Origin of the sequence: Aeromonas sp. 1HA1, from assembly GCF_029237385.1 — a bacterium.
Taxonomy (GTDB): Bacteria; Pseudomonadota; Gammaproteobacteria; order Enterobacterales; family Aeromonadaceae; genus Aeromonas; species Aeromonas popoffii.
In genome coordinates, this window is the sequence record NZ_JAACGC010000035.1 from 1 (window position 1) to 42,736 (window position 42,736).

Annotated in this window: 46 protein-coding genes; 23 read left to right on the forward strand and 23 right to left on the reverse strand. The window is 58.6% G+C overall.

The window, feature by feature from the left end:
* Nucleotides 1-223 precede the first annotated feature (223 nt).
* Nucleotides 224-742 carry a type VI secretion system effector Hcp1 gene (hcp1, locus tag GWQ22_RS12240; RefSeq protein ID WP_042019066.1) on the reverse strand — a complete coding sequence of 173 codons (519 nt, stop codon included), beginning with the start codon at nt 740-742 and terminating at the stop codon, nt 224-226.
* A 229-nt stretch (nt 743-971) separates the two neighbouring features.
* Nucleotides 972-1,772: a LuxR family transcriptional regulator gene (locus tag GWQ22_RS12245; RefSeq protein WP_275930465.1), complete on the reverse strand. Its 801-nt coding sequence runs from the start codon at nt 1,770-1,772 to the stop codon at nt 972-974.
* A 210-nt stretch (nt 1,773-1,982) separates the two neighbouring features.
* Here GWQ22_RS12245 and GWQ22_RS12250 point away from each other — a divergent pair, with 210 nt between their 5' ends.
* The 6 genes from GWQ22_RS12250 to GWQ22_RS12275 all read left to right on the forward strand — a co-directional run bounded on the left by GWQ22_RS12250 (nt 1,983) and on the right by GWQ22_RS12275 (nt 5,242).
* Nucleotides 1,983-2,126 (forward strand): hypothetical protein, encoded by a 144-nt coding sequence (locus GWQ22_RS12250; protein WP_212512831.1) that lies wholly within the window; start codon nt 1,983-1,985, stop codon nt 2,124-2,126.
* A gap of 143 nt (nt 2,127-2,269) precedes the next feature.
* On the forward strand, nt 2,270-3,298 hold the full coding sequence (locus tag GWQ22_RS12255) for a DUF3549 family protein (protein ID WP_275930466.1): 1,029 nt from the start codon (nt 2,270-2,272) through the stop codon (nt 3,296-3,298).
* 74 nt (nt 3,299-3,372) lie between these two features.
* Nucleotides 3,373-3,672, forward strand: coding sequence for a DUF3301 domain-containing protein (locus tag GWQ22_RS12260; RefSeq protein WP_108535357.1), 300 nt, complete (start codon nt 3,373-3,375; stop codon nt 3,670-3,672).
* 135 nt (nt 3,673-3,807) lie between these two features.
* Complete coding sequence (locus GWQ22_RS12265; RefSeq protein ID WP_042038116.1) at nt 3,808-4,044, forward strand: DUF2789 domain-containing protein; 237 nt, start codon at nt 3,808-3,810, stop codon at nt 4,042-4,044.
* 100 nt (nt 4,045-4,144) lie between these two features.
* Nucleotides 4,145-4,450: a hypothetical protein gene (locus GWQ22_RS12270; protein ID WP_275930467.1), complete on the forward strand. Its 306-nt coding sequence runs from the start codon at nt 4,145-4,147 to the stop codon at nt 4,448-4,450.
* 6 nt (nt 4,451-4,456) lie between these two features.
* Nucleotides 4,457-5,242 carry a Zn-ribbon-containing protein gene (locus GWQ22_RS12275; RefSeq protein WP_042038113.1) on the forward strand — a complete coding sequence of 262 codons (786 nt, stop codon included), beginning with the start codon at nt 4,457-4,459 and terminating at the stop codon, nt 5,240-5,242.
* Between the two features lie 88 nt (nt 5,243-5,330).
* Here GWQ22_RS12275 and syd read toward each other — a convergent pair whose 3' ends face one another.
* The gene (gene syd / locus GWQ22_RS12280) at nt 5,331-5,879 is read right to left on the reverse strand and encodes a SecY-interacting protein (RefSeq protein ID WP_108535354.1); all 549 of its coding nucleotides are present in this window, start codon (nt 5,877-5,879) and stop codon (nt 5,331-5,333) included.
* Between the two features lie 167 nt (nt 5,880-6,046).
* On the opposite strand from syd, the gene queF reads away from it, so the two are divergent.
* The 7 genes from queF (at nt 6,047) to GWQ22_RS12315 (ending at nt 15,177) form a co-directional block, all read left to right on the forward strand.
* Nucleotides 6,047-6,895, forward strand: coding sequence for an NADPH-dependent 7-cyano-7-deazaguanine reductase QueF (gene queF, locus GWQ22_RS12285; protein ID WP_275930468.1), 849 nt, complete (start codon nt 6,047-6,049; stop codon nt 6,893-6,895).
* A gap of 127 nt (nt 6,896-7,022) precedes the next feature.
* Nucleotides 7,023-9,293: a hypothetical protein gene (locus tag GWQ22_RS12290; protein ID WP_275930469.1), complete on the forward strand. Its 2,271-nt coding sequence runs from the start codon at nt 7,023-7,025 to the stop codon at nt 9,291-9,293.
* 91 nt (nt 9,294-9,384) lie between these two features.
* Complete coding sequence (locus tag GWQ22_RS12295; RefSeq protein ID WP_275930470.1) at nt 9,385-10,998, forward strand: GGDEF domain-containing protein; 1,614 nt, start codon at nt 9,385-9,387, stop codon at nt 10,996-10,998.
* Nucleotides 10,999-11,148: 150 nt separating this feature from the next.
* The gene (gene ppnN / locus GWQ22_RS12300) at nt 11,149-12,504 is read left to right on the forward strand and encodes a nucleotide 5'-monophosphate nucleosidase PpnN (protein WP_042038105.1); all 1,356 of its coding nucleotides are present in this window, start codon (nt 11,149-11,151) and stop codon (nt 12,502-12,504) included.
* Nucleotides 12,505-12,642: 138 nt separating this feature from the next.
* Complete coding sequence (gene xni / locus GWQ22_RS12305) at nt 12,643-13,452, forward strand: flap endonuclease Xni (RefSeq protein ID WP_275930471.1); 810 nt, start codon at nt 12,643-12,645, stop codon at nt 13,450-13,452.
* A 152-nt stretch (nt 13,453-13,604) separates the two neighbouring features.
* Nucleotides 13,605-14,612, forward strand: a complete 1,008-nt coding sequence (locus GWQ22_RS12310) for an isocitrate dehydrogenase (protein WP_275930472.1) — start codon at nt 13,605-13,607, stop codon at nt 14,610-14,612.
* Between the two features lie 121 nt (nt 14,613-14,733).
* The gene (locus tag GWQ22_RS12315) at nt 14,734-15,177 is read left to right on the forward strand and encodes a hypothetical protein (protein ID WP_275930473.1); all 444 of its coding nucleotides are present in this window, start codon (nt 14,734-14,736) and stop codon (nt 15,175-15,177) included.
* An 84-nt stretch (nt 15,178-15,261) separates the two neighbouring features.
* Here the strand turns inward: GWQ22_RS12315 and rlmM are convergent, their stop codons facing one another.
* The 6 genes from rlmM to dinB all read right to left on the reverse strand — a co-directional run bounded on the left by rlmM (nt 15,262) and on the right by dinB (nt 21,930).
* The gene (gene rlmM, locus GWQ22_RS12320) at nt 15,262-16,356 is read right to left on the reverse strand and encodes a 23S rRNA (cytidine(2498)-2'-O)-methyltransferase RlmM (protein WP_042038100.1); all 1,095 of its coding nucleotides are present in this window, start codon (nt 16,354-16,356) and stop codon (nt 15,262-15,264) included.
* The gene (locus tag GWQ22_RS12325; protein WP_275930474.1) at nt 16,349-16,735 is read right to left on the reverse strand and encodes a DUF423 domain-containing protein; all 387 of its coding nucleotides are present in this window, start codon (nt 16,733-16,735) and stop codon (nt 16,349-16,351) included. Before GWQ22_RS12325 ends, rlmM begins: the two co-directional genes overlap by 8 nt.
* Nucleotides 16,736-16,767: 32 nt before the next feature.
* On the reverse strand, nt 16,768-17,406 hold the full coding sequence (locus GWQ22_RS12330) for an alpha/beta fold hydrolase (RefSeq protein ID WP_275930475.1): 639 nt from the start codon (nt 17,404-17,406) through the stop codon (nt 16,768-16,770).
* Between the two features lie 50 nt (nt 17,407-17,456).
* Nucleotides 17,457-18,386 carry a transcriptional regulator GcvA gene (locus GWQ22_RS12335; protein ID WP_042038096.1) on the reverse strand — a complete coding sequence of 310 codons (930 nt, stop codon included), beginning with the start codon at nt 18,384-18,386 and terminating at the stop codon, nt 17,457-17,459.
* A 283-nt stretch (nt 18,387-18,669) separates the two neighbouring features.
* On the reverse strand, nt 18,670-20,811 hold the full coding sequence (locus GWQ22_RS12340; protein WP_275930476.1) for a methyl-accepting chemotaxis protein: 2,142 nt from the start codon (nt 20,809-20,811) through the stop codon (nt 18,670-18,672).
* Nucleotides 20,812-20,877: 66 nt separating this feature from the next.
* Nucleotides 20,878-21,930, reverse strand: coding sequence for a DNA polymerase IV (dinB, locus tag GWQ22_RS12345; protein WP_275930477.1), 1,053 nt, complete (start codon nt 21,928-21,930; stop codon nt 20,878-20,880).
* 132 nt (nt 21,931-22,062) lie between these two features.
* Here dinB and GWQ22_RS12350 point away from each other — a divergent pair, with 132 nt between their 5' ends.
* A complete protein-coding gene (locus GWQ22_RS12350; RefSeq protein WP_275930478.1) occupies nt 22,063-22,281 on the forward strand; it encodes a hypothetical protein in 219 nt (72 codons plus the stop codon).
* Between the two features lie 90 nt (nt 22,282-22,371).
* On the opposite strand, the gene nqrM is transcribed toward GWQ22_RS12350, so the two are convergent.
* From nqrM to GWQ22_RS12395, 9 genes are all read right to left on the reverse strand, one after another.
* Nucleotides 22,372-22,596, reverse strand: coding sequence for a (Na+)-NQR maturation NqrM (gene nqrM, locus GWQ22_RS12355; RefSeq protein WP_275930479.1), 225 nt, complete (start codon nt 22,594-22,596; stop codon nt 22,372-22,374).
* Between the two features lie 11 nt (nt 22,597-22,607).
* Nucleotides 22,608-23,645: an FAD:protein FMN transferase gene (locus tag GWQ22_RS12360; RefSeq protein WP_042038087.1), complete on the reverse strand. Its 1,038-nt coding sequence runs from the start codon at nt 23,643-23,645 to the stop codon at nt 22,608-22,610.
* Between the two features lie 3 nt (nt 23,646-23,648).
* On the reverse strand, nt 23,649-24,872 hold the full coding sequence (gene nqrF / locus GWQ22_RS12365; RefSeq protein ID WP_042038085.1) for an NADH:ubiquinone reductase (Na(+)-transporting) subunit F: 1,224 nt from the start codon (nt 24,870-24,872) through the stop codon (nt 23,649-23,651).
* A gap of 32 nt (nt 24,873-24,904) precedes the next feature.
* Entirely contained in the window at nt 24,905-25,501 is a 597-nt protein-coding gene (nqrE, locus tag GWQ22_RS12370; protein ID WP_042038084.1) for an NADH:ubiquinone reductase (Na(+)-transporting) subunit E, read from the reverse strand.
* 3 nt (nt 25,502-25,504) lie between these two features.
* Nucleotides 25,505-26,137, reverse strand: a complete 633-nt coding sequence (locus GWQ22_RS12375) for an NADH:ubiquinone reductase (Na(+)-transporting) subunit D (RefSeq protein WP_042038082.1) — start codon at nt 26,135-26,137, stop codon at nt 25,505-25,507.
* The gene (locus GWQ22_RS12380) at nt 26,130-26,918 is read right to left on the reverse strand and encodes a Na(+)-translocating NADH-quinone reductase subunit C (RefSeq protein WP_275930480.1); all 789 of its coding nucleotides are present in this window, start codon (nt 26,916-26,918) and stop codon (nt 26,130-26,132) included. The genes GWQ22_RS12375 and GWQ22_RS12380 overlap by 8 nt, the downstream gene beginning before the upstream one ends.
* Nucleotides 26,908-28,137: an NADH:ubiquinone reductase (Na(+)-transporting) subunit B gene (locus GWQ22_RS12385; protein ID WP_275930481.1), complete on the reverse strand. Its 1,230-nt coding sequence runs from the start codon at nt 28,135-28,137 to the stop codon at nt 26,908-26,910. The genes GWQ22_RS12380 and GWQ22_RS12385 overlap by 11 nt, the downstream gene beginning before the upstream one ends.
* A gap of 3 nt (nt 28,138-28,140) precedes the next feature.
* Entirely contained in the window at nt 28,141-29,484 is a 1,344-nt protein-coding gene (locus GWQ22_RS12390) for a Na(+)-translocating NADH-quinone reductase subunit A (RefSeq protein WP_275930482.1), read from the reverse strand.
* A 439-nt stretch (nt 29,485-29,923) separates the two neighbouring features.
* A complete protein-coding gene (locus GWQ22_RS12395) occupies nt 29,924-30,232 on the reverse strand; it encodes a BolA/IbaG family iron-sulfur metabolism protein (protein WP_108537891.1) in 309 nt (102 codons plus the stop codon).
* A gap of 206 nt (nt 30,233-30,438) precedes the next feature.
* Between GWQ22_RS12395 and GWQ22_RS12400 the strand changes: the two genes are divergently transcribed.
* The 6 genes from GWQ22_RS12400 (at nt 30,439) to GWQ22_RS12425 (ending at nt 35,654) form a co-directional block, all read left to right on the forward strand.
* Entirely contained in the window at nt 30,439-31,575 is a 1,137-nt protein-coding gene (locus GWQ22_RS12400; protein ID WP_108537884.1) for a methyltransferase, read from the forward strand.
* 30 nt (nt 31,576-31,605) lie between these two features.
* On the forward strand, nt 31,606-32,178 hold the full coding sequence (locus GWQ22_RS12405; RefSeq protein WP_212512818.1) for a YajG family lipoprotein: 573 nt from the start codon (nt 31,606-31,608) through the stop codon (nt 32,176-32,178).
* Between the two features lie 14 nt (nt 32,179-32,192).
* Nucleotides 32,193-32,744, forward strand: a complete 552-nt coding sequence (locus GWQ22_RS12410; RefSeq protein WP_275930483.1) for a peptidylprolyl isomerase — start codon at nt 32,193-32,195, stop codon at nt 32,742-32,744.
* A gap of 116 nt (nt 32,745-32,860) precedes the next feature.
* The gene (locus GWQ22_RS12415) at nt 32,861-33,190 is read left to right on the forward strand and encodes a hypothetical protein (protein WP_275930484.1); all 330 of its coding nucleotides are present in this window, start codon (nt 32,861-32,863) and stop codon (nt 33,188-33,190) included.
* 85 nt (nt 33,191-33,275) lie between these two features.
* Nucleotides 33,276-34,655: an MFS transporter gene (locus tag GWQ22_RS12420; RefSeq protein WP_275930485.1), complete on the forward strand. Its 1,380-nt coding sequence runs from the start codon at nt 33,276-33,278 to the stop codon at nt 34,653-34,655.
* A 156-nt stretch (nt 34,656-34,811) separates the two neighbouring features.
* Nucleotides 34,812-35,654: an outer membrane protein OmpK gene (locus GWQ22_RS12425; protein WP_275930486.1), complete on the forward strand. Its 843-nt coding sequence runs from the start codon at nt 34,812-34,814 to the stop codon at nt 35,652-35,654.
* Between the two features lie 133 nt (nt 35,655-35,787).
* On the opposite strand, the gene GWQ22_RS12430 is transcribed toward GWQ22_RS12425, so the two are convergent.
* A complete protein-coding gene (locus GWQ22_RS12430; protein ID WP_005311958.1) occupies nt 35,788-36,270 on the reverse strand; it encodes a YajQ family cyclic di-GMP-binding protein in 483 nt (160 codons plus the stop codon).
* 200 nt (nt 36,271-36,470) lie between these two features.
* Between GWQ22_RS12430 and GWQ22_RS12435 the strand changes: the two genes are divergently transcribed.
* Both GWQ22_RS12435 and GWQ22_RS12440 read left to right on the forward strand, forming a co-directional pair.
* Nucleotides 36,471-37,403 carry a 2-dehydropantoate 2-reductase gene (locus GWQ22_RS12435; protein ID WP_275930487.1) on the forward strand — a complete coding sequence of 311 codons (933 nt, stop codon included), beginning with the start codon at nt 36,471-36,473 and terminating at the stop codon, nt 37,401-37,403.
* A gap of 35 nt (nt 37,404-37,438) precedes the next feature.
* On the forward strand, nt 37,439-38,014 hold the full coding sequence (locus GWQ22_RS12440) for a DJ-1 family glyoxalase III (protein WP_275930488.1): 576 nt from the start codon (nt 37,439-37,441) through the stop codon (nt 38,012-38,014).
* A gap of 103 nt (nt 38,015-38,117) precedes the next feature.
* On the opposite strand, the gene alsS is transcribed toward GWQ22_RS12440, so the two are convergent.
* On the reverse strand, nt 38,118-39,788 hold the full coding sequence (gene alsS / locus GWQ22_RS12445; protein ID WP_275930489.1) for an acetolactate synthase AlsS: 1,671 nt from the start codon (nt 39,786-39,788) through the stop codon (nt 38,118-38,120).
* A 28-nt stretch (nt 39,789-39,816) separates the two neighbouring features.
* Nucleotides 39,817-40,596, reverse strand: coding sequence for an acetolactate decarboxylase (gene budA, locus GWQ22_RS12450; RefSeq protein WP_042038062.1), 780 nt, complete (start codon nt 40,594-40,596; stop codon nt 39,817-39,819).
* A 109-nt stretch (nt 40,597-40,705) separates the two neighbouring features.
* On the opposite strand from budA, the gene GWQ22_RS12455 reads away from it, so the two are divergent.
* On the forward strand, nt 40,706-41,590 hold the full coding sequence (locus tag GWQ22_RS12455; RefSeq protein WP_042038061.1) for a LysR family transcriptional regulator: 885 nt from the start codon (nt 40,706-40,708) through the stop codon (nt 41,588-41,590).
* Between the two features lie 194 nt (nt 41,591-41,784).
* Here the strand turns inward: GWQ22_RS12455 and GWQ22_RS12460 are convergent, their stop codons facing one another.
* Nucleotides 41,785-42,267, reverse strand: coding sequence for a hypothetical protein (locus tag GWQ22_RS12460; RefSeq protein WP_275930490.1), 483 nt, complete (start codon nt 42,265-42,267; stop codon nt 41,785-41,787).
* A 49-nt stretch (nt 42,268-42,316) separates the two neighbouring features.
* The gene (locus GWQ22_RS12465; protein ID WP_275930491.1) at nt 42,317-42,601 is read right to left on the reverse strand and encodes a hypothetical protein; all 285 of its coding nucleotides are present in this window, start codon (nt 42,599-42,601) and stop codon (nt 42,317-42,319) included.
* Between the last annotated feature and the right edge of the window lie 135 nt (nt 42,602-42,736).

Consider the following 42,736-nt stretch of genomic DNA (forward strand, 5'->3'; position numbering starts at 1 on the left):
ACCAAGCAGTGCAATGGAGGGACACATAATTCAAACCTCTTGTGTGCTTTGCCATCACTCCGCTCTCACTACCACGACATCAATCTCTGGGCAGGGGGATGGCAAAACATAAAAGGCTCCGGCAGCCAAAGACTGGCCGGAGAAACACGGGATAAAGGCCGGTGCACACCGGCCACAAGATACGAAACCTAATACAGGAAATAACGAAATCAGAACGTCAGGCTTATGCCTCGATAGGAGCGCGCCAGTCGTCAGCACCAGAGGTACCGGCAACGGTGTGCTCCCAGTCAATCTTGCGGTAAGCAAGAGAGACCTGGATAAGCTGGGTGAAGTCGGATTTCGCCGGGTCTTGGCAGTGCGGCATCTGGCAGTCGATGTCAACGATGGTGGCATCGGTCAGCACGGTAGAGAAGAAGTGCTCCTGCTTGCCTTCCACAGAGGTGCGGTACCACTTCAGGGTCACTTTCGGCAGCATTTCGCCGGAAGCCAGGGAGTTGTACATCAGCGGCACGGCTTTGTTCAGCGCAACGGTGAACTTGAACGGCTTGTGGACACGCTGACCAGCAGGCTGACCGGATTGCGGGTCGGTCGGTACAGTTACCTGGTGATTGAACTCTTGTACCAGCATCTCGTCTTCGTGACCTTGTACGAAGATGTTGCCGACGGAGTCGGAGGTGAAGGCACCAGCGGTGATGTTGCCCTGGGTTTTACCTTCGATGCTGATATAACATGGAGTTGGCATGTGTATGCTCCTAAATAGGTGGGTTAAATGAGCTAGCACTCGACCAAACCCCTAGCAGTGACCGTGCCAACTTTTCGTTTCATTATTTATCAATGACTTACCGCCAACCCATAGCCTCAACCGCACAACTCTGAGCAAGCTTTCGCTCAAACAGTGCACATATCTCAGAAAATATTGCTCAAACAGTGATTTAGCCTAATATGTGGGCAACAAATTGCGCCAGTCAGAATTATTGACCGTCCTCATCAACATTCCCCACTAACGCAGCATCGATATTGAGCCGCACCAGCCCCTGCTTGAGCGCCCAAGATATCGCCTGGCTTTTATTGCTTGCTCCCAGCTTCTCGGCAATACGCTCCAGGTGAAAGGTCACCGTTCTAGGGGTGATGCCCAGGATTTTGCCGATATCACTGACTTGCTTCCCCTCTGCCGCCCACTGGCAGACCTCCAGTTCCCGCAAGCTTAAAGGGTCACGCGGTGGCATTGCTGACGAACACACCCGTGCAACGGCTTCGAAGACATGGCTTGATAGCCAGCTAAGAAAAGGAACCGCGCTAAGCCATTGATGTTCAGTGCGTGGTGTCCGCATGATAAGAGAGAGCAGCCCTACATGGCCATTAGGCCCATGCCAGGGGATCGTGATGCCATCACGCAGACCAGCATCCTGTGCCTGCAGCATCACCTCAAGCCCATCGATATCTTGTTGGTCGCAACACTCGGTGATGAGATTAGCCCACAGGATGGGTGTGCTCTGCGTCATCCCCTTGCGCACCACAGGGTCTACAGCAAAGAAGTTCTGCGCATCATAGATCTGCACCCACTGGGCAGGACAGCCATTGAAAATGCGCACCTCGGGACGCTGGATAGAGCTTGGCGAGATGAACGCCAGCCGAAAGTGGTCAAAGCCCATCTGCTGGCTGAGGGCACGCAACAGCGCGACTATAGTGTGCTCGTCAGTGGCCGTATCGAACTGGGTGATGAGCGTCAGTGCGTCGGCAGTATTGAGAAAATGCAACGGGGTAGTGGTCAAACATTCAGCTTACATGCGATAAAACGTACTAAATAGTACCAACAATCAATCAGATAGCACACTCCCCCCAACAGAAAAGAAGAAAATGGCCACACAATCAATCGGCATGAGCCCACAAGCCTAGATTAGGAACTCCTCCATCTGACGGTCTGGCTTGAGCTGCTCAGCCTAGCATTTGGGCGTGCGGCCCTGACCGGTTCAGGTGCGCGCTTGCCCATTCTCGACATAACGGTACGTCGTGCAGATGCCAGTTTCGCTTCGCTGCTGGTAACGGCGGCAGGAGCAGCGCCAACCGGCATTGTTGCCCAAATTGATGCGGTTGGAACGGCATTAACTGAGAAGGCGGTGATCTGATCACCATAATTCCTTTCAAGTCTGCATCCATGGGCAAGGCGCTTCACCCCATCACGGGCGGTGAGGCCGAAGTCTGCCCCTCACTGGCTATCTGATATAACCGCTTTATAATCGGCCCGCATCACCCTTAGCCGGATCACATCATGTCTACCATCAACACGCTGACCGAGTTTCTGACCCAGGCCGATACCCAGTTTCAACTGTTCGACATGGGTCGTCAGGTGCGGCCGCTACCGAGCGATACCTTCGTGCGCATCGAGCAGCAGCAGGAACCCTATCCCTGGCCCCTGCAACAGCACGCCTGGCTCGGCGTCCACTTCTTCCAGCCGGCGGAGTCCAGGCACTACCTCTGGTTCCTCAAGTTTGCGCTCGATGAGCGCGGCCTGCTCATCGGCAGCGGCCCCAAACTCTTCATGGATCAGGTGGTCGAGACCCTGGGCTACAAGCTGACCGGTGATCTGGATGAAGAGAAGGCCCAGCGACTGGCCGACAACCCCTACACCTTCCGCCCGGCCGAGGCCAAGATGGCCAGCCTGCATGCCAAGCTGGCCCGCCAGCTGGAACAAGCCCCTTCCGCCTACTACGACGCCCTGTGTCACTATCTGGCAGCCCCCGGTGACGAAGGCTGGCAGGCGCTGGGCCTGCAAGGCTTCGCCGACCTGGCCGAGCGGCTGCAGGACGAGCGCAATCTGGCACTGGTGTGCAAGGCGCTGCCAAAGCTGCCTCAGGCGCCGCTCTACGCCCTGTGCCAGAGCCTGGAAAATGTCCCGCTGCCGCCGGCCGTGCAGGGTGCCCTGTTCGAGCGCATCGGCAAGGAGCAGGAGGGCGCCGAGCCCGACCCCGAAACACTGGCCTACCTGTGCCGGGCGCTGGCCTCGTGCAACGGCAATGCCATGCGTACCAACAAGCTGCTGACCCTGCTGCAAACCCAGCCGAGCCCGGCCCTGCTGCTCGCCATCGCCGGTCGCCTCTGGCTCGACCTGAAGGTACCGAACCTGCTCGGTCTGTTCCTGGAGCAGTTGGCGCTGCAACCGACCCAGTTCTTCAATCAGGTGTTTGCCGAGCTGGTGACCCTGCCGGCCCTGCGCGATGATATGCTGGCCAGATTGCGGGATCCGGCGCGAAGCGATGCGCTCGGTCAGGCCATAGGTCGCCTGTTTGCCGCAGCGTAACGGTTGATGGAATAGCGGCCGGGTGGCTCGCCACCCGGTCCACACAAGGCCACATCACACAGAAGGAGCCCTCGATGGGTGAAATGCTCGGTATCTTGCTGCTTATCTTCATCGGCGCAGCCTTCTGGCATCAGCGCCGCCAGGCCGAGCTCGCCTGGCAATACATGCGCCGTTACTGCCAGCATCACGATTTGCAGCTGCTGTCGCTGGCACGCAGCCACCGTGCGCTGGCGCACCAACCGCTGCGGCTCTTGACCTACTACGAGTTTGAATTTTCCAGCGATGGTGAGAGCAACTATCAAGGACAATTGCGCATGCAGGGACTGCACATCGTCGGCGTCGACCTGCCCCCCCATCGCATGCCATCCCAGTAAGCCAGCCAGTGCGGCTCCCGCTGGCCAGAGACCAAGTCGGGCCAGCCACTTTGCCTCTAACGTATGCCATCGCAATAGCAAGCCGGCACGGATCCGGACCTATAATTTTCAGGAATGCCCCTCGGGAGAGATGAGATGGAATTCCTGACCCACGACCTGTCCGCCCTGTTTGCCCAGCTGGGCCTGGCCAACGACGAGTTGAGCCAACACCGCTTCATCCACGAACACAGGCTGGACAATCAGACCCTGCTGCCCGAGGCCGCTTTCTGGACCCAATCCCAGGCCAACTTCCTGCGCGATGCGCTCTGGGATGATGCGGACTGGTCGGAAGCCATCGATCAGCTGGATGTGCGGCTGCGCCAGAGCGATTGAGCCTCCTCCTCTCGCCAGCCCGCTTTCCAGACGAAGGCGGTTTGGTTAAGCTCTGTGCCCCGTCCAGCCCGTATTACCGCCATCCTGCGCAGGAGCCCCCATGTCCGCCCAAGAGATCATCCGCATTGCCAACGAACTGGCCGCGAAGGGGATCACCCCCTCCACCGCCATGATCAAGGCTCGCCTCAGCCAGCCCGTGCCCATGGCCGAGCTGCTCAAGGTGCTGAGCCAGTGGAAACAGCAACCCCAGCCCACAGAATCATCAGCGGCCACCACGCCTGCGGTTGCCAAGCCCGAGATGGCGCCCGATGCCGTCAACCTGCAGCAGCTGAGCGATCAGCTCAACCGGCTCGAGCAGAAGGTCGATCGCCTGACCACCCTGCTGCTTCAACGCCAGCCGGACTGAGCACCCATGTACATTCTCGAACTCAGCTTTGAATGCTATCGCGATACCTCCCTCGGTGAGGCCGAACGGGCCATCGTCAACTACCTGGACATGCTGCGCTATCAGGGCCAGATCCTTGGCCGGGAGTTTCCCACCAGCATGCAGCAGGGTCAGTTCATCAGCCGGGTAGTCTGCCCCGAGCAGGACAGCCTGCACCCGGACAACCAGAGCGAGCAGGTCAAACTGGCCGAACAGCAGCTCAATCAGGCGGGACTGCTCGCGCCAAAACTCCAGCTGCAAGGCGTGGATCTGCTCTCCGATAGCACGGATCCTTGCGGCCACACCGACGAGCGGCCGAGCTGGATGCTGCTCTACACCAGCTTCCTGCACACCTGCTCGCCACTGCGCTGTGGCGACCACTTCGCCCCCATACCGCTCTATCGGCTGCCCGCCATTGCCAACGGTGACCACAAGCAGATCATCAAGTGGCAGGAGGATTGGGAGGCGTGTGATCAGCTGCAGATGAACGGCTCCATCGCCGAACACGCGGCATTGCACGAAATAGGCGAGGTAGGCAGCCGGCTGCAACGCCGTGGCAGCGATCTCGGCAAGCGGCTGGAGGCCCTGAGCGGCATTCCTACCTATTACTATCTCTACCGGGTCGGCGGGCTGAGCGCCGCCGAAGAGAAGGCCCGCCCCTGCCCTGGCTGCGGTGGCGAGTGGGCGCTAGCCGAACCCCTGCACGAAATCTTCGATTTCAAGTGCGATCCCTGCCGGCTGATCTCCAACCTCTCCTGGGACTTCAAGGATTAGGCGCCACGCCAACCTGTGATAAAGGGGCAATGAAAAAGAGCCTTGCCAAGCGGCAAGGCTCTTTTCGTTCGAATTGGTGCAAGGCCCCTTATTGCGGCAAGGTCTCCAGCCGCGCGAGAAAAGCGGACAAGGAGGGCGCCAGCACCAAACGGCGGCCGGAGTCGAGCCACTCCAGCCACACCTGACCACTCTCATTATCAAGGGAGATCAGCGTCATCTCGTGGCGGGTGGTGGCGATGAAGATCGATGGCGCACGCTTCAACTTGCGCAGCATCAGCAGGTGGCCGATGAGGTTTTCCCTGAGCAGGTCCAGATCCGCCTCGTTCCACGGCAGGATCAACTCAAGGCGCAACCCCTTGTAGGAACAGGGAATGGGGCGGCTGAACCAGTGGCCAAACAGGGCAAGGGCTGCGGGATGCAGGACCAGCTCCAACGCATCGGCCATGGCTGCGAAGTCAGCGGGTTCGCTGCGCTGATACGGACGCCAGGCGACCCGCCCTTCTCTGGGCTCATCCAGCTCGCAAGGGGAGCGCCAGTCTGCCTCCCATTCACACAGGGGCAGTCCTCGCCTTGCCTCGCCATCACGCTGCCAGCGTAAAAAAAAGTGTTCCAGGGCAGACAAGACTTGATCCGACATCGAAATTCCCCACAATTGCTGCCAAAGTCCACTATTGCACCATCAAAGCCGTGAGCAGACAAGGTGAAGCGCGAGACACCGCTACTTGGCGGCTATCATCCCGCGGCACCGACCTGGGGCAAGGCTGCCAGTGCAATGGCTCATTCAACGTCCGGATCATCAAACACATGAGCAAACAAGAGAGATACGCAGGTGCCCACGCCTTGCAGGGGCTGAGCCTGGGCCAGCAGTCTGCCTACATCAGCCAGTACTGCCCGGCCCTGCTGCAACCGGTACCGCGCAGCCTGAACCGCGACGACCTCGGCCTGACCGGCACGCTACCGTTCCAGGGTTGTGACGTCTGGACCCTGTACGAGCTCTCCTGGCTCAATGCCAAAGGCAAGCCCATGGTCGCCGTCGGCGAGATCTCAGTCCCGGCCACCAGCGTCAACCTCATCGAATCCAAGTCGTTCAAACTCTACCTCAACGCCTTCAACCAGACCCGGTGCGACTCGCTGGAAGCGGTACAGGCGCTGCTGGTCAAGGATCTCAGTACCTGCGCCGGCAGCGATGTGAGCGTCACCCTGTTCCCGCTGACTCAGGCACCTCATCACATTGCGACCCTGCCGGGAGAGTGCATCGATGAGCAAGACATAGACGTGGACTGTTACGAGTTCGATGCCGAGCTGCTGCAAGGGGCGGCGAGCAATGAGGAGGTGGAAGAGACACTGCACAGCCACCTGCTCAAGTCCAACTGCCTGGTGACCAGCCAGCCGGACTGGGGATCCGTGGTGATCCACTATCGTGGCCCGCGACTGGATCGGGAAAAACTGTTGCGCTACCTCATCTCGTTTCGTCAGCACAACGAGTTCCACGAGCAGTGCATCGAGCGGATCTTCACCGATCTCAAGCACCAATGTCGCCCTAGCCAGCTGACTGTCTATGCCCGCTATACCCGCCGTGGTGGACTGGACATCAACCCGTTTCGCAGCGATTGGGAAGTTCCTCCCGCCAACCTGCGCCTTATCCGCCAGTAAACGCCGGGCGCAGTTGACAAAGAGGGGCCTGGATCCCAGGCCCCTTCCTCCCCCCCGCCAGTAAACGCTGGACGTGCAGGGGGGGGCTTGGATAACATGCCCACACCCCTGTGCTGTCCTTAATCCAATGAATCAACTGTTTTTTCTGGCAATGATGATGTCCTCCCTGTCGGCTCCTAATCTGGATCTGGCCAAGGAGCAGTTGTCTATCGATCTGCAGCAGGCCCAGACCCTGGTGCTCACCGATCCTGCCAGATGCGTCCAGATCACCTCGGCCTTCCTGACGCGCACAGCCAATAACCCCAAGCAAATCATCAGCAATCGCCAGGAGTACGGCTATCGCGAACCATTGCTGAGCTATGGCACGGCCGCCCAAGCCACCAGCGCCCACCTGCTCAAGGGGGAGTGTCTGCTGCAACTGGGGCAGTTCCAGGCAGCCCAGAAGTCGCTCGATCAGGGCATCGCCATGGCTGCCAAAGAGCAGCAACTGGAGTTGCAGGCCCATGGCCTCTACCTCAAGGTCCGCAGCCAGAATCTGCAGGATCACTCCCATGGTGCCAGCGCAATCCTGCTCGGCCAGCTGGAGACCCTGCTCAGCAACCCCAGCCTCAAAGAGAGCCAGCTGCAGGTCTACAGCCGCTTGCTGCGCACCAACGCCAGCATAGAGGCACACCAGTTCGACGAGGCTAAACGCCAGCTGGCCGAGGCTCGGCGCTGGGCAGACAAGACCAGGGAGCCGCTGGCCAGTGCCTGGGTCAGCGCGGTGAGCGGCGATCTCTACCATGCCCTCAGGCAGCCCCAGCTCTCCCTCGGTGACTACATCGACGCCCAGCAACAGGCCAGGGGGCTGCAGGATCCCCTCTTCCTCGGGCTGCTGTCGAACCAGATAGTGAACCTCTATCAGGCGGAACATGAACCGCAGAAGGCGCTGCAGTATGCCAATGAGGCCGCCAACTACTTTCATGCCCTCGGCAACCCCTCCCTGCTCAGCGATTCGCTGATCGTGCTCGCCCGCCTCAACCGGGAGCAGGGCGAAATGAACATGGCGCTGGTCTACTTCTTCAATGCGCTGGATCTGCTGGACGAAGGCAACAATCGCACCCGCATCGCCCATCTCAAGTACGAGATAGGCAAGACCTATCTGCAAACCGGCAACCTGACCCTGGCCCGCAACTACCTCACTGCGGCACGCCAGTCCCACGAGCTGGGCGACGACAAGGAGCCGCTCATCGACACCCTGCTGCTGCTGGGTGAGCTGCACCTCAAGCAGAAGGAGGACGGCATCGCCATCCTGCAGCTGGAAAACGCGCTGGCGCTGGCCAACCAGATCGGCGATGCCCAGCGCCAGTTCGAGATCTTCCGCCTGCTCTCGGTGGCCTACGAGCAGAAGGGCCACCTCCAGCAGGCGCTGGACAGCTACAAGCATTTCCACCAGCGCAGCGAGCAGGTACGCCAGCAGCAGGTCGATCTGGAGCAGGAGGCGATCCGCGACAACTATGTCCAGGTGGAGCGGGAGCAGCAGATCAAGGAGCTGGAACAGCAGCTCAAAACCAGCCGGCACCAGCAGGATCGCTACCTCTGGTCGAGCGTCATCACAGGCCTGCTGCTGACCCTGTTCATCTATTTGTTCTTCACCCTCTGGCTCAAGCTCCGCGTCGCCCGCCTGCAAGGCAAGCAGCGGGGTGAGGCCATCTTGATCGAGCCGCGCACCGGCTTGGCCAACTGGCAGCGGCTGATGAACCGTTGGCCACGCGAGATGGCCAGGCGCCAGCAAACATCAGAACGCTGGTATCTGAGCGATCTGCCCACCAGCGAATTTGACGACAAGCTGCACTATCTGTTGTTTAGAGTGCCCTTCCTGGTCAACAGCATGGAACATCACGGCTATCAGGTGAGCCGCGAGATAGAGCAGGCCTTCGGCAGCTATGTCAACGGGCTGACACCGCAGGATGGGCGCATCTATGACCTGCGTGAAGGTCATTTGCTCTACGTGGTGCCCCAGCGCCATGTGGAAGATCTGCACCGGCTGGCCCAGGATCTGCTCGCAACCCTTGCCGCCTTCCCCTGCCAGCACCCGCTGGAACGCCACATCAGCCTCGGCATCGTCAGCCACCCCTTCCTGCCCAAGGCGGCGACCGCCCTCGATCACCACGGCCTGTTCGACCTCTGTTATCTGGCACTGGCAGGAGCGATTCAGCTCAGTGAAAAACACCAGCAAAGTGTCTGGCTGGAGCTGGCCGCTATCGATTGCCAACAGGCCGCGTTTTTTAATGGGGATGTGTGGCAATGCTGCTTGATGGCAATTGACAAGGGACTGGTAAAAGTAAATTCTTCTCATGAAAAGCAATGGGTTAATTGGCTTCGACTTGCACGGACGAAAGCGCCGGATGGCCAATGACAACATAGATAATCAATTGGGTCTGGAACCGGGTTCGACCGCCGTTGCTATCCAACACAAAAACGATAATGACAACAGGGCGACCTGAATAATGAATGATATCGCTGCCGTAGCAGGACAATTGGCCAGACTCAGGGAATCCCTTCAGCAAAAGCAGCTGGAGCTCGACGGCGTGCTCTCGTTTTCCGATGCAGAGCGTGCTCGCGGCATCGAGTTTATCAACAAGTTGATGCTCTTCTGTCGTGGCTTCGACCGTGAGCTGGACAATCGCTTCGCCAAGCTCAAGCAGAAACTGGATAACAATCCCGCATTCACCTCGCTGGACGCCGATCTGCTGGCCATTGAAAAACTGCTGCAGCAACACAGCAATGCGCTGGAAGAGTCCATTAACCTGACCAAGTCCGCCATCGACCTTGGCTCCAAGCAGCTCAAGTCCATCAAGGGCTTCCCGGAGGATACCCGCAAGTCCCTCAAGGCGTTTCTGGCAAGTCCAGATGGCTATGGCATTGGCGATCATCAGAAGAAGGTGATCCGGCTGCTGGAGTTCTACCAGCAGGCCATCAAAATCCAGCTGCTACCGACCCAGCCCCTGCAGGATCCCGTCGCCAGCACGCCTGTCATCGCTATAGCCGAACTCTCTTGCCCCGAGCCAACCATCCCGTTTGATGCCAAGACCCACGCCCACATAGCCGACGAGTTGCAGCGGCTCATCACAGAGCTGGACTTTGCCGGTGCCATCGGCGAGAGGCTGGCGGATATCCGTCGCCAGCTGCTCCATGGCATCACCCCGCCGCAGCTGGCCGAGATCTGCCTGCAGGTGATCGAGCTCATCATAGAGGGCACCCGCGAGGAGCGAAAATCCTCCCAGGCCTTCCTGAGCACCCTCAACGAAAGCCTCTCGGCGGTGCATTTCAGCTTCACCGAATCTCTCGACGAAGGGCGCGCCCTGCAAAGCGCCACCCAGGATACCCGTCAGGCCATCGACAAGGAGCTGCGCGCCATCGACCATACCCTGGCCAGCAACGACTCATTCGATGAGCTCAAGGGCGCTATCTCGGGCCACATGGGTGCCATCAATCTGCTGTTACAGGACAGGGAAGCCATGGCCGCCCGCGAGCGTCACCTGCTCACCCGCCTCTCCAACATGGAGGCCAAGCTGCGACTGATGAAGGAGGAGACCGCCGAGTACAAGAAACGGCTCACCATCCAGAAACACAAGCTGTTCCTCGACAGCCTGACCCAGGTGCATAACCGGGCGGCGCTGGACGAGCGGCTCGAACTCGAATACAAGCGCTGGCTGCGCTACGGCACACCACTCTGTCTGGCCATCATCGACATCGATCACTTCAAGAACATCAACGACAACTACGGCCACATGGCCGGTGACAAGGCGTTGAAGGTGGTTGCCAAGGCGCTGCTGGGAGCCCTGCGTGACACCGACTTCATCGCCCGCTTCGGCGGCGAGGAGTTTGTAGTGCTGCTGCCGAACATCAACCCCGACAAGTACCAGAAACCGCTGGAGACCCTGCGCCAGACCATCAAAACTATCCCGTTCCGCTTTCGCGATGCCAGGGTCGAGATCACCATCTCCATCGGCGCCACCCTGTTCCGGGAAGGGGATAACACCTCGGATGCGTTCGAACGGGCCGACAAGGCGCTCTACAGCTCCAAGCACTCGGGCCGGGATCAGGTCAACCTGGGCTAATGGCAGTCTAAAAAAGCAGCAAACGCACTTCTCCCCTATTCCCCTGCCCCACCGCTTACCTCTACTATCAAATTCAAGGGATTCCACATGGCATCCCGTTTTCTCCCCAGGGAAAAGCACAACGATAACAAGCGAGTGAAAGGGGAACCTATGATTACGCACATCAATCCTGTCGGCAGCATGGACTTGCTGTCACAACTCGAGGTGGATCGCCTCAAACAAACAGCCTCCAGCGATATCTATCAACTGTTTCGCAACTGCTCGCTGGCAGTGCTCAACTCAGGTAGCCATACCGACAGCTCCAAAGAGATACTGGAGCGTTTCAAATCCTTTGATATTCATGTGATCCGGCGCGAGCGTGGGGTCAAACTCGAACTGTTCAATGCCCCCGAACACGCCTTTGTGGATGGCGAAATCATTCGTGGCATTCAGGAGCACCTCTTCTCCGTGCTGCGCGACATCCTCTATGTCTCGACCCAGCTGGAGTCGAACCGGCTGGTCAACCTGACCAGCTCCACCCACATCTCCAACGTGGTGTTCGCCATATTGCGTAACGCCAAGGCTATCCTGCCGGGTGCGGATCCCAATCTGGTGGTCTGCTGGGGCGGCCACTCCATCAACGAAATCGAGTACCAGTACACCCGCGCGGTGGGCAACGAACTGGGGCTGCGCGAGCTCAATATCTGTACCGGCTGCGGCCCGGGGGCCATGGAAGGGCCCATGAAGGGCGCCGCCGTCGGCCACGCCAAACAGCGAGTGCGCAATGGCCGTTACATAGGGCTGACCGAGCCGTCCATCATAGCCGCCGAGCCGCCCAACCCCATCGTCAACGAGCTGGTGATACTGCCGGATATCGAGAAACGACTGGAGGCCTTTGTGCGTCTGGGCCACGGCATCATCATCTTCCCGGGCGGTGTCGGCACAGCCGAAGAGCTGCTCTACCTGCTCGGCATCATGATGCACCCCGCCAACGAGCGGCAGCCCATACCGATTATCTTGACCGGTCCCAAGGAGAGCGCCGATTACTTCCGCGCCATTGATGACTTCGTCAAGGCAACCCTGGGTGAACCCGCCACCAGCCTCTACCGCATCATCGTCGGCGATGCGCCGGAAGTAGCCCGGGTGATGAAGGAGGCAATGCCGAAAATTCGCGAATATCGCAAATCCGTCGGCGACGCTTACTCCTTCAACTGGTCCCTCAAGATCGAGCCCGAATTCCAGCTGCCATTCGAGCCGGATCACGCCAACATGGCCAGCCTGGACCTGCATCGCAATCAGCCGCCCCAGCTGCTGGCGGCGAACCTGCGCCGTGCCTTCTCCGGTATCGTCGCTGGCAACGTCAAGGAAGGGGGCATTCGCGCCATCGAGAAGAAGGGCCCCTTCAAGCTGCACGGCGACAAGGAGCTGATGCACCTGATGGACAAGCTGCTGGAGAGCTTCGTCAAGCAGCAACGGATGAAGCTGCCGGGCAGCCAGTATGTGCCCTGCTACGAGATAGTGCGCTAAGGCAGGCACGCAATACGAAGAGAGGGGCGCATTGGCGCCCCTCTTTACTGACAGGCCTCTGGCACACGGATGCCATCAATCCCCCATCAGGGCGGACTGTTTGTTACAATGGCGCGTCTCGACCGCCAAGAGTGTCCCATGTCAACTATCAGGCCACACCTGCTCATCATTGATGCCCTCAACCTCATCCGTCGTCTGCATGCGGTGCAAGTCCAGCAGGCGCTGACCCCGGCCCAGGCGCTGATCGCCACCCGCGCCAACCTCATCAACACCTGCCGCAAGCTGCTGGCGGGCAGCGAGCCAACCCATGCCATCGCCGTATTTGACGGCGAGGTGCACAGCTGGCGCAAAGAGGTCTATCCGGCCTACAAGGAGGGGCGAACCCCCATGCCGGTCGAGCTGCGTGAAGGCTTGAACACCTTGCAGGATGCGTTCTGGGAGTGCGGCGTGGATGCCCTTCTCTCCCAGACCGACGAGGCAGACGATCTCATCGCCACCCTGTCCAGCGGCATTGCACTGCACGGGGCAAGGGCCACCATCATCTCCACCGACAAAGGGTTTTGTCAGCTCATCTGTCCGCAGATCCAGATCCGTGACTACTTCAACAAGCGCTGGCTGGATGCCGCCTTCGTCGAGCAACAATATGGGGTGGCGCCGGTGCAACTGGTGGATTTCTGGGCCCTGACCGGCATCGGTGGCTCCAACATCAAGGGGGTACCCGGCATTGGCCCCAAGACCGCGACCCTGCTGCTGCAACAACATGGCGATCTCCCGGCGCTGCTCGCAGCCTGTCAGCAGGAGGGCGCCAGCAAGCCCTTGCTCAAGCTGCGCCAACATCAGGATGAGGCCCTGCTGGCCCAGCGGCTGGTGCAGCTGCAGCGGGACATTCCGCTGGGGTTCAACCTGCGGGAGATACGTTATCCTCCCGTGCCCGACAGCGAGGCCTGACAGGCCTCCCGCTATCCTGCCAATCATGACGGGACTCACCTTTGCTGTTGACAAAAGCAGATAGAATGTAAAGAAACATGGAGGGTTAGGTGTAGAAATGGTATAAAACGGCCGAATCCTCCCCCTCTGTTCCCTAGAAGTGGATACGTCTCATGTCAAAAAGAAAAATTACCGTGATCCCCGGCGACGGCATCGGCCCCAGCATCATTGAATCTGCCATCCAGATCCTGACCCACGCCGGTTGCGACTTCGAATATGAATATGCGGACGCCGGTCTGGTTGCCCTCGAGAAGCACGGCGAGCTGCTGCCCCAAGCCACCCTGGATCTGATCGAGAAGAACAAGGTCAGCCTGAAAGGTCCGCTCACCACCCCGGTCGGCGGCGGCTTCACCTCCATCAACGTCTCCCTGCGCAAGAAATTCAACCTCTACGCCAACGTCCGCCCCGTTATCTCCTTCAAGGGCACACGCAGCCGTTACGACAACATCGACATCATCACGGTACGTGAGAACACCGAAGGTATGTACTCGGGCGCCGGCCAGAAGCGCAGCGATGACAACAAGAGCGCCGAGGCGATGAGCATCATCACCCGCGACGGGGCTGAGCGCATCGTCAAGTTCGCCTTCGAGCTGGCCCGTCAGGAAGGGCGCAAGAAGGTCACCATCATCCACAAGGCCAACATCCTCAAGTCCACCTCGGGCCTGTTCCTGGAAGTGGCCCGTGAAGTGGCGGCTCACTATCCGGATATCCAGAGCGAGGAGATGATCGTCGATGCCGCCTGCATGAACCTGGTGATGTACCCGGAGCGATTCGATGTCATGGTTACCACCAACCTGTTCGGCGACATCCTTTCGGATCTGTGCGCGGGTCTGGTGGGTGGCCTTGGCATGGCGCCGGGCGCCAACATAGGTGATGGTGCCGCCATCTTCGAAGCCGTGCACGGTTCGGCACCGGATATCGCGGGCAAGAACATCGCCAACCCGACCTCGGTGATCCTCGCCTCCATCCAGATGCTGGAATATCTGGGCATGCAGGACAAGGCTGAACGCATCCGGGAAGCAGTGCGCGCCACCATAGAATCTGGCGATCGGGTAACCCGGGATCTGGGGGGCACAGCCTCCACCAGCGAGTTCACCCAGTCCATCATAGATCGGCTGTGAACTAGCCTAATAGACTGATTTTAAAAGGGAGCCTCGGCTCCCTTTGTTTTATCTCGCGGCGCGCTCTCCCCCTCATCAATTGGCTACTATGTTCAATAGATAAGGGATTAGGAGATCCATTATGCGCGCTATTTTCAGCCTGCTGCTCATCAACAGCAGCGTCATGGCAGTAGATAGGCCGGTCGACAATGCCTGGAGAGAGCCACCGGCTGCCGCCACCCAGCAAGCCAGCCAGGTCTGGCGCTCCACCCTGGATACCAACGAGCTGCTCAAGGCCCCCAAACCGCTCTCCTTCGGGGTAGAAATCATGACGGACAGCGATGGCAACAAGCAGGTTACCGCCTATCCGACCCTGAATCTGACGGCAGAAAAAAGCGTAAGCCTCTCCTTTGAACAGCACAAACCCAGGATCAAATTCAAGGCAGCGGGCATGGACACCGCCATCAAATTCAGAGGGGATGGGGTAAAACTGCAGTTCAACCCGGTCGACAAGAGTATCCCCTTGCAGATTGAGCTCAAAGTCACGGATGACGAGTCATCACTGCGTCTCGATTACCGCTTCTGACATTGGCTGCATGGCGCAGATAGCAAAAGACCGACGGCATCACTGCCGTCGGTCTTTTTTCTGCTCACGGCAAGGGGCCGGATATCACTCCTTGGCTTCCAGCTTGGAAACCCAGTACTTGTTGTAGACGTGCACTGTGATCTCTTCGCGATCGTGATAGAGCTGCTTGGCCTGAATGACGAAGGCGTTGTCTATCTCCTTGAGCAGGCCGCGCAACACCTCTATGTTGTGCACCGCTTCGGCGTAACGCTTCTTCATCGGCAGCTTGAGGTTGAACATGGCCTCCTGGCAGTCGTTCTCGCGGAACCAGTCGGCGATCATGTGGGTCACCCGTGCTGGCTTCTCGACCATGTCGCACACCAGCCAGTAGATGTTCTTCTTGCTGGGCCGCCAGACGAAACCGTCATCACGCAGGTGCTTGACCTGACCAGTGTCCATCAGGGACTGTGCCATGGTGCCATTATCCACTGCGGTCACCATCATGCCGCGACGCACCAGCTGATGCGTCCAGCCACCCGGGCAGGCGCCCAGATCCACCGCCTTCATGCCGGAGGTGAGACGCAGGTCCCACTCTTCCCGTGGCACGAACACATAGAAGGCCTCTTCCAGCTTGAGGCTGGAGCGGCTCGGTGCATCTGGCGAACAACGCAGGCGAGGAATGCCCATGTGAAATTCAGAGTTGTTGAACGAATAGGAGTAGCCCAGCAACAGGTGATCATTGGCCATGAAGAAAGCATGGAACACCGGGCGGTGCGGCGTCTCTTTCTTGGTCAGGATCTCGTTGCTGCGCAGCGCCTGACGAAGCGGCACGGTGAACTTGCGGCAAAAAGCTGACAGCTCTTTTGCTTCGTTGGTATCAGCGGTTTCAACCCGCAGATCGCCGCAGATAGTGTATTCGCGGGTCGCTTCTATGATGGGCGAGATCCGGTCTGCAACATCCAGATCCTTCAGCTCGTGGGTCACCACCAGCATCTGACGGATAAAGATAAGCTCCCTGAATGGCAGCTTGCGCGCCAGCAGATCGGCCTGCTCCTCGTCATACAACTCGAATATCACATAACCGCTGTCGTCCTTGACCCGGGCGAAACCGTAGCACTGCATGTTACTGGCACGCTCGGTGATCTCTGCCGCCGCCTCTTTCTCAAAACCGGGGCGGCAATAAAGCAGCAGATTATTCATTCTTTCCTCCAAGACGACAGCCAGCCCATATCAGAGCCGCCCATCCCAACATAAAACAGAGGCCACCGGCCGGGGTAATGAGCCCCAGCCCCTTGCTGCCGAGCAGCACCATGGCGTAAATACTGCCGGAAAATCCGAGGATCCCCAGCACAAATGCGAAGCCAGCAAAGGTGATCACCTTGCTGCGCACACCGCACCAACCCAGTACCAGCAGGGCCAATGCGTGAAAAAACTGATACTGCACGGCGGTGTTGAACGCCGCCAGCTGCGAAGGCATGACGCCGCTCGCCGCCAGACCGTGGGCGCCATAAGCCCCCAACAGGGTCGCCGTCAGGCCAAAAAAACCCGCCAGCACCAGCCAATGTCGATGGATCTGCATCCTTAGCTCCCTCGTTGTCTCGTTCACCACCGTCAGGCCTCAACCCGGGTGGTGGCGATAAAGCCCTTTATCCGATCGGCCGCCTGTTGCAGGTTTTCCTGCTCGCTCACACCACTGGCTTTTCGCGGTTTGAAGCCATGGTCACCATCGGTCAGCCAGTGGACCGATACGTGGGGTGAGAAAGGAAAATCTGCCAGTTCGGCACGCGTGCCGAAGGTATCGCGCTCCCCTTGCAACAGCAGGGTCGACGTCTTGATTTGCTTGAGCACCTCGCCCCGCCAGCTGTCGGGCTTGGCCGGGGGGTGGAAAGGATACCCGAGAATGAGCAATCCTGCAGCATTCATCTCGCCCCCTCCTTCGCGATACAGCTCTGCCGCCATGCGTCCCCCCATGGACTTGCCCGCCAGAAACAACCGGGGATGGGCGAATTGCCGCGCCATCTGGCGCCAATGGTCAAGCAACACCGGCTGCCTGTCCGGCGGCCTGCGCTTGCCATCCAGGGCCCGCTTGGTCATGTAGGGGAAGTTGAAACGCACCACCTCGATATCAGGCCCCGCCAACAGGCGTGACAACTCGGAAAGAAAAGCGTGTTCCATGCCGGCACCGGCACCATGGGCCAGTAAAATACGAACGGGGGCATCGCTTGCCCCCTCCCTCATCACGTCACTCATCACGCCACCTGGCAGGTCTCACCCGACAACATGCACCCGTCTGTGGTGACCTAGGCATCGGCTGCATCGGCAAGCCGTGCCCGGCGACGGGCCTCCTCCTGCTCCACCAACTCCAGCATCCAGTCGCGAAAGGCCACTATCTTGCCCTGATCGGACTGCTGCTCCTGGCACACCAGGTAGAAGGCGTTCTTGCTCACCAGCACCTGCTCGAACGGGCAGATGAGTCGGCCCGCTTCGATCTCTGGCTGGGCCAGCACGCTGTGGCCAAGCGCCACACCCTGACCGTGGATCGCCGCCTGGATCACCATGGTCGAGTGGCTGAAGATGGGCCCCTGATTGACATTGGGGGCATCTATGTCGAGCTGGCGAAACCAGGCCTTCCAGTCACGGCGAGAGGTATCGTGCAGCAGGGTATGACGGGTCAGGTCATCCGGGGTGCGCAACGGTTTGGGGCCGGTCAGCAGCAGCGGCGAACAGACGGGGATCAGGTATTCGGTGTGCAGCTTGTCGGATCTCAGCCCTGGCCAGTTGCCACGGCCGTAGTAGATAGCCACGTCCACATCGTCGGTCAGCGACCCCTCGTCCATATCCACCGCCTTGATCCGCACGTCTATGTCCGGATGGCGTTCGCTGAACTTCACCAGCCTGGGCACCAGCCACTGGATGGCAAAACTCGGCTGCAAGCTGACGGTGAGCGCCCCCTTGGCACTGCGGGCCAGTAGCTTGTCGGTCGCCTCCGAGATGGAGGTGAAGATGTCCTTGATGTCTAGGAAGTAGCCCTGCCCCTCCTCGGTCAGCAGCAGGGAGCGGTTCTTGCGACGAAACAGCTTGATGCCGAGATACTCCTCCAGCGCCTTGATCTGGTGACTGATAGCAGCCTGGGTCACGAACAGTTCTTCCGCAGCCCGGGTGAAGCTTAAGTGACGAGCCGCAGCTTCGAATGCTTTCAGTGCATTGAGCGGGGGTAAACGACGAGACATGAGACCAGCCGATGATGAGTTTTTCTAATGGGCGGCATTATAATTTGTCGGTTGCGGGCCGACCAGTGAATAAACATAATTCGCTTCGCAATCCGTTGTCATATGGCTCACTTCTTCTCTTCCATGTTGGTTTACATGTGATTTTTGTGAGTCAGTGGTTTGCGATTGTGGTGTTGTGTTTCTTCCTCTGCGGGAAGAGGGGCTTAAATCTGACCGATTTAACCCAGTCTGTCATCTGAATGTGTTTGGCGCCTCCGGTTGGATGGCGCCTTTTTTATTATCCCTATACCTTGAACTGCCCCACCAGCTGTTGCTGCTTGTCCGCCAGCGCCGACAATTCGCGCCCGTTTTCGGCGGAGGTCGCCGCCTCGGCCCGTATGGTGTGGCCCACATCGCGAATGTTGCTGACGTTGCGATTGATCTCGTCCGCCACCCCGCTCTGCTCCTGCGCCGCCCGGGCAATCTGCTCGTTCATCTGATGTATGGTCGCTACCGCATGGATGATCTTCTCCAGCACGCTGACCGACAGATCCACCTTTGTCAGCGTCACATCCGCCTGGCTGTGGCCCGTCATGATCGCCTTGACCACGGCCTGGGTACCGGACTGAAGCTGCCCTATGAGGGTCTGGATCTCGACGATGGCGTTCTGGGTACGCCCCGCCAGATTGCGTACCTCGTCGGCCACCACGGCGAAGCCACGGCCCTGTTCACCAGCCCGCGCCGCCTCGATGGCCGCGTTCAGCGCCAGCAGGTTGGTCTGCTCGGCGATGCCCTGGATCACCACCAGAATGTCGTTGATGTTCTCGCTGTTGGCGGAGAGCCGCTCCACCACCGGCTTGGCGTCGCTGATCACCGCCATCAGCTTGCGCATCGCCTCCTGGGTATCGGCCACCACATACTTGCCCTCCTGCGCCGAGGTATCGGCCTGATTGGCTGCCGCCACCGCCGAGTTGGCGTTGCCCGCCACCTGCAGCGCGGTAGCGCTGAGCTCCTCGAAGGCAGTCGCCACCAGATCCACCTCCTGATACTGGGCCTGCATGCCGGCACTGGTGCGCTCGGCAACCAGGGCCGCCTGCTCCGCGCTGGCACGGGTACCCGCGACCGTGTCTATTACCTGGCTGATAGTGGATTGCAACTTGTTGAGGAAGCTGTTGAACCATTTGGCCAGCTCACCTATCTCGTCATCGCGATGCAAGTCGATGCGCTGGGTCAAGTCCCCCTCCCCGGTGGCTATGTCCTTGAGGCGGGCCACCACGGCGCGGATGGGCGCCACTATCTGATGGGCCATCAGCCAGATACAGAGCAGCCCGATCGCCGAGATCACACCACCTATCACCAGCTGGGTGACCACGCTGCGATGGGCCTGACTGGAGAGCTCCTCTTGCAGCTGACGAGCCGAGGCCAGCACCACACTACGGGGCAACTCGATATAGATGCCCCATGTCTGCGCGGTGCCGCGCATCCTGACCGGTACGAAGGTTTGCAGCAAAGCACCGTCCGGGCTCCAGCGGGTCATGGTCTGCCCCTGGCCGAGCCAGCCAGTCAGATCGCCGGCCAGCGCCTGATATTGCTGGCCAAGCGGGCTGCCCAGGGTCACGTCAAAGCCATCCACCCCAGCAGCGCGCCCTTCGTGACTGACCAGCAGCACCTTGCCCTGACCGTCGTAGAGCACCTGACCCATCTCCTTGACCAGGTTTTGCAAGGTGGCCAGTGAGATATCGACCCCGACCATGCCAAGCAGAGTCTCCTGCTGCAGCAGGGGAACTGTCACCGAGGTCATCAGCACCCTCTGCGACCCCACATCGTCAAGATAAGGTTCGAGCAGACAGAGCGCCTTGCTGCGGATGCTGCAGCGATACCATTCGTTCTCCACACCGCCAGCCGCCGTCGGGCTCTCGTCCGCCAGCACGGATTCGTTTTGCACCTCAGCTTCTATCTTGCCGTCGACCCGGGCCCAATAGGTGGAGAAACGCCCCTTGTCGTTGGCGCCGAGCGCACTGGAGCCATGGTAGTTGCTGTCCTCCCCGTCGAGCTGATCCGGCTCGAACACCGCATAGACACCGAGCAGATTGTCCGAGGAGGCCGCCGCATCGTGCAGTTGCTGATTGACGGCGCCACGCAGCGTCTCGGATGAGCCGAAATTATCCGCCGCATTCTTGCGCTGGAACAGGACCCCCTGCGCCAACAAGGTGGTGCGGAAATAGGCCTCATCCAGATAACTGGTGACCTTGGCCGCCTGTTCGGATCCCATCGCCTTCATCCAGTTTTCGGCCGAACGCTGCGCCTCCTCCGTGGTGGAGGCCAGTACCTTATCCTGCATCCGGGCGGCACTATAAAGAGAAGAGGCGACCAGTGCACCGGTACTGGCCAACAAACAACAACCGGCGATCAGAGTAATGCGCCCCTGAACAGAAAGAGAACTCATGCAACCATTCCTAGCTCATACAGATGTGATCAGTTTATCGGGTTTAGAAACAAAAACTTAACCTTATCAGGCAAAATCCAGGCTGAGCTGGTTAACTTCTCCGTCACGGGGCAAACCGACCACCAGGCCGAGCAACCGGATCGGCTTGCCCTGTGCCCGCAGCAGCCCCTCATGGAGCAGGTCGTGAAACAGCTCGGGCTGATAGCCGCCACGGCGATAGACAGTGGTCTGCTGAAAATCGGCAAACTTGAGCTTGATCCCTTGCCCCATCAGCTGCGCCTGCGCATAGCCGACCGAAAAGCGCTGCTCCAGCTCGGGAATGAGCCGGCTCAGCACCTGCCAGCAGGCGGCCTCATCCAGCACGTCGCTAGCCAGGGTGGTCTCCACACCTATGGTCTTGCGCACTCGCTGGGCCTGCACGGGCTGATCGTCATGGCCCCAGATCCGCCCCGTCAGCATCTCTCCCAACTTGCCAAATCGGGCAATCAGCTCCTCGCTGCTGAGCACTCGTGCATCCTCGCAGGAGTAAAGCCCCTGTGACTCCAGCCGATCGGCCGTCTTGTGCCCAATCCCCGGCAACTTGGCCAAAGGCAGCTGGCGCACGAACTCATCCACCTCATTCGGCGTTATCACGAACAGGCCGTCTGGCTTGCGTTGCTCCGAAGCCAGCTTGGCCAGAAACTTGTTTGGCGCAACCCCGGCCGAGGCGGTCAACCCCAGCTCGCGCGCAATGGCGGCGCGGATCTCGGCCGCCATCAGGGTGGCGCTGCCGCCACAACAGGGGCTGTCGGTGACGTCGAGATAGGCTTCGTCGAGGGAAAGCGGCTCCACCAGTTCGGTATAGCGCAGGAAGATGGTGCGCAGCTGGCGGGAGGTCTCTTTGTAGACCGCCATCCGGCCAGGAATGAGCACCAACGGCGGGCAGAGCTTTTTGGCCAAGCCGCTCGGCATGGCGGAGCGCACCCCGAAACGGCGCGCCACATAATTGCAGGTCGAGATGACGCCACGCCTGTCGGTCGAGCCGCCGATGGCCAGCGGCACCTCGCGCAGGGCCGGGTTGTCCCGCATCTCTACCGCCGCGTAGAAGCAGTCCATGTCGATGTGAATGATTTTGCGCATACCACTGTATGAATAAACAGGCAACCTGCCTATGCTAACCCAGCGCTGGCGTTTCTGCCATCAGCATAAAACGACGAACAGGCATAGACTCTTAAGGCACCATTCACCACCCCATGGGTCAAGGAGGACGAGATGAAAGCACTCTGGCTGGGATTAGCGCTGGGGTTCTGCCTGCTGTCGCAACCAGGCAGCAGCAAGGATAACCCGACTGCCGAATGCAGCTGGCTATATGACCGCATAGCGACACTGGAGCAGTCCATCAGGCAGGGAGACGAGCTGGGCACACGGGAAGAGCTGGCGCGCTGGAAGGCCGAGTTCAAGAAGAAAGCCTGTCATCAATACGACTACTGAGCACACCTCTACAAAAAAGCGGGCTGCCCATCAGGTCAGCCCGCCTGCTATCCAGCATGGGGTCGAGTGCGACTCCAGCCCCAGACTCGCTCAGATGATCCGGTTATCGGTCAGCATCTTGCGACGGGCCTCTTCCTTGGCCATCTTCTTCTTGCGGCTCTCACAGGGCTCCGGACAATCGCACTCTTTTTCGATGCCGACCGTGCCCAGCCCACCGCAGGAACCTGAGATGGTCTTCTTCTGGAAGATGTAACCTATGGCCATGGCCATCACTACCGCCAGAAACACCCCGAAGGTGATCAAGAAAATCTGCATGCTACCGCCTCTTACTTTCTAACCAGATACTGTTTGAAGGCATCTGAATAAGCCTCTTCAAAGCCATCGGCCGTCTTGGTGATCACGAAGATAGCCAGCCCGCGCTCCTTGGCATAGGCCAGGCTCTTCTCGGGCCCGAGCACCATGAACACAGTCGCCAACCCGTCTGCCGTCATGCAGGAGGGGTGGACCACTGTCACCGACACCATGCGATGCTGGATGGGCTTGCCCGTCATGGGATCTATGGTGTGGGAGAAGCGCTTACCGTCCATCTCGTAATAGTTGCGGTATTCACCCGAGGTGGCAATCCCGTTGTCACCGGCCACTATCACTTCCTGCACGGAGCTGGCATTGGCAGTCGGCTTCTCGATGGCCACGCGCCAGGGGTGACCCTTGCCGTTGACGCCATTGATACGCAGTTCACCACCGATCTCCACCAGATAGTTGCGAGACCCCATGGACTCCAGGTACTCGGCCACCTTGTCCACGCCAAAGCCCTTGGCAATGGCGGAGAGATCCACGTAGAGATCCGGAATATCCTTTCGCAGGGTATCAGCATCGACGGAGGTGATCACATGCAAATTGCCCAGACCGGTCTTCTGGCGGGTCTGGGTGAGCAGCTCCTCGGACGGGATCTTGGTCGGACGGGCATCTGGCCCGAAACCCCACAGATTGACCAGGGGACCGACGGTAACGTCCAACGCCCCACGGCTCTCACGACCAAGGTGAATGGCTTCCGTCACCACCCGTGCGGTGTCGCGAGAGACCACCACAGGGGTCGAGCTCCTGTGCTGGTTGAAACGCGACAACTCGGAATCGGGACGATAGGTCGACATCTGGTCGTTGACCCGCTCCAGCAGGAGATCGACCTCGGCCTGGAACTTGGCCGGATCACTGATGACGTTGTCCGCCACCTTGATGGAGTAGTAGGTACCCATGGTGCTGCCGGTAATGTGGATCTCCGGCTTGGATTGGACCGTTTCCTGACCACACCCAGTCAAGAAAAAGGCTAGCCCGAAGGCTAGCCAGGTCTTTACAACACTGTGCATTGATTAACCACCAAAGTCATCCAGCAGGATGTTCTCGTCTTCAACGCCAAGGTTTTTCAGCATGTTGATGACGGCAGCATTCATTACCGGAGGTCCACACATGTAGAACTCACAATCTTCCGGCGCCTCGTGGTTCTTGAGGTAATTCTCAAACAAGACGTTGTGGATGAAGCCTGTGTAGCCATCCCAGTTGTCTTCCGGCTGCGGATCAGACAGGGCAACGTTCCACTGGAAGTTGTCATTCTCGGCCGCCAGCATGTCGAAATCTTCGACATAGAACATCTCGCGCTTGGAACGGGCACCGTACCAGAAGCTCATCTTGCGCTTGGACTTCAGACGACGCAGCTGGTCGAAGATATGGGAACGCATCGGCGCCATACCTGCACCACCACCGATGAACACCATTTCGGCGTCGCTGTCCTTGGCGAAGAACTCACCGAACGGACCGGAGATGGTCACCTTGTCGCCAGCCTTCAGGTTGAAGATGTAGGAAGACATCTGTCCCGGAGGGGCAGTCCAGTTGCTCGGGGGCGGGGTCGCGATCCGCACGTTCAGCATGATAATGCCGAACTCTTCCGGATAGTTGGCCATGGAGTAGGCACGGATGATTGGCTCATCGACCTTGGACTCCAGTTCGAAGATCTTGAAGCGATCCCAGTCGCCACGATACTCCTCGGGAATATCGAAGTGCTTGTACTGCACGTGGTGAGCCGGGGCTTCGATCTGGATATAACCACCGGCGCGGAACGGGACGCTCTCGCCATCGGGGATCTGCAGCTTGAGCTCCTTGATGAAGGTGGCCTTGTTATCGTTGGAGATAACGGTACAGTCCCACTTCTTCACCCCGAAGATCTCTTCCGGCAGCTCGATATCCATGTCGGAACGCACAGTGACCTGACAGGCCAGACGCTCCCCATGACGGGCTTCACCCTTGCTGATGTGATCCAGCTCGGTCGGCAGAATGTCGCCGCCACCGGATTTCACCCGTACCTTGCACTGACCGCAAGAGCCACCGCCACCACAGGCAGAGGAGACAAAAATACCACTACCGGAGAGTGCACCCAACAGTTTGCCGCCAGCAGGGCCAACCACGGCTTTGGTCGGATCACCGTTGATGCTGATTGTCACGTCGCCCGCAGTCACCAGCTTGGACTTGGCGAACAGAATGACTGCCACCAGTGCCAGCAGGATCACGGTAAACATGACCACACCCAAAATAATTTCCATCTATCGTTCCTTTCTGATTGCAGGAAAGCCGATTACAGGGAGATACCAGAGAAGGACATGAAGCCCAGCGCCATCAGGCCTGTGGTGATGAAGGTAATGCCCAGACCACGCAGGCCGTGTGGAACATCGGAGTACTTCATCTTCTCGCGGATACCTGCCAGCGCAACGATCGCCAGCATCCAGCCTGCCCCTGAACCCACACCGTAGACCACAGACTCGATGAAGTTGTAGTCACGCTGCACCATGAAAGAGACGCCACCGAAGATGGCACAGTTCACAGTGATGAGCGGCAAAAAGATGCCAAGCGCGTTGTAGAGGGCCGGGAAGTACTTGTCCAGCACCATCTCCAGGATCTGCACCAGTGCCGCAATAACACCGATAAAGGTGATAAAGCTCAGGAAGCTCAGATCCAGCTCGGGGGAGATAGCCCCCGGCTTCAGGACGTAGTTATAGATCAGGTTGTTGACCGGCACCGCGATGGTTTGCACCACGATGACAGCAACACCAAGACCCATAGATGTCTTGACCTTCTTGGAGACTGCCAGGAAGGTACACATCCCCAGGAAGAAAGAGAGGGCCAGGTTTTCGATGAAAATCGAACGAATCAACAGACTCAGATAATGTTCCATACCTTAATCCTTCGCCTCCACCTGCTTGGGATCCTTGGTGCGTACGCCCCAGATGATCAGACCGATGATGAAAAATGCACTCGGCGGCAGCAGCAGCAGGCCGTTGGGCACGTACCAGCCACCGTTGTTCACCAGCGGCAGCAGCTCGATGCCGAACCAGGTGCCGGAGCCCAGCAGTTCACGCACGGTAGCGACGCTCAACAGAATGGCGCCATAGCCCATACCGTTGCCGATACCATCCAGGAAAGAGGGCAACGGGGCACTCTTCATGGCGTACGCTTCAGCGCGGCCCATGACGATACAGTTGGTGATGATGAGACCCACGAATACCGACAATTGCTTGGAGATGTCGTAGGCATACGCCTTGAGCACCTGGTCAACCACGATAACCAGTGAGGCAATCACCGCCATCTGGGCGATGATCCGCACGCTGTTCGGGATCTGGTTGCGGATCAGGGAGATGAACAGGTTGGAGAAGGCGGTTACCGCGGTCACCGCCAGCGTCATCACAAACGCAGTCTGCATCTGGCTGGTAACGGCCAGCGCGGAACAGACACCCAGCACCTGCAGTGCAATGGGGTTGTTGCCGAGCACAGGCGTCAACAGCAACTTCTTCATTTCGCTCTTGTCAGCCATTGTTGATTTCTCCTGCACGAACCTTGGCAAGGAAAGGACCAAAGCCCTTGGGTCCCATCCAGAAGTCGAACGTGTTCTGTACACCGTTGCCGGTCAGAGTCGCGCCTGACAGGCCATCGATCTCATGCATTGAACCTTCAGGGGCTTGGCCCTTGATGATTCGCAAGGCTGGCATGCCATCCTGATCGAACAACCTCTTGCCCTTGAACAGCGCTTGCCAGACCGGATTTCCAATCTCGCCACCCAACCCCGGGGTTTCCCCGTGGTCATAGTAGGTGATGCCTTGGATGGTCTCGCCATCAGCAGCCACGGCGACGAATGCATGCATGGTAGACCACAGACCCTGGCCGGAGATGGGCAGTATGATGCTGCCGACTTGGCCTTCTGCATCCTTGGCAAAGAACACCGGCATCACTCTGGAGATCTGACGCAAGCCAGCCCTGTCGTCGGCTGGCGCCAGACGAATACTCGTAGCCGGGTCTTTCGCTGCCCGCCTGATGTCGAAGTTGTCGGCATCACCGTCAACAAATTCACCCGTGGTCAGGTCAACCAGACGCGCTTCAATCTTCTCACCGTACAATTGGGCCAGGTCACGCCTGGCTACATTGCTGATATCGATGCCGGCAACGGACAAGATGTTGCTTTGTCTGTCCAACGCCCTGTTTACCTGCTGAGCTGGACGCAGACCCACAGCAGCCACAGAGACCACGATGGAACAGACCAGACACAGACCAGTTACAACCGTCAGGGTGCCGACAGTAGAGTCTTTCTTAAACGCCACGAGCGATCCTCCGCTTGATGTTCGCCTGAGCCACGAAATGGTCAAACAGGGGGGCAAACAGGTTGGCAAACAGAATGGCCAACATCATGCCTTCCGGGAACGCAGGGTTCACGACACGGATCAGCACAACCATGACGCCAATCAACGCGCCGTACCACCACTTGCCCTTGTTGGTAAAGGCGGCAGAAACCGGATCGGTCGCCATGAAGGCCATACCAAAAGCGAAGCCACCCAGCACCAGATGCCAATGCCAGGGCATGTTGAACATGGGGTTGGTACCGGAATCAATGACGTTGAACAGCAGAGAAGTAGCGACCATGCCGATCATCACACCTGCGATGATGCGCCAGGAGGCGATCCGCATGTAGACGATCATGGCGGCACCGATGAGGATCATCAGGGTAGAGACTTCACCTATGGAACCAGGCATATTTCCGAGGAAGGCATCCATCCAGCTGATGGCCTGACCGGTTGCACCGTTGATCAGCGCCATCTGGCCGCCCTGGGCCCACTGGCTCAGCGCGGTTGCGCCCGAGTAGCCATCAACGGCAACCCAGACAGCATCACCGGAGATCTGACCCGGGTAGGCGAAGAACAGGAACGCACGACCTGCCAGGGCCGGGTTCAGGAAGTTCTTGCCGGTACCACCGAACACTTCCTTGGCCAGCACCACACCGAAGGTGATGCCCAGCGCGGCTTGCCACAGGGGCAGCTGGGGAGGCACTATCAGAGCAAACAGGATCGAGGTCACGAAGAAGCCTTCGTTGATCTCGTGCTTGCGCACCATGGCGAACAGCACTTCCCAGAAACCGCCAACCAGGAACACGGTCAGGTAGATGGGCAGGAAGTGAGTGGCGCCGATCAGCATCTTGCTGCCGATACCGGCGACCGCAGGATCCAGCGAGGCTCCCAGCAGTTGTGCCAGTGCATATTGCCAGGTGTCGGCACCGGCTGCCGTACCCATATGGGCAATGGCAGCAATCGCCTGATTGCCGACGTTGAACATGCCCCAGAACATGGCCGGGAACACGGCCAGCCACACCATGATCATCATGCGTTTCAGATCGATAGCATCACGAACGTGGGCAGCATTGCGGGTCACGGACCCGGGGGTATAAAACAGGGTGTACGCCGCCTCGAACAGGGCGTAGTACTTGGCGTACTTTCCACCCGGCTCGAAGTGATGTTCCATATTTTCAAGAAGTTGCTTGAAACTCATCGCTTAACCTTCCAGTTCTATCTTGGTCAGGCACTCACGCAAGACTGGGCCGTACTCTGTCTTGCCGGGGCAGACAAAGGTACAGAGCGCCAAATCTTCCTCATCCAGCTCCAGACAACCGAGCGCTTGGGCGCCATCGATGTCACCGGAGATCAGATCCCGCAGCAGCAGGGTCGGCAGGATGTCGAGCGGCATCACACGCTCATAGTTGCCGATAGGCACCATGGAGCGATCACTACCGTTAGTGGTGGTAGTGAAGTTGATGAGTTTGCCCTTCATCATATGAGATAGGGTGGTGCGGGTGATGGAGAACTTGCTGGCGCTGGGATTGACCCAACCCAGGAACTCTTTCTCACGCCCTTCGCCCAGCACGCTCACCTGGTTGTGGTAGCGACCCAGGTAGTCATGCACACCTTCGGCCTTGGCACCACTGAGCAGGGAACCGGAGATGACGCGGTTTTCATCCGCACGCAGCTCGTTGTTGGTCAGCTGGCTGATGCAGGCGCCCATGCGAGTGCGCAGCAGGCGTGGCTTGACCACGTTCGGACCGGCCAAAGAGATCACCTTGTCGGTAAAGATCTGGCCTGTGGTGAACAGCTTGCCGTAAGCGATGACATCCTGATAGTTGATGTACCACTGCACCTTCTTGGCGCTGACCGGATCCAGGAAGTGGATATGGGTACCAGGCAGACCGGCAGGGTGTGGGCCGACGAACACTTCCTCTTTGACTTGCGCCAGGGAAGCGTGCGGCAGACTGGCCTCGCCCTTGCAGACGTAGACAGCGCCATCAGTCAGGCGAGTCAATACCGCCAAACCATCGAGGAAAGCCTGAGACTGTTCCTTGATGATGAGGTCGCTACTGGCGGCCAGCGGGTTGGTGTCCATCGCGGTGACGAAGATGGCGCGGGGAGAAGACTCCACGGCCGGCACCTTGCTGAACGGGCGGGTACGCAACGCAGTCCATTGGCCTGATGCGACCAGGATCTCTTGCACCTTGCTGCGCGCGAGCTGTGCCAGCTCGGCGGACGCAAAATGCTCAAAGGTCACCTGCTCGTCGGACCCATCGAGTTCGATGACAACGGATTGCAGAATGCGCTTGGCACCCCGGTTGATCTCTGAAACCACACCGGTGGCAGGGGCCGTGAATTTAACGCCGGGATTCTTCTTATCTTCGAAGAGCTCCTGACCTTTAATGACGCGATCACCTACTTTGATGAACATAGTAGGCCGCATCCCCACGAACTCTTCGCCGAGTGTAGCAACACGGGTGATGGCCGGGCCATCGTAGATTACTTGCTCCGGAGCACCCAGCACGGGGATGTCCAGTCCTCTTTTAATTGTAATCATACTCACTTGCACTACCGTTAAGGGAAGACAGGTTGATTAGCGCCGAGAAATACATCACGACGAGTTGTTGAATGAGCCCGTTTATGTTGCAAAATAATGTCGAAGAAACAAACAAATCAGCAACATACAGGGTCATTCAAAAGCAGTTGAGTTTAGCACTTATGGCCAGTTTACTGCCATGCAAAATGGGGAAAATCCCCGCTCTATCACAAAATCATCGAAATTTAATCATGCCGATTTATTCACTAAACCTCAGGATTTGCCTCGCACTGGCCATTATTACCCCAAAGTAGGTAATAGCGTTTATGTTCAAAAATCGACTAGAAATTTGAATATCTGAGCAGGAGAGCGACGTCACAAGCAGGGGCTAGCGACGCCGCAAAAAACGTTTAGCAATTGTTAATTAATCGAGGATTGGGTAATCAATTAGTCAATAGACTTAGGCCAGACCATTCTTGCTGACGCAACTCGGGGTCGTCGGTGCCTGTTCCCGTTGCCGCCACTCCTGCTCTGTATAGGTATGCAACGCCAGTGCATGAATGGCACCCGCCAGCTCGTCGGCCAGCACGCCATTGACCTGGCGATGGCGTGCCAACAATCGTTGACCCTCAAAAGCCTGGCTCACCACCACTACCTTGAAATGGCTCTCTGATCCCGGCGCGACCCTGTGCATGTAGCTTTCGTTGATCACCTGCAGGTGGCTGGGGGACAAAGCAGCGGCCAACTTGGCCTCGATCTGTTGTTGCATGGTCACGAGCAAAACTCCCAAAATGGATGTCCGGCCATTGTAGCCAGGGTTGGTGGTATGACGAAATCGTCCGCCACGGGAAAATGGGCCCGGTTTTGCCTCTCGCCCTGTGCCGCCGGACTGGTGAAATTCTCCGCCCCCGCTAGAATAGCGCCACTTTGCGCCCCGCTGGCGCCTGTTTTATGAATCATCTGGACGCTTCGCTTATGCAAACCCTTCTCGAAACGGCTCATTGTCGTCTGACCCTGTATCGCTATCCACGCCAGAGCCAGGATCCGTTGCAGGCCTGGGATGCGGCAGACGAGTATCTGATCAATACCCTGGCAGAAGCACCGCTCGCGCAAGCGGGCCCCGTCATCATTATGAATGACGGCTTCGGTGCCCTGGCAGCCTACCTGCACGACCATACTCCTGTCTGTGTGAGCGACTCCTACATCAGCGAGCGGGCCACCCTGGCCAACCTCGCGGAAAACCAGCTGGATCCCAATGCCATCACGCTGCAGGATACGCTGTCCCCTCTGCCGCCAGCCCCGGCACTTGTGGTGATCAAGGTCTCCAAATATCAGGCGCTGCTGGAGCAGCAACTCTTGGCCCTGCGTCAGGTGGCAACCCCGGCCACCCGCATCCTCGCCGCCGGCAAGGCCAAGGACATTCACAGTTCGACCCTGGCGCTGTTTGAAAAATACCTGGGACAGACCCGCACTTCGCTGGCCTGGAAGAAGGCACGCCTCATTCATTGCACCGTCGATGGCACATCGGCCACCCCCCTGAACAATCCCTTCCCGACCGTCTGGCCACTGGAGGGCACCGACATGCTCATCCACAACCATGCCAATGTGTTTTCGCGTACCAGCCTGGATATTGGTGCCCGTTTCATGCTGGACAATTTGCCTGTGCACAGTGCACGCAAGGTGATCGACCTGGGTTGCGGCAACGGCGTGCTGGGGCTGGCGCTGCTGGCGCGGGATGCCGAAGTGGAGGTGACCTTTATCGACGAATCCCATATGGCGGTCGCTTCGGCGCGGCTCAACGTCGAACACAATCTGCCGGATGCCCTGCCCCGCGCCCGCTTCATGGTCAATAACTGTCTCGATGGTGTGGAGGTGGGCTCGGCGGATCGGATCCTCTGCAACCCGCCCTTCCATCAGTTGCAGGCGATCACCGATCATATCGCCTGGCAGATGTTCAGCGATGCCCACCGGGTATTGCCCCAGGGGGGGGAACTCTGGATAGTAGGCAACCGTCATCTGGATTATCACAACAAACTCAAGCGCCTGTTTGCCAACGCACAGGTCGTTGCGTCGAACAGCAAATTCGTTATTTTGAAAGCCATCAAACGTTAACTGCCATCAAACGCTTTAAAGGAAACCATGATGAAAAAGTCACTCTTGCTGCTGGCCGCCCTGATGCTGGGTGGTTGCGCGACTCACTGGCCGGAAACCGCGCTGCTCAACCCGCAGGTGGTCCCTTCCAATCAGCAGTACTACTCAGGCAACCGCATCACCCTTGAAGGAGTCGACAAGCGTGAAGCTGCCTACGTCTTCTCCATCAAGAAGAAAGATAAGGCCGTCGTGCTGGTCAACAGCGAACAGCCGCTCAACAACCTGCTGGCCGAGAAACTGGCGGAAGGTCTGCGCAGCCAGGGACTGATCGTTGGCAATAGCGGTACCACCAATCTGACCCTGGCCATCTCCAGCGCCGTTGTCACGGTGGAAGAGAAGACCTTCACTTATGTCACCAAGTCCCGCGTCAGCCTGCAAGTGATTGCGGACTTCCAGGGCAGCAAGCTGACCAAGCAGTTCAACATGTCCTCCAGCAAGGAAGGTCCGGGTGAACCGACCATGGCCGAGCTGGAATCCATCCTGAACCAGCAGCTGGGCAGCTTGCTGCAACAGATCATGGCGGACAATGCCCTGCGTGGTTATCTCAAGGGTCAACCGAACTGAGCGAGGATAGTTAAATGAAAAAACTCTGGTTACTGATCATGCTGATCACCCCACTGGCCTTCGCTGGCCCCAAGGTCAGGATGGAGACCAATCACGGCAACATAGTGGTGGAGCTGGCCTCCAAGCAGGCGCCGCAGACGGTGAAAAACTTCCTGCGCTACGTAGCGGACGGCAGCTATGACGGCAGCCTGTTCCACCGGGTGATCCAGGACTTCGTGGTGCAAGGGGGCGGCTATAACCAGCAGTTCCAGCAACTGCCGACCTTTGACCCCGTGGTCAACGAGTCCAAGGGCGGCCTGCCCAACAAGCGTGGTAGCATCGCCATGGCCCGCACCCAGGCCGTGGACAGCGCCACCCGCCAGTTCTACTTCAACCTGACCGACAACAACAACCTCAACGCCAGTGCTGGCGCCGGTTATACCGTATTCGGCCAAGTGGTACAGGGCATGGAGGTGCTGGACAAACTGGCCCAGGTGCAGACGGGTTACAGCTCCATTCTGCGCGCCAACGACGTGCCCACCAGCCCCATTATCCTGAAGAAGGTGGTGTTGCTGGCGGAGAAATAACGCGGGCCGGATCACATTCCGCCGCGTCTTTGCCCGGGTCACCGGCGTCCCTTTCTATACTCTGACCTTACCCCATTTCCCCGGGGTATGGCCCACATGAGGAGAAGGAGGTTCCGGTGACCTGCAACGACTACCTAGCCCAACACACAGTCTCGCTGGCCCAGGCGGTTCGTCATTTTCTGGCACGAGAAATCCCCTATCAGCAGTTGGAAGATCTGAGCTGGCAGTTCCTCTCTCACTGGCAAGACTTGCCCCATATCCCGGCAGACAAACAACCGGCCACCGACCAGGAAGGGGTGTTCTGGTACCTGCTGCACAGCCTGCATCAGTGGGATGAGCAGCAGATCATCACCGACGTCTGGCTGCGCCTGCAGCTGATGGCGTGTGCCAACTATCTGACCACCGAGGGCCCCTGCCCGCACCACTGCATGGGTTCACGCCCCTGAATCGAGACCCACCACGCTCGGCTTGCCTTGGCTATCCCCCCCGAACCTGACAAAATGGCGCAATTTTCCCAGAGGAGTCAGGTATTTGAACACTGTCCGTACACCGAGCTGGCGAGATTCGCTCGCCGTCTACCTCGAGACTCGGGTCCTCATACTGTTTGCCATGGGCTTCTCGTCCGGCCTGCCTCTGCTGCTGGTCTTTGGCACCCTCTCGTTCTGGTTGCGCGAGGCCGATGTCAGCCTGACCGACATCGGCTACATGAGCTGGGTGGCGCTGGCCTATGGCCTCAAGTGGCTGTGGTCGCCGCTGGTTGACCGGCTGCAGCTGCCACTGCTCGCCCGCTGGCTGGGACGGCGCCGCAGCTGGATGCTGCTCTCCCAGGTAGTGATTGCCCTCTCTCTGGTAGGCATGGCTTATTGCGATCCCAAGACCCAGCTCGCCCAACTCGCCCTGTTTGCCCTGCTGGTGGCGTTTTCTTCCGCGACGCAGGATATCGTCATCGATGCCTATCGCATCGAGTCTGCGCCGGAGCGGTTGCAGGCGGCCATGGCGGCCTCCTACATGACGGGTTACCGGCTGGCAATGATCATGGCCGGCGCAGGGGCGCTGGCGCTGGCCGCCTGGTTCGGCAGCAACAGCGGCTATGACTACAACGGCTGGCGACTCACCTATTTGCTGATGGCGGCTCTTATGTCACTCGGCGTCATCACCACCTTGATCTGCCACGAACCGGATATCGATCTCGCCGGTCAGAACGAGCAGCAAGCGGCGCGTAAGGCGCTGCTGCTCTCCCGTGGTTGGCCCACCTCGCTGGCCGGCGCCGGCGCCTGGATCTACGAGGCCATCTGGTGTCCGTTTGCCGATTTTTTCCGCCGTTACGGCGGCTCGGCCATGCTGATCCTGGGGCTCATCGCCTGTTATCGCATCTCGGATGTGGTAATGGGGGTGATGTCCAACAGCTTTTACGTGGACATGCAGTTCAGCAAGACGGAAGTGGCCACCATCACCAAGGTGTATGGCGTCATCATGACGTTGGTGGGGGCCGCCCTGGGGGGAGTGCTGGTGATGCGCTTTGGCACCCTGCGAATCCTGTTTCTCGGCGCCCTGCTCACCGCCAGCACCAACTTGCTGTTCGCCCTGCTCAATGAAGTGGGTCACAACCTCGAGCTGCTGACCCTGATCATTTCAGTCGACAACCTGAGCGCCGGCATAGCAACAGCCGCCTTCGTGACCTATCTGTCGAGCCTGACCAACGTGGCGTTTTCCGCCACCCAGTACGCCCTGTTCAGCTCAGTCATGCTGCTGATGCCCAAACTGCTGGCCGGGTTTTCTGGACATTTCGTCGAACAGTTTGGCTACAGTACCTTCTTCATCGGTACCAGCCTGCTTGGCATCCCTGTGTTGATCTTGATCATCATGGTTGCCAAACGAGGAAAGCCGTTGCCACCGGAATCGGATAAATAGCAAGCGTTTGCGTAAATTTGGGGGTGATTGGATTCACACTTCCAAATAAAGTTCCCCAGCTCTTGTTTCTCCGATGAATTTATTTGGCTAGAATGCCCCCCGCTCCTTATGGGTAGGCTACGGAAAACCTCAACTAACGTACAAGAGACCAATAAAATGGCCAAATTTACCAAGACTCTTATCGCTGCCGGTCTGCTGGCTGCAGCCGCCACCCCGGCTTTTGCTGCTGACTACAGTGGTGACATCCACAAGAATGATTACAAGTGGATGCAGTTCAACCTCATGCACACCATCGACCAGCGTCCCTTCACCGCCGGTCAGGATGGCTACAAAGACACCTATTTCGAAATGGAATTCGGTGGTCGTTCAGGTCTGTTTGATCTGTACGGTTACGTCGACGTATTCGACGTCTTCAACTCCCGTCACAGCGACAAGCACGATGGTCAGAACCTCTTCATGAAGTTTGCACCGCGTCTGTCTCTGGATGCGCTGACTGGCAAAGATCTCTCCTTCGGCCCGGTGCAAGAGGTGTACATCGCCTCCCTGAACAACATCGGTGACAACCAGATGGAGAACATGATCGGTCTGGGTGCCGATGTCATGGTGCCTTGGTTTGGCAAAGTTGGCATGAACCTGTATGCCCGTCACGCCACTGAAAACCAGTTCTTCACCGAAGAAGAAGGTGACTGGAACGGTTACTGGTTCGCTATGAACTGGTTCAAGCCTTTCTATACCTTCAGCAACGGCAGCTTCGTCTCCTATCAAGGTTACCTGGATTATGCCTTCGATCTGGATACCCACAGCCGTGCCGACCGTACCAGCGACAACTTGGCGACCTTCCACGGTATCTACTGGCACTCTGATCGCTACGCTGTGGGTTATGGCCTGAAGTACTTCATGGATGCCTACGGCACCAAAGACGGCTCTACCGCGTTTGACGGTACTCCCTGGAAGAGCTCCGGCTTCAGCCACTACTTCTCCGTTACCTACAAGTTCTAATCAAACGGGTAATGCAGATACAAAAAACCGGAGCAGCTGCTCCGGTTTTTTTATGGCTCTGTCATCGAACCTTTGACGGCCGTACTGCGTGGCGAGCGCGCAAGGGGGGAGGGCCGAACCCTCCCGCCCATTATCAATCGCGGAAATTCTGAAACTGCATCGGCTGACCCAGCTCGGCACCACGTACCAGCGCCATGGCTTCCTGCAGATCGTCACGCTTCTTGCCGGTGACCCGCACTTCATCACCCTGAATGGCGACCTGCACCTTGATCTTGGAATCCTTGATCAGCTTCACCAGTTTCTTGGCGATCTCTTTCTCGATCCCCTGCTTGAACTTGACGTTCAGGTGGAAACGCTTGCCAGAGTGAACGCTATCACCCACGTCCATTGAGCTGTTCTCGATATTGCGCTTGAGCAGGGCTGCGCGCAGGATCTCGACCATCTGCTTGAGCTGGAAATCGGCATCGGCCTCCAGCTTCACTTCTTCTTTGTTCAGCTCGAAGCTGGCTTCAACACCACGAAAATCGAAACGGGTAGCCAGTTCACGATTGGCGTTATCGACGGCGTTCAACACCTCGTTCATTTTGACTTCAGAGACAATATCGAATGACGGCATGTCAGGGCTCCTCATGTTGCGCTATAAGGGGGCAAATCTACCAGAAAACCGGCAAATTTGCTGATTTCGATGGGATTGCTCTGCTAGAATCCCCTGCGTGCAGGAATGGTGAGACCTGTTAGTGTCCGCCACGCAACATCTTCACTTATCCCCGGCGGGGGTTGACCGGAATACAACCCCTACCTTGATTGAGTCTCTCCATGCCAAGCGGATTACACAGTTCCCGACTGCCCTCCTCCCCCCAATGGTCACTGCTGGGCTGCGGCGCCCTGGGTGGCGTCTTCGCCTCCCTGCTGACTCAAAGCGGTCAACCTACCCGCGTCTTGCTGCGCGATCGTCACCGTTCGACCCTGCATCCCAGGATCGACTTCACCTCGCTGGAGGGCCATACCCAGCTGATTGCCATCGAGCGCGGTTTCATTAGCCAGCCAGGCCAGATCACACGTCTGCTGGTGGTGACCAAGGCCGGTCAGGTGGTGTCGGCCCTGACGCCGCTGGTGGGCAAGCTGGCAGCGGGAGTACCCATAGTGCTGCTGCACAATGGCATGGGCATAGCCGAGCAGGTGGTCCAGCTGTTCCCCCATAACCCTGTCATTGCGGGTGTCACCAGCCACGGCGCCATGCAGGGCGGCCACTTTGTGTTCCGCCATACCGGCAAGGGTGAAACCTGGCTCGGCCCGGTCAATGAGGCGGCCAAAGCCTATGCCGCCCTGGCGGACGATCTCGGCGCCGCCCTCGGTCAGGCCGGTTGGGATGAGCAGATCCTGGCTCGCCAGTGGCAAAAACTCGCCATCAACTGCGCCATCAATCCGCTGACCGCGCTCTATAAACTCAAAAATGGTGAACTGGCCGGCCCCCGCTTCGCCGATGTCCTGCAACAGATCTGCGTGGAAGTGGCGGACGTGATGCAGGCCGAAGGCCAGCCCACCAGCAGCGATGAGCTGTTGCGCCGCGCCATGACGGTGGTGGAGCTCACCGCCGACAATTACTCTTCCATGTACCAGGACATGGATCAGGGCAGGGAGACCGAGATCGAGGCCATCACTGGCTTCCTGCTGGCCTGCGCCGCCAAACACGGCATAGCGGTGCCGGTCAATCAGGGCCTCTATCAGGCCATCAAAGAGAAGCGCTGAGCCCGGCAAGAGCGCGGGCAACCAAGGAGTGCAGTATGACCGTATTGGTATTGGTAGCCCCGGGCTCGGAAGAGATAGAGACGGTCGCCATCGTCGACACCCTGGTGCGCGCCCGCATCGAGGTGCTGCTCGCCTCCTGCTGTCCAGCGGGTCTGCGCCAGATCCGCGCCTCCCGCGGGGTGCAGCTGGTCGCTGACTATCATATCGACGAGCTGACCAGCCGTGACTTCGAGGCCATGGTCGTGCCGGGCGGTTTGCCCGGCAGCGAAGCAATCCGTGATACGCCGCTCGCCATCGACCTGCTCAGGGAGCAGGCGACGCTCGGCCGCTGGCGGGCGGCCATTTGTGCCGCCCCCGTGGTGGTACTGCAACATCATGATTTGCTGGGAGATGCCAGCGTGACCTGCCACCCGGGCTTTCAGGCCCAGCTACCCACTCGCCAGCTCAGCACGGCGCGGGTCGTGACGGATGAGACACATCGCCTGGTTACCAGCCAGGGGCCAGGCACCGCCATCGAATTTGCCCTCGCGCTGGTGCGGGTGCTGCGCGGGGACGAAGCCTCCCTCGCGGTGGCCGGCCCCATGGTGATTCCCCCTGCTGTCATGTCATGACCCCTGCCGCCATCGCGGATACCTTTTTGTCATGACAGAGCGCCCCTTGCCAACCGGCAAGGGGCGCTCTGCTATTGGCGGCAACTCTGCCCCCTTTTGATCGCTAGCTCAGCAACTCGGGTCTGAGCTGCTCCATCAGCAGGTGGTTGTCACTGTAATCCACCGGTATAGCCACCACGGCAGGCCCCACCACGGCCATAGCGGCGCGCAGAGTCGGTCGCAACTCTTCGGCGCTGGTGACTGCAAACCCGGCCGCCCCGAAGGACTCGGCATAGGCCTTGAAGTTAATGGGCCCGAAGCTCACCCCCGAGCTACGGCGGTACTTTTTCTCCTCCTGCATCGCCACCATGTTGTAGCCGTTATCGACCCAGATGATGTGCACTATGTTGGATTTGAGCCTCACCGCCGTCTCCAGCTCCATGCTCGACTGCATAAAGCTGCCATCGCCGGAGACAGAGATGATCTTCTCCCCCGGCCGCACCATGGCGGCGCCTATGGCCCAGGGCAACGCCACCCCCATGGTCTGCTGACCGTTGGAGATGAGCACCTGGCGCGCCCGGAAGCTGTAGAGGTAGCGGGCAATCCAGATGTGGAAGCTGCCCATGTCCACACACAGTGTCATGTCCTGCCCTATGATGTCCTGCAGCTCCTTGACGATGCGCAGCGGATGGATCGGCATGCCACCCAGATGTTGGGCATGCTGGGTCAGCTGATGGCGCTGGATGCGGATCTCCTCGAGCAGAGCGGCGATGGCGGGATCCCGTGCCAGCGGTTTGTTCAGCATCTTGGTCAAGCAATACAGATTGGCACTGATGGACCCCACCAGCTCCACCGCCGGGCAGTAGCTGCTGTCGATCTCCGCCGGCAGGGCATCGATGTGCAGCAGTTGCCGTTCACCCGTGTCGTTCCACAGCACAGGGTCATATTCGATAGGGCTGTAACCGATGCAGATCACCAGATCTGCCCCCTGCAGCAACCTGTCCCCCGGCTGATTGTTGAACAGCCCCACCCGACCGGCGAAGTCATCGAAATGGTGAGAGTCCACCACACCGGCCGCCTGATAGGTGCCCGTCACCGGCAACCCGCTCTTGTCCAAAAAGGCGCGCACCGCGAGAGAGTTTTCCGGCCGGCTGGCCAGCAAGCCGAGCAGCACCACGGGTTTGCGGGCTTGTGCCAGCAGGCTCAACGCCCTGTCTATGCCTGCCGAATCGGCGGCACCGGGTTCGGGAATGGCTCTGGGCACCAGGATGGCGCCATCGGTCGGCTCGTTGATGATGTCCATGGGCAGGCTGACGAAGGCTGCACCGGGGCGACCCAGCTCGGCGGACCGAAAGGCGTTGGCCATGACCTCAGAGAGGGCCGATCCTGTGCCCACCTGGGCGCAGAACTTGGTGACAGGGCGGCACAGGCTGACAGTATCCAGACTCTGGTGAGTGAGTTTTAGACCATCGGCCCGTCGCACCGCGCCCCCCAGTGCCACCATGGGATCCCCTTCGGAAGTGGCAGTGGCCAGCCCGGTAATGAGGTTGGAACAGCCTGGCCCCGAGGTGACCAATGCCACCCCGGCCTTGCCGGTCAGCCGGCCCACGGCAGCTGCCATGAAGGCCGCGTTCGCCTCGTGGCGCACCACTATGGTGTCGATGGGGGAGTCTTCCAGCGCATCGAACACCCGATCGATCTTGGCCCCCGGAATACCGAATACCTGCTTGACGCCCTGCGCTTCCAGGTGGCGCACAACCAGTTCGGCCCCACAGCCCCAGTGTTGATTTTCCATGACAATGACTCCTTGTTGAGCGAAAGGGTTAGCCTTCGGCGGCGCGAATGGCGCGGTCCAGATCGGCGGGATTGAGATCGGCCTGCTGAAAGGCCGGATTGCGTGGCAGTTCTATATTGAGGTGCTGAACCACAGACAGCTGCAGCTGGCCGTGGCCCATTGCGTAATCGAGGATGTGGCCGCCCCCCTGGCGATCTTGCGTGATGAAGTGCTCGTGATAACCGGCCACGTTGATCCCCTGCACGAAAGGCGGGCAGCGAAAGCCCACCAGGGTGCCGCGCTGCTGGCTGAACGAGAACAGCGGCTGGGCTTCTATGGCTTCCAGCATGGGTTTGTAGGGAGGGGTCTGGCAGGGCACGGTGCGAACCTGCGCCTGCTCAAACAGGCCGTCGAGCCGAAAGGCGACGAAGACGTTGTCAGTGCCCACCAGTTGATCGATCCATTGATGGATCTCGTCGCGGCTGAGGGGGTGATCGAAGCGGCGCTCAAGACAGGGGCGAAAATGGGTCATCACCGCAAACGGGGTTTTCTGGCCAGCCTGAGCCGGACGGGCCGAACCGTCGGATTTGAGTTGATGGATCTGGCGCTCGAACGCAATCAGCTCGCCGTCAAGCCGGTTGAAGGTGCCAAGACCGAAGTCGCCGTGGCGCAGCAGATCCGCCATGGTGGTCTCACCCTCATAGACGCCGGCCAGCAGGGCGCTCATCAAGGAGCTCTGATAGACCTCGCCCCCCCCCTGACGGGCTTGCCAGCGAGCAAACTGCTGGCTGATCTCGATGGCACAGTCACACTGTGTATTGGTTTCCATTTGGGTTTTACCTCCAATCCTGTTAGGTTGGTAAATCAGGATTCAATAGTGACCAAGATCACAACTTGATACCAATATCCAAACCCATCAGCTTCGAGACGTACCAGATATGGAATTTCGTTACCTGCGCTACCTGGTAGCCGTGGCAGAGAAGCAGAGCTTTACCAAGGCGGCCGAGGCGCTGGGCATGGCCCAGCCGCCCCTCAGCCAGCAGATCCGCAAATTAGAACAGGAGGTGGGCACGCCGCTGTTTCACCGGCTGACCCGCAGCGTGGAGCTGACCGAGGCGGGGCTGAGCCTCTATCAGGATGCCAAGGGGATATTGTCGCAAACCGAGCAGGCCATGCAGAAGGCCAGGCGCATCGCCCGTGGTCAGCTCGGCTCCCTGCGCCTGGGGTTTGCCGGCTCCACAGTGCTGCACCCGAGTGTGCTGCGGCTCATCCATGACTTTCGCCAGGCCTGGCCCGAGGTGAGCCTGCATCCCATCGAGAACAGCATGCCCAACCTGGTACGCGATCTGATGAGTGAGGAGCTGGATGCCGCCATCCTGCGCCTGCCCTGCAGCAGCAGCTCGTCACTGACCCACCACCTCATCGATGAGGAGGATATGCTAATAGCCCTCCCCCCACACCATGCGCTGGCAGGCAGCGGCGCCATTGCCATCGAGGCCCTGGCGGCGGACCCCTTCATCCTGTTCCCCCGCGAACTGGGGCCAGGCCTGCACGATGCCATCACCCAACGCTGCCAGCGCGCCGGTTTCAGCCCCCGTCTCGGCAGCCAAAGCCCGCAGGTGCTCTCCACCGTCGGCATGGTGCAGGCCGGTTTCGGGGTCGCCATCATCCCCCGTTCGGTGAGCGAACTGCATCCTCACGGCGTCAGCTATCACCCCATCGCCGAGGAACCGCTCACCACCCGCATCAGCCTCGCCACCCGCCGCCATCCCCGTCAGAAGAGCCTGCAACACTTGATAGGGCTGATCCCTGGCCACCATTGAATCGCCCATAAAAATAACCCCCATCGCCATGGGGCAGACAGGGGATACGTTGGAATATACATTGGGTCCATGCACACAGCGGCGACCAATATAGGCTGAGTACTCAATATATATCGGCATAACAGGTCAAAGAGGGGGCCGACTCGTATGGCTCTCGGGCTGCATCGATTTTGGCAACAACACCCAAGTATTGTTTAAACCTCGATAGCTCGACTACCCGTTGCAAAAATCTCAGGTGGAATCGTGACTAACGCAGTCTCACATTCTGTTTTAGAAAAAAGGCCAGCAGCTTTCTTTTTAACCAACTTCATGGTTCCAACGTTCGCTTGCCACTTAATGACCCAGCGCCCTCCGCTATAGACCATAAACGCAAACCCACACCTATTTTCACTCCCATTAATTATTCCGTAGTCATCGTATAGCATGTGTCCGACCATTCCATTACCAATCTCAGATGCCTGAAGAGTGTTATATTGCACTTCTTCTTTCCCGCCCTCTACATGCCTTACTCTGAGTGTTGTATCGTTAATTTTGTCTACCACTAAACAACACCCTGAAAAATCCGGGGTAAATACATAGTTAGGCTCACCATTTCTAGGGTGCACAGGAATATCTACAAAGCCACCCTGGGGCGCCCAATAGGCATATTCTGCATATTTTCTAGCACCTGCGTTCACCCTTTCCCTCTGGTGAGTCAACTCTAACGAATAAAATTTACTCGCATCATTAAGATGCGTTCTCCGCGATGCTAAACATACATTTATCACCAGATAACATTGCCCCATCCAACAGCACCCCAGACATAAATCCATTATTAATTTTACTGAGCGCATTCCCTATCGGGACATATGATACAGTGTCAACTTTTTTCTCAATTAAACCCGTGCGGATGTCAACCGGGGTGCCCATTCCACGCGGTGGTATTTTCCATCTATTTTCATTGCTATCGGCTACCACTTCATCAATAGCTTCAATGCCACGGGGAACGAAGAAGTTGTTGCTGCGGAGCATGGTGTTGGCCCAGGGCAAGATCGCGAACGTTTTTTGACCAAGAAAAACAGGTTTGACCCTGCGATCCAGCTGTGATCTTATGCTCCTTTTTCAGGAGTGCCTTCATGTCTATTGATGCTGTTTTTGCTCAGTTTT

Bases quoted from the DNA above. Each gene is read 5' to 3' on its own strand.
- hcp1 (WP_042019066.1), bottom strand. From the start codon at position 742: ATGCCAACTCCATGTTATATCAGCATCGAAGGTAAAACCCAGGGCAAC.
- GWQ22_RS12255 (WP_275930466.1), top strand. From the start codon at position 2,270: ATGTCTACCATCAACACGCTGACCGAGTTTCTGACCCAGGCCGATACC.
- GWQ22_RS12260 (WP_108535357.1), top strand. From the start codon at position 3,373: ATGGGTGAAATGCTCGGTATCTTGCTGCTTATCTTCATCGGCGCAGCC.
- GWQ22_RS12265 (WP_042038116.1), top strand. From the start codon at position 3,808: ATGGAATTCCTGACCCACGACCTGTCCGCCCTGTTTGCCCAGCTGGGC.
- GWQ22_RS12270 (WP_275930467.1), top strand. From the start codon at position 4,145: ATGTCCGCCCAAGAGATCATCCGCATTGCCAACGAACTGGCCGCGAAG.
- GWQ22_RS12275 (WP_042038113.1), top strand. From the start codon at position 4,457: ATGTACATTCTCGAACTCAGCTTTGAATGCTATCGCGATACCTCCCTC.
- syd (WP_108535354.1), bottom strand. From the start codon at position 5,879: ATGTCGGATCAAGTCTTGTCTGCCCTGGAACACTTTTTTTTACGCTGG.
- queF (WP_275930468.1), top strand. From the start codon at position 6,047: ATGAGCAAACAAGAGAGATACGCAGGTGCCCACGCCTTGCAGGGGCTG.
- GWQ22_RS12290 (WP_275930469.1), top strand. From the start codon at position 7,023: ATGAATCAACTGTTTTTTCTGGCAATGATGATGTCCTCCCTGTCGGCT.
- GWQ22_RS12295 (WP_275930470.1), top strand. From the start codon at position 9,385: ATGAATGATATCGCTGCCGTAGCAGGACAATTGGCCAGACTCAGGGAA.
- ppnN (WP_042038105.1), top strand. From the start codon at position 11,149: ATGATTACGCACATCAATCCTGTCGGCAGCATGGACTTGCTGTCACAA.
- xni (WP_275930471.1), top strand. From the start codon at position 12,643: ATGTCAACTATCAGGCCACACCTGCTCATCATTGATGCCCTCAACCTC.
- GWQ22_RS12310 (WP_275930472.1), top strand. From the start codon at position 13,605: ATGTCAAAAAGAAAAATTACCGTGATCCCCGGCGACGGCATCGGCCCC.
- GWQ22_RS12315 (WP_275930473.1), top strand. From the start codon at position 14,734: ATGCGCGCTATTTTCAGCCTGCTGCTCATCAACAGCAGCGTCATGGCA.
- rlmM (WP_042038100.1), bottom strand. From the start codon at position 16,356: ATGAATAATCTGCTGCTTTATTGCCGCCCCGGTTTTGAGAAAGAGGCG.
- GWQ22_RS12325 (WP_275930474.1), bottom strand. From the start codon at position 16,735: ATGCAGATCCATCGACATTGGCTGGTGCTGGCGGGTTTTTTTGGCCTG.
- GWQ22_RS12330 (WP_275930475.1), bottom strand. From the start codon at position 17,406: ATGAGTGACGTGATGAGGGAGGGGGCAAGCGATGCCCCCGTTCGTATT.
- GWQ22_RS12335 (WP_042038096.1), bottom strand. From the start codon at position 18,386: ATGTCTCGTCGTTTACCCCCGCTCAATGCACTGAAAGCATTCGAAGCT.
- GWQ22_RS12340 (WP_275930476.1), bottom strand. From the start codon at position 20,811: ATGAGTTCTCTTTCTGTTCAGGGGCGCATTACTCTGATCGCCGGTTGT.
- dinB (WP_275930477.1), bottom strand. From the start codon at position 21,930: ATGCGCAAAATCATTCACATCGACATGGACTGCTTCTACGCGGCGGTA.
- GWQ22_RS12350 (WP_275930478.1), top strand. From the start codon at position 22,063: ATGAAAGCACTCTGGCTGGGATTAGCGCTGGGGTTCTGCCTGCTGTCG.
- nqrM (WP_275930479.1), bottom strand. From the start codon at position 22,596: ATGCAGATTTTCTTGATCACCTTCGGGGTGTTTCTGGCGGTAGTGATG.
- GWQ22_RS12360 (WP_042038087.1), bottom strand. From the start codon at position 23,645: ATGCACAGTGTTGTAAAGACCTGGCTAGCCTTCGGGCTAGCCTTTTTC.
- nqrF (WP_042038085.1), bottom strand. From the start codon at position 24,872: ATGGAAATTATTTTGGGTGTGGTCATGTTTACCGTGATCCTGCTGGCA.
- nqrE (WP_042038084.1), bottom strand. From the start codon at position 25,501: ATGGAACATTATCTGAGTCTGTTGATTCGTTCGATTTTCATCGAAAAC.
- GWQ22_RS12375 (WP_042038082.1), bottom strand. From the start codon at position 26,137: ATGGCTGACAAGAGCGAAATGAAGAAGTTGCTGTTGACGCCTGTGCTC.
- GWQ22_RS12385 (WP_275930481.1), bottom strand. From the start codon at position 28,137: ATGAGTTTCAAGCAACTTCTTGAAAATATGGAACATCACTTCGAGCCG.
- GWQ22_RS12390 (WP_275930482.1), bottom strand. From the start codon at position 29,484: ATGATTACAATTAAAAGAGGACTGGACATCCCCGTGCTGGGTGCTCCG.
- GWQ22_RS12395 (WP_108537891.1), bottom strand. From the start codon at position 30,232: ATGCAACAACAGATCGAGGCCAAGTTGGCCGCTGCTTTGTCCCCCAGC.
- GWQ22_RS12400 (WP_108537884.1), top strand. From the start codon at position 30,439: ATGCAAACCCTTCTCGAAACGGCTCATTGTCGTCTGACCCTGTATCGC.
- GWQ22_RS12405 (WP_212512818.1), top strand. From the start codon at position 31,606: ATGAAAAAGTCACTCTTGCTGCTGGCCGCCCTGATGCTGGGTGGTTGC.
- GWQ22_RS12410 (WP_275930483.1), top strand. From the start codon at position 32,193: ATGAAAAAACTCTGGTTACTGATCATGCTGATCACCCCACTGGCCTTC.
- GWQ22_RS12425 (WP_275930486.1), top strand. From the start codon at position 34,812: ATGGCCAAATTTACCAAGACTCTTATCGCTGCCGGTCTGCTGGCTGCA.
- GWQ22_RS12430 (WP_005311958.1), bottom strand. From the start codon at position 36,270: ATGCCGTCATTCGATATTGTCTCTGAAGTCAAAATGAACGAGGTGTTG.
- GWQ22_RS12435 (WP_275930487.1), top strand. From the start codon at position 36,471: ATGCCAAGCGGATTACACAGTTCCCGACTGCCCTCCTCCCCCCAATGG.
- GWQ22_RS12440 (WP_275930488.1), top strand. From the start codon at position 37,439: ATGACCGTATTGGTATTGGTAGCCCCGGGCTCGGAAGAGATAGAGACG.
- alsS (WP_275930489.1), bottom strand. From the start codon at position 39,788: ATGGAAAATCAACACTGGGGCTGTGGGGCCGAACTGGTTGTGCGCCAC.
- budA (WP_042038062.1), bottom strand. From the start codon at position 40,596: ATGGAAACCAATACACAGTGTGACTGTGCCATCGAGATCAGCCAGCAG.
- GWQ22_RS12455 (WP_042038061.1), top strand. From the start codon at position 40,706: ATGGAATTTCGTTACCTGCGCTACCTGGTAGCCGTGGCAGAGAAGCAG.
- GWQ22_RS12465 (WP_275930491.1), bottom strand. From the start codon at position 42,601: ATGCTCCGCAGCAACAACTTCTTCGTTCCCCGTGGCATTGAAGCTATT.